Annotated in this window: 53 protein-coding genes (1 of these 53 cut by a window edge); 20 read left to right on the plus strand and 33 right to left on the minus strand. The window is 64.0% G+C overall.

Translation table 11 applies throughout. The features are described 5' to 3' along the window. Positions 1 to 109: 109 nt before the first annotated feature. Positions 110 to 403 carry a hypothetical protein gene (locus tag FJV77_RS22225; RefSeq protein ID WP_142868762.1) on the minus strand — a complete coding sequence of 98 codons (294 nt, stop codon included), beginning with the start codon at positions 401 to 403 and terminating at the stop codon, positions 110 to 112. A 294-nt stretch (positions 404 to 697) separates the two neighbouring features. Further along, positions 698 to 2215 carry a winged helix-turn-helix domain-containing tetratricopeptide repeat protein gene (locus FJV77_RS22230; protein ID WP_246691340.1) on the minus strand — a complete coding sequence of 506 codons (1518 nt, stop codon included), beginning with the start codon at positions 2213 to 2215 and terminating at the stop codon, positions 698 to 700. A 253-nt stretch (positions 2216 to 2468) separates the two neighbouring features. Here FJV77_RS22230 and FJV77_RS22235 point away from each other — a divergent pair, with 253 nt between their 5' ends. Together FJV77_RS22235 and FJV77_RS22240 are read left to right on the plus strand one after the other, a co-directional pair. Next, positions 2469 to 2699: a DUF1127 domain-containing protein gene (locus FJV77_RS22235; protein ID WP_142868763.1), complete on the plus strand. Its 231-nt coding sequence runs from the start codon at positions 2469 to 2471 to the stop codon at positions 2697 to 2699. A 94-nt stretch (positions 2700 to 2793) separates the two neighbouring features. Continuing rightward, positions 2794 to 3963: an MFS transporter gene (locus FJV77_RS22240; protein WP_142868764.1), complete on the plus strand. Its 1170-nt coding sequence runs from the start codon at positions 2794 to 2796 to the stop codon at positions 3961 to 3963. 38 nt (positions 3964 to 4001) lie between these two features. On the opposite strand, the gene FJV77_RS22245 is transcribed toward FJV77_RS22240, so the two are convergent. Further along, positions 4002 to 4268, minus strand: coding sequence for a hypothetical protein (locus FJV77_RS22245; protein ID WP_348643830.1), 267 nt, complete (start codon positions 4266 to 4268; stop codon positions 4002 to 4004). A 374-nt stretch (positions 4269 to 4642) separates the two neighbouring features. Between FJV77_RS22245 and FJV77_RS22250 the strand changes: the two genes are divergently transcribed. Next, the gene (locus FJV77_RS22250) at positions 4643 to 5065 is read left to right on the plus strand and encodes a hypothetical protein (protein WP_142868765.1); all 423 of its coding nucleotides are present in this window, start codon (positions 4643 to 4645) and stop codon (positions 5063 to 5065) included. A gap of 84 nt (positions 5066 to 5149) precedes the next feature. Here FJV77_RS22250 and FJV77_RS22255 read toward each other — a convergent pair whose 3' ends face one another. The 10 genes from FJV77_RS22255 to FJV77_RS22300 form a co-directional block, all read right to left on the minus strand. Beyond that, positions 5150 to 6364, minus strand: coding sequence for an FAD-binding oxidoreductase (locus FJV77_RS22255; RefSeq protein ID WP_142868766.1), 1215 nt, complete (start codon positions 6362 to 6364; stop codon positions 5150 to 5152). Positions 6365 to 6467: 103 nt separating this feature from the next. Beyond that, the gene (locus tag FJV77_RS22260) at positions 6468 to 6632 is read right to left on the minus strand and encodes a DUF3309 family protein (protein ID WP_142868767.1); all 165 of its coding nucleotides are present in this window, start codon (positions 6630 to 6632) and stop codon (positions 6468 to 6470) included. 259 nt (positions 6633 to 6891) lie between these two features. Next, positions 6892 to 8778 (minus strand): ABC transporter ATP-binding protein, encoded by a 1887-nt coding sequence (locus tag FJV77_RS22265; RefSeq protein WP_142868768.1) that lies wholly within the window; start codon positions 8776 to 8778, stop codon positions 6892 to 6894. Beyond that, positions 8778 to 10640 carry an ABC transporter ATP-binding protein gene (locus tag FJV77_RS22270; RefSeq protein WP_142868769.1) on the minus strand — a complete coding sequence of 621 codons (1863 nt, stop codon included), beginning with the start codon at positions 10638 to 10640 and terminating at the stop codon, positions 8778 to 8780. Before FJV77_RS22270 ends, FJV77_RS22265 begins: the two co-directional genes overlap by 1 nt. 228 nt (positions 10641 to 10868) lie before the next feature. Next, positions 10869 to 11642, minus strand: coding sequence for a glucose 1-dehydrogenase (locus tag FJV77_RS22275; RefSeq protein WP_142868770.1), 774 nt, complete (start codon positions 11640 to 11642; stop codon positions 10869 to 10871). Between the two features lie 9 nt (positions 11643 to 11651). Continuing rightward, on the minus strand, positions 11652 to 12986 hold the full coding sequence (locus tag FJV77_RS22280) for a dihydroorotase family protein (RefSeq protein WP_142868771.1): 1335 nt from the start codon (positions 12984 to 12986) through the stop codon (positions 11652 to 11654). 2 nt (positions 12987 to 12988) lie between these two features. Beyond that, complete coding sequence (locus tag FJV77_RS22285; RefSeq protein WP_142868772.1) at positions 12989 to 13912, minus strand: allantoinase PuuE; 924 nt, start codon at positions 13910 to 13912, stop codon at positions 12989 to 12991. 12 nt (positions 13913 to 13924) lie between these two features. Further along, the gene (locus FJV77_RS22290) at positions 13925 to 14941 is read right to left on the minus strand and encodes an NAD(P)-dependent oxidoreductase (RefSeq protein WP_142868773.1); all 1017 of its coding nucleotides are present in this window, start codon (positions 14939 to 14941) and stop codon (positions 13925 to 13927) included. Between the two features lie 30 nt (positions 14942 to 14971). Beyond that, entirely contained in the window at positions 14972 to 15733 is a 762-nt protein-coding gene (locus tag FJV77_RS22295) for an SDR family oxidoreductase (protein WP_142868774.1), read from the minus strand. Then, positions 15733 to 16980 carry an MFS transporter gene (locus FJV77_RS22300; protein WP_142868775.1) on the minus strand — a complete coding sequence of 416 codons (1248 nt, stop codon included), beginning with the start codon at positions 16978 to 16980 and terminating at the stop codon, positions 15733 to 15735. Before FJV77_RS22300 ends, FJV77_RS22295 begins: the two co-directional genes overlap by 1 nt. Positions 16981 to 17201: 221 nt before the next feature. On the opposite strand from FJV77_RS22300, the gene FJV77_RS22305 reads away from it, so the two are divergent. The 7 genes from FJV77_RS22305 (at position 17202) to FJV77_RS22335 (ending at position 24317) form a co-directional block, all read left to right on the plus strand. Continuing rightward, positions 17202 to 17552, plus strand: coding sequence for a RidA family protein (locus tag FJV77_RS22305; RefSeq protein ID WP_041007422.1), 351 nt, complete (start codon positions 17202 to 17204; stop codon positions 17550 to 17552). 24 nt (positions 17553 to 17576) lie between these two features. Then, positions 17577 to 19007, plus strand: coding sequence for a dihydropyrimidinase (gene hydA / locus FJV77_RS22310; protein WP_142868776.1), 1431 nt, complete (start codon positions 17577 to 17579; stop codon positions 19005 to 19007). Next, on the plus strand, positions 18992 to 19918 hold the full coding sequence (locus tag FJV77_RS22315; RefSeq protein ID WP_142868777.1) for a nitrilase-related carbon-nitrogen hydrolase: 927 nt from the start codon (positions 18992 to 18994) through the stop codon (positions 19916 to 19918). The genes hydA and FJV77_RS22315 overlap by 16 nt, the downstream gene beginning before the upstream one ends. A gap of 130 nt (positions 19919 to 20048) precedes the next feature. Beyond that, positions 20049 to 21236 (plus strand): Coenzyme F420 hydrogenase/dehydrogenase, beta subunit C-terminal domain, encoded by a 1188-nt coding sequence (locus FJV77_RS22320; protein WP_246691341.1) that lies wholly within the window; start codon positions 20049 to 20051, stop codon positions 21234 to 21236. Next, positions 21233 to 22387 carry an FAD-binding oxidoreductase gene (locus FJV77_RS22325; RefSeq protein ID WP_246691342.1) on the plus strand — a complete coding sequence of 385 codons (1155 nt, stop codon included), beginning with the start codon at positions 21233 to 21235 and terminating at the stop codon, positions 22385 to 22387. Before FJV77_RS22320 ends, FJV77_RS22325 begins: the two co-directional genes overlap by 4 nt. Next, the gene (locus FJV77_RS22330; RefSeq protein WP_142868780.1) at positions 22384 to 23661 is read left to right on the plus strand and encodes a Zn-dependent hydrolase; all 1278 of its coding nucleotides are present in this window, start codon (positions 22384 to 22386) and stop codon (positions 23659 to 23661) included. The genes FJV77_RS22325 and FJV77_RS22330 overlap by 4 nt, the downstream gene beginning before the upstream one ends. After that, entirely contained in the window at positions 23658 to 24317 is a 660-nt protein-coding gene (locus tag FJV77_RS22335) for an isochorismatase family cysteine hydrolase (protein ID WP_142868781.1), read from the plus strand. The genes FJV77_RS22330 and FJV77_RS22335 overlap by 4 nt, the downstream gene beginning before the upstream one ends. On the opposite strand, the gene FJV77_RS22340 is transcribed toward FJV77_RS22335, so the two are convergent. The 5 genes from FJV77_RS22340 to FJV77_RS22360 all read right to left on the minus strand — a co-directional run bounded on the left by FJV77_RS22340 (position 24302) and on the right by FJV77_RS22360 (position 30745). Next, entirely contained in the window at positions 24302 to 25792 is a 1491-nt protein-coding gene (locus FJV77_RS22340) for a D-aminoacylase (protein WP_142868782.1), read from the minus strand. The genes FJV77_RS22335 and FJV77_RS22340 overlap by 16 nt on opposite strands. Positions 25793 to 25797: 5 nt before the next feature. Further along, positions 25798 to 27339, minus strand: a complete 1542-nt coding sequence (locus FJV77_RS22345; protein ID WP_142868783.1) for a trimethylamine methyltransferase family protein — start codon at positions 27337 to 27339, stop codon at positions 25798 to 25800. Positions 27340 to 27358: 19 nt separating this feature from the next. Beyond that, positions 27359 to 28327 carry a D-2-hydroxyacid dehydrogenase gene (locus FJV77_RS22350; RefSeq protein WP_142868784.1) on the minus strand — a complete coding sequence of 323 codons (969 nt, stop codon included), beginning with the start codon at positions 28325 to 28327 and terminating at the stop codon, positions 27359 to 27361. A 9-nt stretch (positions 28328 to 28336) separates the two neighbouring features. Beyond that, entirely contained in the window at positions 28337 to 29245 is a 909-nt protein-coding gene (locus tag FJV77_RS22355) for a dihydrodipicolinate synthase family protein (protein ID WP_142868785.1), read from the minus strand. 81 nt (positions 29246 to 29326) lie between these two features. Further along, on the minus strand, positions 29327 to 30745 hold the full coding sequence (locus FJV77_RS22360) for an MmgE/PrpD family protein (protein WP_246691343.1): 1419 nt from the start codon (positions 30743 to 30745) through the stop codon (positions 29327 to 29329). Positions 30746 to 30913: 168 nt separating this feature from the next. Here FJV77_RS22360 and FJV77_RS22365 point away from each other — a divergent pair, with 168 nt between their 5' ends. The 3 genes from FJV77_RS22365 (at position 30914) to FJV77_RS22375 (ending at position 36195) form a co-directional block, all read left to right on the plus strand. Beyond that, a complete protein-coding gene (locus FJV77_RS22365; protein ID WP_142868786.1) occupies positions 30914 to 31801 on the plus strand; it encodes a LysR substrate-binding domain-containing protein in 888 nt (295 codons plus the stop codon). Positions 31802 to 31996: 195 nt separating this feature from the next. Beyond that, positions 31997 to 33655: an ABC transporter substrate-binding protein gene (locus FJV77_RS22370; RefSeq protein WP_142868787.1), complete on the plus strand. Its 1659-nt coding sequence runs from the start codon at positions 31997 to 31999 to the stop codon at positions 33653 to 33655. 119 nt (positions 33656 to 33774) lie between these two features. Beyond that, positions 33775 to 36195, plus strand: coding sequence for an FAD-dependent oxidoreductase (locus tag FJV77_RS22375; protein WP_142868788.1), 2421 nt, complete (start codon positions 33775 to 33777; stop codon positions 36193 to 36195). A gap of 28 nt (positions 36196 to 36223) precedes the next feature. Here FJV77_RS22375 and FJV77_RS22380 read toward each other — a convergent pair whose 3' ends face one another. Both FJV77_RS22380 and FJV77_RS22385 read right to left on the minus strand, forming a co-directional pair. Next, positions 36224 to 37129, minus strand: a complete 906-nt coding sequence (locus FJV77_RS22380; protein ID WP_142868789.1) for an allantoinase PuuE — start codon at positions 37127 to 37129, stop codon at positions 36224 to 36226. Positions 37130 to 37159: 30 nt separating this feature from the next. After that, positions 37160 to 38227, minus strand: coding sequence for a histidinol-phosphate transaminase (locus FJV77_RS22385; RefSeq protein ID WP_246691344.1), 1068 nt, complete (start codon positions 38225 to 38227; stop codon positions 37160 to 37162). 231 nt (positions 38228 to 38458) lie between these two features. Between FJV77_RS22385 and FJV77_RS22390 the strand changes: the two genes are divergently transcribed. Next, positions 38459 to 39391, plus strand: coding sequence for a LysR family transcriptional regulator (locus FJV77_RS22390; protein WP_142868790.1), 933 nt, complete (start codon positions 38459 to 38461; stop codon positions 39389 to 39391). Here the strand turns inward: FJV77_RS22390 and FJV77_RS22395 are convergent. The 3 genes from FJV77_RS22395 to FJV77_RS22405 form a co-directional block, all read right to left on the minus strand. Further along, positions 39342 to 40079, minus strand: a complete 738-nt coding sequence (locus FJV77_RS22395) for an SDR family oxidoreductase (protein WP_142868791.1) — start codon at positions 40077 to 40079, stop codon at positions 39342 to 39344. The two genes, FJV77_RS22390 and FJV77_RS22395, sit on opposite strands and share 50 nt — an antisense overlap. Before the next feature lie 118 nt (positions 40080 to 40197). Next, entirely contained in the window at positions 40198 to 40806 is a 609-nt protein-coding gene (locus FJV77_RS22400; RefSeq protein WP_142868792.1) for an NAD(P)-dependent oxidoreductase, read from the minus strand. A gap of 39 nt (positions 40807 to 40845) precedes the next feature. After that, complete coding sequence (locus tag FJV77_RS22405; protein WP_142868793.1) at positions 40846 to 41484, minus strand: DsbA family protein; 639 nt, start codon at positions 41482 to 41484, stop codon at positions 40846 to 40848. Between the two features lie 102 nt (positions 41485 to 41586). Between FJV77_RS22405 and FJV77_RS22410 the strand changes: the two genes are divergently transcribed. From FJV77_RS22410 to FJV77_RS22420, 3 genes are all read left to right on the plus strand, one after another. Next, the gene (locus tag FJV77_RS22410) at positions 41587 to 42504 is read left to right on the plus strand and encodes a LysR family transcriptional regulator (protein WP_142868794.1); all 918 of its coding nucleotides are present in this window, start codon (positions 41587 to 41589) and stop codon (positions 42502 to 42504) included. Positions 42505 to 42598: 94 nt separating this feature from the next. Then, a complete protein-coding gene (locus tag FJV77_RS22415) occupies positions 42599 to 42877 on the plus strand; it encodes a hypothetical protein (protein WP_142868795.1) in 279 nt (92 codons plus the stop codon). Positions 42878 to 42893: 16 nt separating this feature from the next. Next, the gene (locus FJV77_RS22420; RefSeq protein WP_142868796.1) at positions 42894 to 43229 is read left to right on the plus strand and encodes a hypothetical protein; all 336 of its coding nucleotides are present in this window, start codon (positions 42894 to 42896) and stop codon (positions 43227 to 43229) included. A 115-nt stretch (positions 43230 to 43344) separates the two neighbouring features. Here the strand turns inward: FJV77_RS22420 and FJV77_RS22425 are convergent, their stop codons facing one another. From FJV77_RS22425 to FJV77_RS22465, 9 genes are all read right to left on the minus strand, one after another. Further along, positions 43345 to 44367 carry an ROK family protein gene (locus FJV77_RS22425; protein WP_142868797.1) on the minus strand — a complete coding sequence of 341 codons (1023 nt, stop codon included), beginning with the start codon at positions 44365 to 44367 and terminating at the stop codon, positions 43345 to 43347. Further along, positions 44367 to 45092 (minus strand): ribulose-phosphate 3-epimerase, encoded by a 726-nt coding sequence (locus tag FJV77_RS22430; RefSeq protein ID WP_142868798.1) that lies wholly within the window; start codon positions 45090 to 45092, stop codon positions 44367 to 44369. The genes FJV77_RS22425 and FJV77_RS22430 overlap by 1 nt, the downstream gene beginning before the upstream one ends. 4 nt (positions 45093 to 45096) lie before the next feature. Continuing rightward, positions 45097 to 45918, minus strand: coding sequence for a sugar phosphate isomerase/epimerase (locus tag FJV77_RS22435; protein WP_142868852.1), 822 nt, complete (start codon positions 45916 to 45918; stop codon positions 45097 to 45099). 176 nt (positions 45919 to 46094) lie between these two features. Next, positions 46095 to 46937 (minus strand): carbohydrate ABC transporter permease, encoded by an 843-nt coding sequence (locus FJV77_RS22440; RefSeq protein ID WP_142868799.1) that lies wholly within the window; start codon positions 46935 to 46937, stop codon positions 46095 to 46097. 5 nt (positions 46938 to 46942) lie between these two features. Beyond that, a complete protein-coding gene (locus FJV77_RS22445) occupies positions 46943 to 47839 on the minus strand; it encodes a sugar ABC transporter permease (protein WP_142868800.1) in 897 nt (298 codons plus the stop codon). Positions 47840 to 47965: 126 nt separating this feature from the next. Next, positions 47966 to 49213 carry a sugar ABC transporter substrate-binding protein gene (locus tag FJV77_RS22450; RefSeq protein ID WP_142868801.1) on the minus strand — a complete coding sequence of 416 codons (1248 nt, stop codon included), beginning with the start codon at positions 49211 to 49213 and terminating at the stop codon, positions 47966 to 47968. 118 nt (positions 49214 to 49331) lie between these two features. Next, positions 49332 to 50477 (minus strand): ABC transporter ATP-binding protein, encoded by a 1146-nt coding sequence (locus FJV77_RS22455; protein WP_142868802.1) that lies wholly within the window; start codon positions 50475 to 50477, stop codon positions 49332 to 49334. A 90-nt stretch (positions 50478 to 50567) separates the two neighbouring features. Further along, a complete protein-coding gene (locus FJV77_RS22460) occupies positions 50568 to 51518 on the minus strand; it encodes a PfkB family carbohydrate kinase (RefSeq protein WP_142868803.1) in 951 nt (316 codons plus the stop codon). 3 nt (positions 51519 to 51521) lie between these two features. Beyond that, positions 51522 to 52322 carry a class I fructose-bisphosphate aldolase gene (locus FJV77_RS22465; protein WP_128300831.1) on the minus strand — a complete coding sequence of 267 codons (801 nt, stop codon included), beginning with the start codon at positions 52320 to 52322 and terminating at the stop codon, positions 51522 to 51524. 162 nt (positions 52323 to 52484) lie between these two features. Between FJV77_RS22465 and FJV77_RS22470 the strand changes: the two genes are divergently transcribed. Further along, positions 52485 to 53246 carry a DeoR/GlpR family DNA-binding transcription regulator gene (locus tag FJV77_RS22470; RefSeq protein ID WP_142868804.1) on the plus strand — a complete coding sequence of 254 codons (762 nt, stop codon included), beginning with the start codon at positions 52485 to 52487 and terminating at the stop codon, positions 53244 to 53246. 298 nt (positions 53247 to 53544) lie between these two features. Next, the gene (locus FJV77_RS22475; RefSeq protein WP_142868805.1) at positions 53545 to 54693 is read left to right on the plus strand and encodes a Gfo/Idh/MocA family oxidoreductase; all 1149 of its coding nucleotides are present in this window, start codon (positions 53545 to 53547) and stop codon (positions 54691 to 54693) included. An 87-nt stretch (positions 54694 to 54780) separates the two neighbouring features. Here FJV77_RS22475 and FJV77_RS22480 read toward each other — a convergent pair whose 3' ends face one another. Next, positions 54781 to 55800: a LacI family DNA-binding transcriptional regulator gene (locus tag FJV77_RS22480; protein WP_142868806.1), complete on the minus strand. Its 1020-nt coding sequence runs from the start codon at positions 55798 to 55800 to the stop codon at positions 54781 to 54783. A gap of 225 nt (positions 55801 to 56025) precedes the next feature. On the opposite strand from FJV77_RS22480, the gene FJV77_RS22485 reads away from it, so the two are divergent. After that, positions 56026 to 56365, plus strand: partial view of an FAD-binding oxidoreductase gene (locus FJV77_RS22485; RefSeq protein ID WP_142868807.1) — the beginning only. Its footprint extends 1046 nt past the window's final position; the window shows 340 of its 1386 coding nt (coding positions 1-340); it begins with the start codon at positions 56026 to 56028; the stop codon falls past the right edge of the window.

Below are 56365 nucleotides of genomic sequence, written 5' to 3' on the forward strand. Positions count from 1 at the left end.
CTGTTCGAGCCAGCCGAATGCAGAAACTTCTTCAAGGCTGCCGGATATGAGGCCAATTAATAGCGACACGCTTTAGCTTGTCCGGTCGTTCCGCGACCGGGCTGCACTCTCAATTGAAGACCGCCTGATAGACGATGCCTTCCTTGTCCCTGGCGACAGGGACAAGGAATATTTCCAGATTGCCCAGTGTCCCATTCTTCAACCTGTAGAGCTTTTGCGGCAGCACCACCTGCGAGCCGCTTCGGAACATCAGGGAAAACGGCGATCGTCGCATTCCGGGAAATCCGCTTTCCGGCAGCGGTCGCGCCTCCGACAGCGTCAGGGGCAGCGAACTCTCCCCCATGTCGATGTCGAACGCGCTGCCAACGCATCCCGCGAAATGCTCCAGCGTCACAAGTCCCATAAGCCCTCCACTTTCCCGCACCTTGCGCCGCTCAGGCAACCGTCCCCTGGTCTGGTCATGGACGGCACGCCGATCGGGTCGATTGATACCGTGTTTTGGCATGGCATGAAAGTTCTTGCGAGCCATTCCTCTTCAGCAAGACTTGGGCTTTCGCTCCAATCACTGGCGGCTGACTGCACGCAAAAGCAACATCGGTCGAACGTCTTCACAACTCGCAAACATTGGCCAGGCTTGAGCCGCCGATGCTGGCATCATACCGGGCGCAGCGTCATCGATCGAGCGCGGACCGGTCCGTCACTCCGGAAGGCCGGCCTTGCGGAAGCCATCGACGAAATGTTCGAGCGTGGCAGTGTCGCGGAATGGCTCGGTCTCGACCCAGTGGCGGGTTGTGAAATGCGGGTTGGCGATGAGGAACATTGCGACCTCGGCGCGCGCCTCGTCGAGCCGGCCGAGCTGGGCAAGGCTCGCCGCCAGGAAGCGGCGCGAGCTTGTGCGATAGGTCTCGTCCCGGCGCAGCGTCTCGACGGCGGCCTCGTAGTCGCGCGCCGCATATTGCGCCTGGCCGAGCGTCAGATAGTACCAGCTTGCCGGATACGGGTTCAGGCGGAACGCTTTGCGGATCTGCTCGAGGCCCTCCTCCACCTGCCCGGCCAGGGTCGTGATGTCGGACAATGTCGCCCAGGCGTCGGCGTCGTTCGGGTCGAGTTCGAACGCCTTGGCAAATTCCGCGTCCGCCTCATCGAATCTGCGCTCATAGGCAAGCAGGTTGGCAAGCACCCAGTGACAGCCGGCATCATTGGGATCGATGGCCACGGCCTTGCGCGCCAGGTCCAGGGCAAGGCCGCGGGCAGGTTCGATAGGATCGCCCCAATGCACCCATCCCATCCAGTGGTTCATCGCAAGCCAGCGATAGGCCTCGGCATAGTCCGGATCGAGCGCAACTGCGCGCGTCAGCATCAGATGCGCTTCGCGCGCCGTCTCCGGCGAGACGTCGATCAGCTTGCGGGCCCGCACACACAGATCATAGGCCTCGAGATTTCCCGGTCGGTTGCGCGGCAGCGGCGCGCGCAGCCGGCCAAGCAGGGCCTCGACGATCTTGGCCGTCACCTCGTCCTGGACGGCAAAGATATCTTCCAGGCCGCGATCGAAGCGGTCCGCCCACAGATGCTCGCCGCTCAGTGCGTCGACCAGTTGCGCGTTGATGCGCACGCGCCCGGCGGCACGTCTGGCGCTGCCCTCCAGGAGATAGCGCACGCCAAGTTCCCTGGCGATCTCGCGCACATCCACCGCCTTGCCCTTGTAGGCAAAGGTCGAGTTGCGCGCGATGACGAACAGGCCGCCGATCCTCGACAGGTCGGTGATCAGGTCTTCGGTCAACCCGTCGGCGAAGGCTTCCTGCTCGGGGTCGTTGCTGAAATTGGCGAAAGGCAGCACGGCGATCGACGGCTTGGCGGGCAGCGGCAAAGCCTGTCGCTTCGCATCGCCGAGCTGTTCGATGGCGCCGGTAAAGCGATAGCCGACGCGCGGAACCGTCGATATCCATTCCCCGCCGTTCGCGGCCGGACCCAGCAGCTTGCGCAATTGTGCGATCTGGACGGTGAGGTTGCCTTCCTCGACGGCCGTGCCTGGCCATGCCGCGTCCATCAACTCGGCCTTGGCCAGTATCTCGCCGGGCCGTGCGACGAGCGCCGCCAGCAGTTGCAGTCCGCGATGACCGGCGGCGACGGGGACATCGTCCCGAAGGAGCGTTCCCGCACCCGGATCAAGCACGAACGGACCAAAGGCAAAGCGCGCTCCTTGCATAACGCGCATCTATAGAGCAATTCCAGGAAAAGTGTGAGGCGGTTTTCCCTGGGGAAAGCGCGTAGCGCTTCCCTGAGGAATTGCGTCAAAACAAAGAGTTAGAGCACCTCGCCTTTTCCGTGAAACGGCGAGGTGCTCTAGCCCGTTTGGAAGTTTTGAGAACTATTTGGGAAGGCTTAATTACGGCGCCGTCCGCATGTTGCAGAATTCAGCCTCTTTCAAACCGAGGGCTCTTGCCCCCTCAAACCGAATGGAGGTTGCCATGAACGATACCCTTGCTTCTGCTTCGGCAGCCTGGCCGGAGAAATCCGCGGCGTCATCGCGCCGGAGCCTGACGAGCCCGCGCGGCATGATTACGGCCTGGCGTGAGCGGATACGCTTTCGCTGGGACCTGAAGCAGATGGCGGAGACCAATCCGCATCTGATCGACGATATCGGCCTGACCAGACGCCAGGTCGAGGCAGAGATCGTCAAACGCTTCTGGCAAGTGTGAGCCGGATGATACCGGATCGCCCGTTTGTGCGTGCCGCGGCCCTTCGCCGCCATTTGCACTTGCCGGAATATGCTGATCCTGCTTCGAAGGCTGCATGAGCGCCGAAGACGCGACGTCACCGGGCGAGAACCGCATCCTGTGGGCCGCGATGGCCGGCATTATCGCGACCGTCACGGTGTTTGCCGTCGCACAGGGGCTGACCTATCCGCTGCTCAGCTTCATCCTCGAACGGCAGGGGACGACACCGGGCCTGATAGGCCTCTCGGCGGCAATGACGCCGCTGGGTTTCATCGTATCGTCGCTCTTCACGCCGGCGCTGGTTCGGCGCGTGGGGGCGGCGCGCTTCGCGGTCCTGTGTTCAATCCTGGCAGCGACTGCCCTGATCGCGATTGCCGGGACGCAGGACGTCTGGGCCTGGATGCCGCTGCGCTTCCTGCTCGGCTTCTTTGCCAACCCGCTCTACGTGATCAGCGAAACCTGGCTGGTCTCGATCACGCCCGCCGCGCGCCGGGGCCGCATCATGGGCCTTTACTCCTCCATTGTTTCGGCCGGCTTCGGCCTCGGCCCAATGTCGCTCGGCCTTGTGGGCACGCAAGGGTGGCCGCCCTTCATCATCGGCAGCGCGGCCTTCCTGGTCTGCGGCCTGATCGTGCTTGCCGTCGCGGCGCGCCTGCCCGAAATGCCGCATGACGGCAAGGCGGTGTCGGTCGGCGGCTTCTTCGCCCTGGCGCCGCTGTTGTTGTTTGCCGTTTTCACCGCAGCTGCCTTCGAGCAGGTTCTGCTGTCCCTGTTCGCGGTCTATGGCGCCGCACTCGGCAGCGCCGAACAGCGCATCGCTTCGCTCATCACCTGTTTCATCGCCGGCAATGCGGTGCTGCAGATCGTGCTCGGGCGCGCGGCCGAGCGGTTTGGCTCGAAGCGGATGCTGCTGTTCTGTGTCGTGGTGTCGCTGGCCGGCTGCCTGCTGTTGCCGCTGCTCTTCAACAATTGGCTGATCTGGCCGCTCTTCTTCATCTGGGGCGGAGTCTCGTTCGGGATCTACACGCTGTCGCTGATCCAGCTCGGCGAGCGTTTCACCGGTCAGGCCTTGATCGCCGGCAATGCCGCCTTCGCTTTCGTATGGGGCATAGGCGGCATCGTCGGCTCGCCCGTAGCAGGGCTGGCAATGCAGCTGACCGGACATCAGGGACTGCCATCGTCGCTCGGCCTGCTGTGCTGTGTGCTGGTGGTATTTCTGACGGCCCAGAGGCGGCGGCGGGTTTGAGCGAGCTCAGGCGTAAGGCGTACCTGCCATTGCGGCTGTCAGGCCGACGCTGCCCTTGTCGACGAGAGCGAGAAAGGCCGCGCTCGCCTGACGGCTGTCCTGTGTTTCTCGAACGTCCGAGGCGCCTGGATATAGGCCACGCTCCACGTCGCGAGCAGCAGGGCCGCCGCCAGACGGGCATCGGGATCGGCGGGATCCAGCCCCGCGCCTTCGGACAGCGCCACCATCAGGACGTCTGCAAGCTCATCACGGATCGCTCTCGCCCGCGCCTTGAGCGTCTCGCTGCCCTCAACCGTCCTGATCAAGCCCATTCGACGACGGGGCTGCGTTCGGCAACCAGGCGATGCGCGAACAGCCGTAGCGCCTCGATTGGAGCAATCTCGGGATCGCACTGCCGCAAGGGTTCGCGCAGCGGAGCCATCTGACTCTCGGTTCTGATCGCTTACACGATCGCGATCCCGCTGGTTCTTCTCGGCACCCGGAGCGCTCGCTCTGCGCAGCCCGCGATTGCGTAGGTTTCGCCCTGCGCTATCGCGCGGCGTCGAACCCGCCTCTAGGCTTGTGCGGCAGCATCAAAACAGTGTCGATGCGCAGCGAGACCCTCCTTAAGTAAAGCCGCTCACACACCAGACCTTACAAATATGGTATGCTCGCCCGGATGTAACAGGGAGAGATATCGATGAAGAAAGCTTTCCTGACTGCTGTCATTGTCGAGATGACATTTCTAGGCGCGGCGATGACGGCGTCATTGGCAGATGATCTTCCCGCCTTGAACTCGAAGTGGCGCGAACAGCAACGCGGGACCTGCCTGGAGATTACTCGAATTTCGGATGCACTTCCCGGACCGGCAGGCTGCGCTCAGGTTGCCGGTCGGATGAACGACGATCTGATGATCGGTTATGCCTGCAAAAGCGGATCGGAGATCAGCTTCTTCTCCGGGCTGCAAACCGACAATTCCATAAAGCCCGATATTTTCATTGGCCGGTACAGCGCGGAAGCCATTGTCGCCCAATACTGCACCAGGATTAGCAACGACTGGCCTCCGGAATATGATTGCAAAAATGAAATGACGTTCAAAAGCGTGGGCAGTTGCACACCCTGAAATGCATCGGCCGGATGAAAGACTGAAGCTTCATCCGCCGTGCAAAGTCATTGCCTGAGCGGCGGCGCGGGCGAAAGCGTCCGATCAGGATCGGCTGAATGAAAAAAGCTCGGCATCGGCATCTTCGACACCGCCGATCGCCGAGGCGACGATCTCCGAAGCGATCTGCGAGAAGGTGATGCCGTTGCCGCCATAACCCATCACGGCATGGATGCGTGGGTGCCGGGGCAGGGCGCCGATATACGGCATGCCGGTGCTGGCCGTTCCGAATGAGCCGGTCCAGGCGAATTCGGGCCGCACGTCGAGCCGCGGCAGCAAGCGATGCAGCTTCTTCGCCAGACGTTTCGTCTTGTCGGCGATCAACGCATCGCGACGTGCCTCGTCGGTGAATTCCTCGTCCTCACCGCCGCAGATGACGCGGCCATCTTCCGTCGCGCGCAGGTACAGATACGGCTCCGACGCCTCCCAGATCAGCGCCGCGCCCGGCCAGATATTTTTCGGTTGCGGCACTGTCGCAATCGCCCAGGTCGAGACGACGCTGTGCGCGGTCTTCGGAATGATGTCGGTCAGCTCGTAGCCGGTGGCCAGCACCAGATGCCGCGCGGTGATCGTCGGGCCACCGCTGGTGGCGACTACGACCTGATCGCTTCTGTCCTCGATCGCCGTCGCCTGCACCGGCGCATAGAAACGCGCCTTGCGCTGCAGAGATTTCAGCAGCAGCCCAGCGGTCAGTTTGCGCGGGTCGAGCGCGAGATTGCCGTGGCTAAGAATGGCGCCGGCGCGGTCGATACCAAACTCGTCGGCGAGGGCCTTGCGGGTCAGGTAGCTTGCGCCGATGCCGACCTGCCGGCGCGCCTGTGCCTCATCGCGCAGTGCAGAGGGGTCGAGCACATCGCCGGCCAGATACAGCGAGGACGCCGGTGTCAGGCGACAGTCGATGCCGAGTTCGGCGATCCGTCCGCTAAGGTTGGACACCGCCAGGCGCGACCGCCGCCATGCCTGTCCGGCATCGGCCTTGCCGACCATTGCCGAAAGTTTCGTCAGCGGCTGGTCGAGTTCGAACTCCACCAGGGCCGTCGTCGCCGCGGTCGATCCCAGCAGCGGACCGCGACGGTCGATACAGATCACCGAATGACCGGAGGCGGTCAGCGTTTCGGCGGCCATGGCGCCGCTGATCCCCATGCCGACGATCAGCACGTCGGTCTTGACATCGCGTGTCAGTTTTTCCGTCGGCACCGACGGCGCTCGATAGGCAAACCAGACCGGCCGGCCGCTGCGCAGGTCGAGTTTGCGTGCCACCAATGTCTCCAGAAGCCGGCAATGTCTTTAGCTGCCAACCAATGTCTTCAAACGAAAAATCGGCCGCCGGAGCTGCGAGCTTCGGCGGCCGCTGACAGCGGCGCTATATGCGCCCGAGAAGAACCAGAATGATGACGATGAGCAGCACCAGCCCGAGGCCGCCGCCGCCATAGTAACCTGTGCCGTAAAACGGTCCGCCACCGAGGCCGCTGAAGCCGCCGAGCAACGCGATGATCAGGATGATAATAAGAATGGTACCCAGGCCCATATGCCGTCTCCTTGCGCTGCCGCGCCATTCACGCCGCGCGGCTCGAAGACAGAAACTCGCGGCGAGCCTTCCTGTTCCAATGCCTTTGCAACCTTTGCGCGCCAAGGGCAAGCGCAGCGGCGTGATTGCGGTCTCTGTTTGACGGCTAAGAAAAGCAGGAACCCTGCCTCTGGCCCCGGAGGGACTCGGCGTTTGATAGAATCGCTGACCCGCTCTGAGCTCCTTCCCGTGAGTTTCCGTTGGGCTCAACAGGCCACTTTCACGTCGCCTTGCCGGCCGGCGCTCCTGTTTCTTCCTCCGACATATCGTCGAATGAGGCGTAGTTCATGTTGTAAAGCCGCGCGTAGAGGCCTTTCGCCGCCATCAGCTGGTCGTGATTGCCGCTTTCTACGATCTCGCCGTTTTGCAAAACGATGATGCGGTCGGCGCCGCGGATGGTGGCGAGCCGGTGGGCGATCACCAGCCCGGTGCGGCCTTCCAGCAGCGTGAGCAGCGCCTTCTGGATCAGCATCTCGGTGTAGGAATCGATGCTCGCCGTGGCCTCGTCCAGCACCAGAATCTTGGCATCCGCTACCAGCGCGCGCGCAAAACTGATCAGCTGGCGCTGGCCGAGCGAAAGATTGCCGCCGCGCTGCTCCAGCTCGGTGTCGTAGCCGTCGGGCAGATGCTCGATGAACTCATGCGCACCGACCGCTTGTGCGGCGCGCACCACCTCTTCGCGGCTGGCACCGGTCTTGTGGTAGCGGATGTTTTCCAGCACCGTGCCTGAAAACAGGAACGGCTCCTGCAGCACCATGGCCACCTGGTCGCCGAGCGAATCCTGCGTCACGTCGCGGACATCGTGGCCGCCGACCCGCACCTCACCCGACCACACATCGTAGAAGCGGTGCACCAGCGCCATGCAGCTGGACTTGCCCGAACCGGTCGGACCGACCAGCGCGACCGTCTCGCCCGGGTTGACGCGGAAGGAGAGATTTTTCAGCACAGGCTGGTTCTGTCGGTAGCCGAAAGTGACGTTCCGGAATTCGACCGAACCGTCCATGTGACGCGTCAGCGTAAGGGCGTCTTGCTTGTCGCTGACATCGACCGGCACGTCGAGGACCTCGGAGATGCGCTGGCCCGACGCCATGGCGCGCTGCATGACCGAGTACTGCATGGTCAGCGAGCGGATAGGGTCGAAGAAGCGCTGGATGTAGAACAGGAACGCCACCATGACGCCAATGTCGAGGCTGTGCGACAGCACCATCGAACCGCCGACGACAATGACGGTGGCCATGGCGATACCGGTCAGCGTGTCGACGATCGGCACCATCACTTGCGCATATTTGGCCGAGGTCAGATGCGTCTTTAGATTGGCCAGCACCTTCTCGTCATAGAGGTCGAAATTGACATGCTGGCGTTCCAGGCTCTGCACCGTGCGCACGCCATGGATGCCTTCGGCGAGCGCGCCGTTGGCGATCGAATTGGTCTCGTGCGCGGCCATGAAGGCGACCTTGGCGCGGGGCAGCCAGAACAGCCGCACGATGAACAGCGCCGGCATGGTCGACAGCGTCAGCAGCCCGAGCCGGAAGTCGAGCCAAAGCAGAACGGTGACGATCCCGAACAGCAGCACGATGTCGCCCACCGACATCACCGACGTCTCGAGAAACTCCTGCATCGAATTGACGTCGCCTTGCAGGCGCGACATCAGCCGGCCCACCTCGGTCTTGTCCATGAAGCTCAGCGAGACCCTCTGCAAATGGCTGAACATGGCGCGGCGCAGATCCGACAGCACATTCTCGGCCACCTTGCCGACGACGCTTTCCTGGACATAGCTGGCGGCGTAGTTGATCAGGATGATCAGTGCGAAAGCGCCGATCGCCCAGGTCATCACGGAGCGGTCGGCCTTGCCTGCGGCCATGCCATGGTCGATGGCGTAACGGATGACCAGAGGGATCGCCAGCTGCGTCAGCGTGAACACCAGCACCGCGGCAACCGAGATGAAGATCCGGCCCTGATACGGTTTTACGAAGCTCCAGATGCGACGCACGATGCGCGGATCGTAGGCCTTGCCGAAAACCTCTTCCTCGTCGCGATGCGAGCCGACCACGGCCTTGGTCGGCCGCCGGCTGGTGTCTTCCTTCTCGTCATCATTCTGTGTCGACATCATGCGGCTCCCACGGCCACCGGCAAATCGTCGTCCGGCCGCAGCTGCAGGTCGTAGAGCGCGCGGTAGCGTCCGCCCAGCGCCAGCAATTCCTGGTGCGTGCCGCGCTCGGCGATGCGGCCGTTCTCGACGAACAGGATCTGGTCGGCATGCATCAGCGAACTCAGCCGGTGCGAGATGATCAGCGTTACGCGGTCCTTGGCGAAGCGCTTCATAGCGGTGCGGATGCGCTGCTCGGTGCCGGCGTCGACGGCCGCGGTGGAATCGTCGAAGACCAGCACCGAAGGTCTGAGCATCAGGGTGCGGGCGATGGTTAGCCGCTGCCGCTGGCCGCCGGAAAGCGAGGCGCCGCGCTCGCCGACCACCGTGGTGTAGCCGGCCGGAAGCCCGATAATGTAATTGTTCAGTTGGGCATATTCGGCGGCCTGCCCGATGCGGGTCTCGCGCGCCCAAGGATTGCCATAGGCGATGTTGTTCTCGATCGAGGTGGTGAACAGGAACGCGTCCTGCTGAACGACGCCGACCGCCTTGCGCAGCGATTGCAGCGTCACCTCGCGGATGTCCTGCCCGTCAATGGTGATCGCGCCCGACGTCACGTCATAGAAACGCGGGATCAGATGCGCGATGGTCGACTTGCCGCTGCCTGGCGGGCCGACGATGCCGACCGTCTCGCCGGACCTGGCCTCGAAGGAGATGCCCGACAGCGCCGGCCGGCCGCCTGTGCCCGCATAGCGGAAGCCGACATTGTCGAAGCGCAGCACGCCGTCGGTGACGACGAGGTCCTTGGCGCCAGGCGCATCCTGGATGTCGAGTTCGGCGTCGAGCAGTTCGAACAGCCTGGTGCCGCAGGTCGAGGCGCGGGCAAACGAGTTGACCATCAGGCCGAGCTGGCGCACCGGCATCTGCAGGATGGTCATGAAGGTGAGGAACTGGGCCAGCGTGCCGACGCTGATCTCGCCGGCGATCACCTTCTGGCCGCCGAACCACAACACCAGCCCCATGGCCGCCAGGAAGGAGAAATTCATGGCGCTGGTGTTGGAGACGCGAATGTCGACGCGCTGATCGGCGAGTTCCAGCGCCGACTTTTTGGCGCGGTCGAACTTTTCCAGCTCATGCCGCTGCGCCGCGAAGGCACGCACGACGCGGATGCCGCCAAGGTTCTCGTCCATCACCCGGCTCAGCACCGACAGCCGCTCCTGCAGCGTCAGCCAGGTGCTGCGCAGCCTGAGCTGCGTGACCGAGGACCGCCAAGCGACGAACGGCACGAAACTCAGGCTGAGCAGGCCGAGCTCGAGGTCGGTGCTGATCAAAAGGTACGAGCCGACACCGATCAGCACGCCGAGCAGCACCACGCGCAATATGCCGGTGGAAAAGAACATGCGCACGCCGTCGAGGTCGAGCAGGCCGAGCGTGATCAGGTCGCCGGTATGCACCCTGTCATGGAAGTTGAAGCTCAGGCGCTGGATCTTCTCGTAGAAAGCCAGGCGCAACTCATAGCCGGTGCGGTGGCCGACAGCCTCGCCGTAATAGTTCTGCGCCATGGTGAAGAGGCCGCGCAGGATACTGACGACCAGCAAGGTGAACGCCGTCGTCCAAAGCGCCTGTTCCGCCGCCGCCCCTCCGCTCGCGGCCATCACGCCTTGCGCTTGGTCGATGGCGCGTCCGAGCAGGCGCGGGATGAACAGCTGCAGCGTTGCGGCGATGAAGGTCGAGACGATGGTGATCGCCACCTGCCACGGATGGCGCAGCATCATGCGCGCGATGCGCAGCAGCGTGCTGAGGCCCTTGCCCCAGGAGGCCTCCGCCACATGGGCAAACGATTTGCCGCGCTTCGCCGCGCCGCTGGTTGCATCCGTATTCAAGGAAAAATATCCAGCCCGATCCGGACATTAGCCCGGACGAATGAAAGCAGACTCAGTTTCAGATGCTGGGATGGTACGCCTCCATTTTGGCCGTTCAAGGGCCAATGATGGCATCGCACTGTGCCTGTAGGGTGGCGCATGACCATATGAGCTGACGCTAAGATTGCAGCTTTGGCTTATGGCGCATTACGAGGCATTGTTCCGCCCGATCAGCCCGGTTCCGCACGATCAGCCCGCCATCCAGCCGCCATCCACCATCAGATTGATGCCGGTGACGTAGCTCGCCATGTCACTGGCGAGGAACAGCGCGGCTCCCGCGACATCGTTCGGGGTGCCGAGCCGCGGCCAGGGCGTGCGGCTGTGTGAATAGGCGAGCGCGTCGGGATCATTGGCGACACCCGGCTTGCCGGTGATGATCTTGCCCGGCGCAATCGCATTGCAGACGATCAGGTCACCGGCATGGTCGACGGCGATCTGCCGCGTCATCTGCACGATCGCGCCCTTGCTCACCGAATAGGGAAAATCGCCCGGGCAGGCGACCATGCCGTGCTGCGAGGAAATGTTGATGATGCGGCCGCGCACCTCGTTGACGGGTGCTTGGCTGAGCATCTGCATGACCGCGCGCTTCGAGCAGTGAAAGAAGCCGGTCAAATTGACGCCGATCACGCGGTTCCATTGCTCAGGCGTGGTCTCGACCAGATTGGTGCTGGTGTAGATGGCGGCATTGTTGACCATCACGTCGAGCCGGCCGAAACGCGCGGCCGTCTTGCCGACCAGCGCATCGACCGCGTCCCACTCCGAAATGTCGGTCGCGACATGCATCGCCGTCCCGCCAGTCGACTGGATCAGATCGACGGTGCTCTGGCCGCCTTCGATCGGCAATTCGGCGGTATCGGCAATGACGACGGCAGCGCCTTCGGCTGCGAATTTCAGCGCGATAGCGCGGCCGATGCCGGAGCTTCCTCCGGTGACGATCGCAACCTTGTCCTCGAGCAGGGGCATTTTTTCTCCTTAATGTTCCCGGCGCACGACTTTGCCTTGCCCCGCACTAATCAGCACCTGATCGCGCACGATCTGTCGCCCGCGCAGAAAGACATTGGTCAGCCGCGCCTTGACGCTCCAGCCGTCGAACGGCGTATAGGCTGCGCGGGAAACCTGTTCGGCGTCCGAGATGGAACTGGACAGGCGCGGGTCGACGATCAGCAGGTCGGCGTCGTAGCCGGTGGCGATGCGTCCCTTGCGCCGGCCGAGCCCGAAACGTTCGGCCGGATTGCGCGCGCACATCCGCACCACATCGGCATGAGTGATCAGTCCCTCGTCGACGAGTTTCAGCATCACCTGAAGCAGCGTCTGCAGCCCTGGCATCCCCCCGGGTATATCGGCGAAGGCGGCGTAGGCAGCGGCTTTCTCGGCCGGTGCATGCGGCGCGTGGTCGGTGGCGACGATGTCGATCAGCCCACCCTTCAGCGCAGCGCGCAAGGCTTCGACATCCTGTCGCGACCGTAGCGGTGGCGAACCCTTCAGCCTGGCGCCTTGCGTCTCGTAATCGTCGGCGATGAAGAACAGGTTCTGCGGCGTGGTCTCGACACTGGCATCTGCCCTGTCGCGCAACCGGCTCCACGCTTCGACGCCGGGTTCCGAATTGATCTGCCGGACATGGATACGCGCGCCGGTCGCGGCGGCGGCAAGCACGGCGCGCGCAACGCCGCCGGCTTCCGCCAGCGGTGGCCGGCTGTCGAGAAAGGCCGCGATGGTCCCCGTCTTGTTGCGCTCATTGGCGCCGGTCAGCATCGATTGATCGCCCGGCGAAATGCCGATCAGCGTATCGGCGTGGCGGAAATGTCTGAGTGCCTCGGCAACCATGTCGAAATTGCGAAACAGGAAGGCTTCCGGCACATCGGAGGTGAACAATTCGAACGACACCGGTGCGAGCGCGAGCAGGCCGGCAATGCGCGACAGATCGCGGCTGACCACGGCCTGGAAGCCGACATCGACATGGAGACGGCCTGTCGCCGTCGCCATCTTGTCGGCGAGCTGTTCGGCGCTGGCCGTCCAAGGCTCGTCGGTCGGCATGTCAAGCACCGTCGTGACGCCACCAAGTGCCGCCGCGTGGGTGCCCGAGGAAAAATCCTCCTTGTGCGTGAGGCCAGGCTCGCGCAGATGCGCATGCGCGTCGACCAGGCCGGGCAGGAGCAGGCAGCCCGAGGCATTCACTACCGTCGCGGCTTCAGCCGTTCCGCCGGGTGTGATCAGCGCCGCGATGCGGCCGCCGGTAATGCCGACATCGCGCCGTTCCTGCCTCTCGGCGTTGACGACGGTCGCACCCCTGATCAGCGTCTCGAACATACTCAGCCGTGCTGCTCGAAGCCGGCATGGTTCTCCAGCCAGAAGCGGGCGATGTCCTCGCGCCGCATAAAGGTGGCGGCCGGCTTCTGCTTCACATGCTCGATCACCTCGCGCAGCCCCGAGGCACGGTTGGGCTGGCCCATCCAGCGCGCATGAATGCCGATCGTCAGCATGCGGCCGCCGGTCTCGTCAGCCTCGTCGAGCATATAGTCGATGGCCGAGCGGCAATCCTGCGCGAAGTCGCGCGGATTGCTGTAGCCCGGCGCGACGAGATAGCGGCTGTCGTTGAGGGTCTTGGAATAGGGCACGACCAGGATCTCCGTGCCCTGATGGTCGAGGAAATAGGGCAGGTCGTCATTGCAAGGGTCGGAGTGGTAGAGGAAGCCGCCTTCGCGCACCAGCAGATCGCGCGTGTTGACGCTCGGCAGAGAGCGGCAGTTCCAGCCCTGCGGACGCCTGCCCATCAGCCTCTCGTAGAGCGCAATCGCCTCGTGCAGGTGGTGCTCTTCCTCGCTGCGCTCCATCGTCGTGTAGTCGATCCAGCGCAGCCCATGGCCGAGCAGATCGTGCCCGCGCGCATTTATCCATTCGGCCACCGCCGGGTTGCGCTCCAGCGCGACCGCGCAAGCGGAGACAGTGATCGGAATGTCGTAGCGGTCGAACAGCCGCGCCAGCCGCCAGACACCGGCCCGGCTGCCATATTCGAAATGCGTCTCGGTGCCGAGGTCGCGCACCGGCGGACTGGACGTGAGATTATACTCGCCCCAATTGTCGTTGCGGCCGTCCTCGAGCCAGGAGTATTCTGAGCCCTCTTCGTAGTTGAGCACCAGATTGATGGCGAGCTTGACGCCGCCCGGCCAGGTCATGAAGGGCGGGTTCGGACCGTAGCCGACGAAGTCGCGCGGCTGCTGAAAATCGGTCGGCATCGGCTCTGCTCCTCAGCTTTCGTTGGCGGCGATCCAGTCGATGTAATCGTGGAACGCTTGTCTCGCCGGCGTCGGTCGCCAGTTGGTATCGCGCTCGATGCGGGCAAGATCGTATTCGCCCCACATGCCCGTCTTCAGCGCCGCGTTCATGGTGATATTCGCCGTCTCGTGCGGGCTGACTTCGGCCTTGAGGCTGGGGATGCGCTCCTTGGCCCAGCCGATGAAATCACCAACCGTTTGCGTACCGCCGCTGCCTATATTGTAGTGGCGGTAGCGCAAGGTTTCGGCATCGAGCAGCGCCATGACAGCCTTGGCGACGTCCTTCGACAGCACATAATCGCCGAGCGGCTCGAGACTGTTCGGCCGGATCGTCTCGTTGCTGAGCGCCATATGGGCGATGCGGTTCGGCAAATGGCGGACATTGCGGCTGCCGGTGACGCGGTCCATTGGACCGTAGACCGAGGACAGCCTGACCGAGATGGCCGACAGGCCGAACAGATCGGCATAGCGGTTGGTGACCATTTCGGCGGCGAATTTCGAGATGCCGTAAAGCGTCAGCGGTGCGACATAGCCGTCCTCGGGTAACGGCTCGCCGGCCCAGTCCGGGCCGTTATGGCGATAGACCGAGCCGGAGCTGACATAGACGAAACGCTTGATGCCGGGGCGGCTGCGCGCCCATTCGAGCATCCGTACCGTGCCCATCAGGTTGACGTTGACGATGACAGCCGGATCGTTGGCTTCGGGCGGTTGGCTTGGGTTGCTCGGGCGCGAATTCGGCGTGACCGTCGCGCCATGGACGATTGCCGTAATACCATGCGCGTCGAGCGCCGCCGCCCACTGCTTGGGATCCAGTATGTCGGCGGTGAGCACGGTAAGGCGGTCGCGCACCGGCGCGAAGAATTTTTCCCCGATCGCATCAAGCCCCGACCGGTCCAGGATAACGGCGCGCGCGTGCGGGTCGCGATCCAGCCATTCACGCGCAACCACGCTCATGACAAAGCCGGTGCCGCCGGTGACGAGAAGCGTCATGGGATCTCCTTTGAAATCGACCTGAAGGATTCAGCGCGTCGCATAGCCGCCATCCACGAGCATGTCCGAACCGGTGACGAAGGACGCATCCGGCGACAAAAGGAAAGCGGCTGCCGCCGCGATCTCCTCCGGCTCGGCGATCCGGCCGAGCAGATGGGCGGGGCCGAGTGCCGCATTGGCCGCGTCGAAATCCTTGAAGCGGCGCAGCAGCCGCGTCGTCGCCACCGCGCCTGGCGACAGGCTGTTGACGCGCACCTTGTCGGGCGCGTGGTCGATCGCCATCGCCTTGGCGAGATGGATGAGCCCGGCCTTGGCTGCGCAATAGGCGACAGCCTTGGTGGTAGCGACGCGGCCGAACTGCGAGCCGATGAACACCACCGATCCGCCGCCGCTTGCCGCTATCAGTGGCACCGCGAACTTGCTCATCAGGAAGGCGCCGGTCAGGCCGACATCGAGTTCGCGCCGCCACGCGCTCTCGTCGAGGTCGACCACAGTGGCGCTGGTCGAAGGGGCGGCGGCGTTGTGCACCAGCCCATCCAGCCGACCGAACTTTTGTCGCGCGAAATCGACGGCGGCCCGGGCGGAACCGCTATCCGTCACATCGCATTGGCAGGCCGCAGCCGACGAGCCGAGCGTGTCGGCAAGTTGCGTTGTCGGCTCGAGGTCGTAGTCGGCGCAGACTACCTTTGCACCCTCGGCAATGCACCGCCTGGCGATCGCCGCGCCGATCCCGCTCGCGGCACCCGCGATCAGGATGACGCTGTCTTGCAGGCGGTTCATGGCGGTCGTCATCACACCCGGTCCTCGACGGCTTGCAGAGCCGGCCCTGAGACCGGCCGGCGCAGGAGATTGTAGCAGGCGGCAAGCGTCACCAGAACCGCGCCGCCGCCAAGCAGCAGGAACATCGCCGGCGCACCCATATGCGCCATCAAGCCGGCGGACACGCCTGGCGTCGCGACATTGCCAATCGAGTAAAGCAAAAGCAGCGTACCGGAGGCGCCGACCATGTGCCGGCTGTGCAGTTGCGAGGCGCCGAACGCCATCGCCACCGGATAGATGGTCAGCGCCGTGGCGCCGTAGAGGAAGAACAGCACGAACAGCAGCGGCTGGGAAAAATTGCCAAGCCATGCGATTGCCGCGCAAAGCGTCACCGACAGCAGGCCTTGCGCCAGCAGGATCAGCCGCCGCTCGAACCGGTCCGACAGCCAGCCGACGGGCGTCTGCGCCAGCATGCCGGCAATGCTGATGGTGGTGACGAGGCCCACCGTCGTTCCCGCCGACAGCCCGATCTGGGCGCCGTAGATCGGAGTCAGCACGAAGATGTTCATATTGGTGATGCCGCCCTGGAAGATGGCGACGACCGTCACCGGCGCCAGCCGGAACAGCGCCAGCGGGCCGAGGCGTTTGACCGGTCCACTCGCATGGTCCGGCTCGGCGGGAGAGGCAGGCAGGGCCGGCCAGCGTCCGCCGACGAATTTGGACACCAGCGCCAGCAGCACCGTTGCCGCCGCGACCGGAAACAGATGCGGCGACTGCGGCCCGACCAGCGCGACGAGGAGTTGTCCGAGCAGCACAGCGATCGCCGTCGTCAGCATGTAGAGCGAGAACATCGCGCCGCGATTGTGCTGCTCGGCGTAGAGATTGATCCAGCTTTCGCAGACGACGAACAGCGACGCCATCGATATGCCGCCCAGCAGGCGAAAGCAGATCCAGCTCGGCACGAAATCGGTGAAGACGAAGCCTGCCGCAGCCAGCAGCGCCAGCACCAGGATCACCACGAAGGTGCGCTCATGGCCGTAATGGGCGACCGCCGGGCGCGTGACCAGGCAGCCGACGAAAAAGCCGACGGGATAGGCGGTGAGCACGATCTGGACGACATCGGAGGAAATGCCTGGCTTGCCGAGATGCAGCGACACGGCGGTGGTCAGCATGGCGCTGCCGATACAGGCCAGACAAATGCCGGCCATGATCGGCATCAGAGCGCGCGAGCGCTCCGCGTTTTGCCACAGCCGCATCGCGGATTGGGCGATCGACCTCATGGCTGCTCCCCTGGCGGCGCCGTCGACGACGCCACCCTGAGCGAGAGGCTACACGGGGCAGCAATTGCTGCAAACGAAGATAGATACGGCTATGGCTTCGATTTTTTTGGCCATGCCGGAGACGGAAAGCGGCATCTTGGGCCCCGGCGGGCTTTACAGCGGTTTTGTGCCGTCCATACCATAGGCAACTGCCGCTATCGAAGCTTGTCAGGAGGAACTGCATGACGATCGAACGTCTTGAAAACGGCCAACGCTTCTGCCGGGTGCTGCGCTACAACGGCACCGTCTATGTCGCGGGCCTGACGGCGGACGACCTTTCCGGCGACACCACCTCGCAGACCAAGCAGATCCTCGCCAAGATCGATGCGCTTCTGGCCAAGGCCGGCAGCGACAAGTCGAAACTGCTCAGCGCCCAGATCTGGCTGCGCGACATTGCCGACTTCGAGATGATGAATACGGCCTGGGACGCCTGGATCGACCGCAGCGCCATGCCGGTGCGCGCCACGGTGGAGGCGCGTCTTGCCGGCGACCAGTACCGTGTCGAGATCATGGTGACGGCAGCGGTCGGCTGAGGCCGATTGGGGTGGGCAAACCGGATGCATGAGCTGGTCATCACAGGCGGACGCGTTGCGCTCGACGACGGTTGGGCTGAGTGCGATATCGGCGTTGACGACGGTCGCATCGCGGCCATTGGCAACGGCCTCTCCGGCGAGACTGTGATCGACGCCAACAAGCGCTGGGTCATGCCCGGCGGCATCGATGCCCATTGCCATCTCGACCAGCCGGTCTGGGGCGGCGCAGGCAATGCCGACGATTTCGAGTCCGGCACCATATCGGCGGCCTTTGGCGGCACCACCTGCATCGTCCCGTTCGGCATGCCGGGTCCTGATATGTCGACGATCGGCGCGGTCGACCGCGCGCTCGATCGCGCTTCGGGCCGTGCGTTGATCGACTACGGGCTGCATGCCGTGGTGACCATGGGCACCGGCGCCGATGTCGAGCAGCAGCTCTCCGAACTTGCCGGCCGCGGCATCGCCTCGGTCAAGCTGTTCATGACCTATCAAGGCTTTGCCGTCGACGACGACCTGTTCTTCAAGGTGCTCGACACCGCTCACAATCTCGGCTGGATCGTCATGGTTCATGCCGAGAACGACGCTGCGATCCGGCGCACGCGCCAGCGGCTGATCGACCTCGGCCGCACCGACATCCGCTACCACGTCGTCGCCCACAGCGAGACCATGGAGCGCGAGGCGACGCATCGCGCGCTCGCCTTCGCCGAGATGACCGGCGCGCGCATGACCATCGTCCACGTCTCCTCCTGGCAGTCGGCGGAAGAGGTCACGCGGGCGCGCCTGCGCGGTGTGGACGCGATCGCCGAGACCTGCCCGCAATATCTCTTCATCGGTGGCGCCGATCTCGACCGCCCGGCGCTCGATGCGGCGCGTTTCGTCTTTTCGCCGCCGCCGCGTTCGCCGCGCAGCCACGAGCATCTGTGGCAGTCGCTGACCGACGGCGGTATCGACCTCTGGTCCTCCGACCATTCGCCCTATTTCTTCGCCGATAAGGTCGGCAGGTCGCAGACACCCGGCTTTACCACCACGCTGAGCGGCATTCCCGGCATCGAGACCCGCCTGCCGTTGTTGTTCTCCGAAGGGCTGCTGACCGGCCGGTTGACGCTCAAGCGCTATCTCGACCTCACCTCGCGCAATGCGGCTGCGATTTATGGTCTGGCCGATCGCAAAGGCAGCATAGCGGTCGGCCTCGATGCCGACCTGGCGCTGTGGGATCCCGAAGCGACCTGGACACTCGGCCACGCCGCGCTGCATTCGCGCGTCGACTTCACGCCTTACGAGGGCAGGAGCGTGACAGGCAAGCCGACCACCGTTCTGGTGCGCGGCGTGCCGGTGATCGCCGACGGCGTGCTCAAGGCACAACCGGGTTTCGGACAATTCGTCGAGCGCACCGCCGCCGATCCGGCCCGTGCGGGAAAACCAGTCGAGGAGACGACGCCATGGCTCGATGCCTGACCATAGCGGTCGCCCAGACCGGGCCGATCCAGCGCAGCGCAACGCGCGCCGAAACGGTCGGTCGCCTCATCCATCTGCTGGAACAATCGGCCGCAGCCGGCGCCGAGATTGCGGTGTTCCCGGAGATGGCGCTGACCACCTTCTTCCCGCGCTGGCGCATCGACGATCGGGCCGAGATCGACGCCTTCTTCGAAAGCGCAATGCCCGGTCCGGAGACGCAGCGTCTCTACGATGTGGCAGCCCGCCTGAAGATCGGCTTCGCATTGGGCTATTGTGAACTCGCTAGGGAAGACGGCCGCACGCGCCATTTCAACACCATGGATTTGGTCGGCCCGGACGGACGCTTCATCGGCCGCTATCGCAAGATGCATGTGCCGGGTTCGGCCGAACCGGAAGAAGGCATCACCACGCATCTGGAGCGGCGCTATTTCGAGCCGGGCAATCTCGGCTTTCCCGTCTTCGACTATGGCGGCGTGCGTGTCGGCATGGCGATCTGCAACGACCGCCGCTGGCCGGAAACCTATCGCATGCTCTGCCTCAACGGCGCCGAGGTGGCGCTGCTCGGCTACAACACGCCGCTGCTACTCGATGAAGCGCCCGCGCTGGCGCATCTGAGAATGTTCCACAACCATCTGCCGATGCAGGCCGGCGCCTATCAGAACACGCTGTGGGTGGCCGCCGCCGCCAAGGCGGGCCTTGAAGACGGCCAGGCGCTGATCGGCGGCTCCTGCATCATCGCGCCGACCGGCGAGATCGCCACCCAGACGATTTCGCTCGGCGATGAGGTCATCGTCCATCGCGCCGACCTCGATCTCATCGCCACCTGCCGCAAGGTGAATTTCGACTTCGCGCTCTACCGCCGCCCGGATCAATATCGCTTGATCAGCGAGCCCGTCGGTTCGCATGTCTGATTTGGGCCGCGTTCCATCCGCCGCGTGCGTCGCGGCGCCGCTCCCGCTATCGCTCGACGAGATCGTGGAGAATGGGCTTTGCATCGGTTGCGGGCTTTGCCGGTCACTGGCCGGCCCGAAAGAAGTCGAGATGGTCATGACGCCGGAAGGGCGTCTTCGGCCGGTCGCTCACAAGGTGCTGAGCCATTCGACCTTGACGCGGATCAACGCCGTCTGTCCGGGAACGCGGATCGCAGGACCACCCCGGGCGCAGACAGATAGCGCGGCGCTGACCGACACAGTGTGGGGGCCTGCCGAGCGGGTCAGCCTTGGCTATGCCGGAGACCCGGCGGTGCGGTTCCAGGCATCGAGCGGCGGCGTGTTGACGGCGCTTGGCCAGTTCCTGCTGACGTCCGGCCGCGTCAACTTCGTCCTGCACGTCTCGGCGTCGCGAACCGCGCCGATGCGCAGCGAGCGGCGCTTGAGCTTCGATGCCGCGTCGGTTCTCGAAAGCGCCGGCTCGCGCTACGGGCCGGTCGCGCCGCTTGAGGATTTCAGCGAGATCCTCGCTCGCGGCGAACCCTTCGCGCTGATCGCCAAGCCTTGCGACGTCACTGCCGTTCGCAATCTGGCTCGGCACGATCCGCGCGTCGATAAATACATGAGCTATGCGCTCGCTTTCGTCTGCGGCGGCGCGTCCGACCTGTCGAAATCCGAGCAGGTGCTGCAGCGCTTCGGTCTGACCGAGGACGAACTCGCGCTGTTCCGCTACCGCGGCTACGGCAATCCCGGCCTCAACCGGATCGAGACCAGAGATGGCCGCGCCTTCCAGCTCAGCTACCGCCAGCTGTGGGAGGACGAGGACAAATGGATGATCCAGCCGCGCTGCAAGATCTGTCCCGACGCCATCGGCCAGGTCGCCGACATCGTCGCGTCCGACGCCTGGCTGAATGGCGGGCCGGCGGTCGATGACGAAGCCCTCAACGGCATCATCGTGCGCACCCCGCGTGGCATGGAGCTGTTCGCCGCGGCCGTCGCAGCCGGCGCATTGGCGATCAAGCGCGAGACCAGCTTTGCCGAACTTGGCGAACTGCAGTCGCATCAGACGCGCAAGCGCCGCGCCGTCTGGGCGCGGCTGAAAGGCATCGAGATTGCCGGCAAGCCGGTGCCTGTCGTGACCGATCTTGCGCTGGAGGATTGCGCTCGGCAGAACACGCCGGCCGACAATCTCTCCGAAGGCCGCGGCGCCCGCGACCGCGCCAAACGCGGGAGGCTGGGCGAACCGCGACCGGTGGCACGCCTGAACGAAACAGCCATGGTCAAGGATGGATGTGCATGAGCGAGCAGACCGATGCGATCGTCATTGGCGGCGGCATGGCTGGCGCCGGCGCTGCTTTCGAGATCAGCCGTACGGCCAAGGTGGTGCTGCTCGAGCGCGAAAACCATTGCGGCTACCACACCACCGGCCGCTCGGCGGCAAGCTTTACCGAAAACTACGGCAACGGCGTCATCCGCCGCATCGTGCTTGCAAGCCGGTCGTTCCTGGCCGAACCGCCGGCCGGCTTTTCCGATTATCCGCTGCTGAGCAAGCGCGGCATGATCACGGTCGCGCGGGAAGATCAACTCGACCTTTTGCGCGAAGATCTGGAGGCGGCTCAAGCGCTGGTTCCGTCCATCGTCGCCATGACGCCCGCCGAGGCGATCCAGCGCGTGCCGGTGCTGCGCGCCGACTATCTCGCCGGTGCCTATATCGAGCCGCATTCGATGGACATCGACGTCAACGGCCTGCACCAGGGTTTTCTGCGCGGCGCTCGTGCACGAGGCGCCAGGATCGTCACCAACGCCGACGTCAAGCTGATCGACCGGCAAGGCGGCCAATGGCGGGTCGAAACCCCTGCGGGAACCTTCCTTGCGCCGCGCATCGTCAATGCCGCCGGCGCCTGGGGCGATGAGATTGCCGTCATGGCCGGCGTCCGCCCCGTCGGCCTGCAGCCGAAGCGCCGCACCGCCTTCAACATCCCCGCACCTGCGGGCGTCGACATATCGGACTGGCCGCTGGTCAACGATGTCGGCGCCGAGTTCTACTTCAAGCCGGATGCCGGGCAACTCTTCGTCTCGCCGGCCGATGCGACGCTGTCGCCGCCGATGGATGCCTATGCCGAGGACATCGACGTCGCCATCGGCGCTGAGCGTCTCGAAAGGGCCACCACCATCGAGGTGCAGCGCGTGTCGCGCTCCTGGGCCGGCCTCCGCACCTTCGTCACCGACGGTTCGCCCGTCGTCGGCCCCGATGACGAAGTGCCGGATTTCGTCTGGCTGGTCGGACAGGGCGGCTACGGCATCAAGACCTCGCCGGCACTGTCGCGCATCTGCGCCAGCCTGATCGCCGGCGGCGGCATGCCGGATGATGTCGCGCGGCAAGGGGTGTCGCTCGACGATCTCACGCCACACCGGCTGCGCGTGTCTCAATCCGCGCGGGTTGCTTCATGAGCGATGCCGGACTGACGGCCGGTGGCGTTCTGGCCGGGCACCTGCTGGAGACGCTGGCGCAAGCCACCACCGATGCGCCGGGCATCACGCGCGTCGCCTACGGACCCGGCGAGCGCTTTGCCCACGCTCTCATGCGCGAGGAAGCGGAAAAGCTCGGCGCCGTCGCGCGCGTCGATGCCGCCGGCAATCTCTATTTGACGCGGAGAGGTCGCGACCCGGCCCTGCCGGCGATCGTCATCGGCTCCCATCTCGACAGCGTGCCGCATGGCGGCAATTTCGACGGCGCCGCCGGCGTCGTGGCCGGGCTTGCAGTGATAGCCGAACTGGTCGGGCAAGGCATCGAATTGCCGCGCGATCTGATCGTTCTGGTCACGCGTGCCGAAGAGGCAGTGTGGTTTCCGCTGTCGTACCCGGGTAGCCAGGCAGCACTCGGACTGCTTGCCCCGGCAGCGCTGGATGCGAAGCGCTCGGACAGTGGCCGCAGCCTGGCCGATCACATGCGCGAGGAGGGTTTCGATCCCGACGCCGTGCGGCGTGGCGTGCCGGGCATCGATGCCTCTCGCATCTCCGCTTTCGTCGAAGTGCACATCGAACAAGGCCCGCGCCTGGTCGCAGCCGGCGTGCCGGTCGGTATTGTCACCGGCATCGCCGGTGGGTTCCGCTATGTAGACGCCAAGTGCCTTGGCGCTTACGCCCATTCCGGGGCCGAGCCGCGCTTTGCCCGGCATGACAGCGTGCTCGGTTTCGCCGACCTGGTCGCCGGCCTCGAGTCGGAATGGGACGCGCTCGAGCGCGAGGGGCACGAGGCGACCATCACCTTCGGCCGCGTGCAGTCCGACCCCTCGCAACATGGCGGCAGCCGCGTGCTCGGCGAGCTCGGTTTCACCCTCGACGTGCGCAGCGCCGATGATGCCGTGTTGGAGCGGATCGAGGCGCGGCTGCACGCGCTCTTAGCCGAGATCGGCGCCAGGCGCGACGTCACGTTCGAGGCCGGGCCGCGCTTCACCTGGGAGCCCGCTACCATGTCGCCGGCGCTGATCGCAAGGTTGGACCGCGCCGCCGCTGATTTGCAGATGCAGGCGCCGCATGTGCCGAGCGGGGCAGGGCACGACGCAGCCACCTTTGCCGGCGCCGATATTCCGACCGCGATGCTCTTCGTGCGCAACGAGAACGGCAGCCACAATCCGCATGAAGCGATGGAGATCGCCGACCTCGATCGGGTGATCCGTCTGCTCCTGCGCTTCGTCACCGATTTCGACAAGGACCAGCCATGAACCGCGCCGCCTTGCTCGTCATCGACCTGCAGAACGAATATCGCCCGGGCGCCGCCTGGCCGGTTGCCGGCTACGACGCCGTGCTCACCAACGCCGCCAGTCTGATCGAAGCCGCCCGCGCCGCCGGCATTCCGGTCATCCATGCGCAGGCCTGGGTGAAGCCGGAAGAGCGCGCCGGCTACGCCAGGCAGGAAGAGATCGTGACCGAGGAATTTCGCTCCGCCGTGGCGGGTAGCGAGGGCGCCGACATCTGCGCCGAAGTCGCGGCGCTGCCTGGCGATATCGTCATCCACAAGCACTGGCCGAGCTCCTTTCGTCGCACCGATCTTTCGCAGCGGCTTGCTGATCTCAAGATCGAAAACCTTGTTGTCACCGGCGTGCTCACCGACAGCTGTGTCACCGAAAGCGTGTTCGACGCGGTCTATCAGGGGTTTCGCGTCTGGCTGGTCAAGGACGCCTGCGGCAGCATGAGCGAGGCCATGCACCGCACCGGCATGCTCGACATGGCCAACCGCCTCTATGGCGGCGGCATCCTGCGCATGGCTGAGGCGCTGAAGGCGCTCGCCGGTCAGAGTTTCGACGGCTGGCGCTGCACAAGGCCGGTCGAGTTCGTCTACACGCTGGAGACGGTCGACAGCCTCTACGAAGCGCTGTGATCCGCGCCGCAGCCGCACGCGCTTCTGACGATCGTCTTTGAGGCAGCGGGCTTGAGCACCACACCCGGCAGTACGCCGGTCGCCTTTCCGTCACTCCACACGGACACGCCGTTGACGAAGACATGCTCGATCCCGGCGGCAGGCTGGCGCGGCTCTTCGAAGGTCGCGGTGTCGATGATCGTCTGCGGATCGAAGATCGTCAGGTCGGCGAAATTGCCGACCGCCAGCGTGCCGCGCTGCGCGATGCCGAATTCAAGCGCCGGAAGCCCGGTCATCCGGAACACCGCCTCTTCCAGGCTGAACAGGCCGACATCCCTGGCATAGTGGCCGAGCACTCGCGGAAATGTCCCCCACAGGCGCGGATGCGGGTGGATGTCGTGCGGCAGGCCATCCGAACCGATCATCGTGCGCGGATGCGCGATGATGGTGCGAACATCCGTCTCGTCTAGCTGGAAATAGACCGCGCCCGCCGGCAGCAGGCGCTCACCAGCCTCGCGCTCGCTGCAATTCCATTCGCGCGCAATGTCGGCGATCTCGCGACGCGCCATTTCGGGGTGCGGCGTGGACCAGGTGATGAGGATCTTCAGCCCGGTGTCGCAGCGCTCCAGCCGCAGCACGGTCGAGCTCGCGGCATAGGGATAGACATCCATGCCGATATCCATCGTTTCGCGCGCCTGGTCTATCCGCTGGAGGGAAGGTCCGCTCTTGCCGAAATTGGCACGGCCCGTGCATTGGTGATGTGAGATGAACAGCTTGCCGCCGGCATGGCCGGCGATGTCGATGGCCTCCTCGATCGCCTCATCCATGGTCTCGAAATAGTTGCGGGTATGGGTGACATAAGGTCCGCCGAGACCCGCCGCCGTAGCCGCCAGCGCCTTCACTTCTTCGGTCGAGGAGTTGACGGCTGGCGGATAGTCGAGCCCGGTGCTGAGCCCGAACGCGCCTTCGGCCATCGCCTCAGCGACCGCCTCCTGCATCGCCGCCGTCTCCGCCTCGTTTGCGGCCCGGTCGGTTACCGGCATGCAGCGCTGGCGCAATGTGGTGTGGCCGACGAGCAAGGCCGCGTTGGTGGCGATGCCGCGCTTCTTCAGTTCAGTGACATAGTCGGCGAAACGGTCGAAACGAAAATTCTCCTGGCCGCCGACCAGCGTGAAGGGCGGCGGCGGTGCACGATCCAGCAGCAAAGGCGCGAGGCTGATGCCGCAATTGCCGGCGATCACCGTCGTCACCCCCTGGCTGATCTTCGGCACCATGCCGTCAGGCGCCAGCAGCGCACCGTCATCATGTGTGTGCACATCGATGAAGCCCGGCGCGACAATCTTGCCGGCGGCGTCGACCTCCTGCTTGCCATGCGCATTGGCCAGGTCGCCGATGGCGGCGATCCTGTCGCCGTCTGTGGCGACGTCAGCCTCGAAGCGATCGGAACCGTCGCCTGAAATCAGCGTCGCATGGCGGATGACGAGATCGTATGGCATTGCTGTCAGCCGTCCGGATTGGCGGCGATCTCCTCGCGGCGGCGCGCGACATAGGCGTCGAGCTCCTCGCGGATCGCGGGATCCATCACTGGCTCCTCGTAATCATGCAGTGCCTGCTGCCAGAGTTCGGTCGCGCGCTCCAGCGCATCCTTGCCGCCCGCTTCCTCCCAGGCGCCATGGTTTTGCCAGTTGGACAGCATCGGCTGGTAGAAGGCGGTGGTGTAGCGCGACATCGTATGTTCGGCGCCGAAGAAGTGGCCGCCGGCCGGCACCGACTTGATTGCCTCGAAACCGAGATCGTCCTCCTGGAACGGCACCGGTCGCAGGAACTCCATCATGTTCTGCAGGATCTCGACATCGAGCACGAGCTTTTCGTAGGACGCCGTCAGGCCGCCTTCGAGCCAGCCCGCCGCGTGATAGATCAAATTGGCGCCGCCGAGCACCGCGCCCCATGTCGCCATCTCGGTCTCATAGGCGGCCTGCAGATCGACGACGTTCGAAGCGTTTGCGTTCGAGGTGCGGTAGGGCAGATTGTAGCGCCGCGCCAACTGCCCGGCGATGATGTTGGCCTTGGCGTTCTCCGGCGTGCCGAAGGCCGGCGCGCCCGACTTCATGTCGACATTGGAGGTGAAGGCGCCGTACATCACTGGCGTGCCTGGATTGACCAGCTGCGTCAGCACCACGCCGAACAGCGCTTCCGCATTCTGCTGGCAAAGGGCTGCCGCCAGTGTCACCGGCGTCATCGCCCCCATCAGCGTGAAGGGTGTGACCGTCACCGGCTGGCCGTGCTCGGCCATCGCGATCAGGCCTTCGGCCATGGCGTCGTCGAACAGGCGCGGCGAGTTGATCGAGATGATCGTCGTCACACCGGGCGACGCCCGCATCTCCTCGACGCTGATGCCGCGCGCGATCGCCATCATGTTGATGCCGTCCATCGCCCGGGCGCGGCCGATCGCCGTGCAGTGGAAGGAGAGATCGCTCAGCGTCAGATTGGCATGATAGGTGTCGAGATGGCGCGCATTGGCCGGCAGTTCCATCGGCGCCACCACCTGGTTGCCGATGATGTGGATGGCGTTGAAGTGATGCGCCAGCCGGATGAAGTTCTGATAGTCCGGCAGATTGCCCTGGCGTCGGCCCTTGATGCGGTCATGCACATTGGGCGGGCCGGCGACCAGGCCGAAGACAAGCGAATTGCCGCCGAGATGCACCTGTTTTTCGGGATTGCGGCTGGTCAGCGTGAAGGAGGACGGAACCGCGCGCAGCGCCTCGCGCACCAGGCTTTCGTCGATCCTGATGGTCTTTTCCTCGCGGTCGACGATCGCGCCAGCCGCGGCGAACAGATCCATCACCTTTTCACTCATCACGCGGATGCCAAGCTCCGACAGGATGCGCATCGAGGTGTCGTGCAGCTGCTGCATCCGATCCCCGTCCAGCAACTGCATCGGCGGATAGGGGTTTTCCACATGCTGCCAGGGCAGCTGCGCGATGCCACCGCCGCTGCGTCCCAGCTTCGATCTGCGGCCCCCGCCGCGCCTGTCCTGCGTCATTTGTTTCGTTCTCCCGGCCTCAGTAGCCGCGCTCCGGATTGACTGTGTTTTCCAGCGTCTGGCCGCTGCGGTAGCGCTTCAGATTGTCGGCAAACATCCGCACCGACTTGATGTCCCAGCCCTCGTAGACCGCCGCGCAATGCGGCGTGATGGCGACATTGTCGTAGCCCCACAAAGGATGCTCCGCCGGCAGCGGCTCGGCTGTGAAGACATCCAGCGCCGCGCCCTTGATCCGCTTGCCGTCGAGGGCTTCGAGCAGCGCTGCTTCCTCGGTCACACCGCCGCGCGAGATATCGATCAGAACGGCGGATGGTTTCATTGCGGCGAAGGCCGCCTTGCCGAGCAGGCCGCGCGTGCTGGTCAGCAGCGGCACGCAACAGACAATGAAGTCGGCGCGACCGAGCAGAGCAAGCAAGGCATCCGGGTTGTGCACCTCGTCGAGGCTGGGCATCGGCTTTGGCCGGGCGCGGATGCCGAGTGTTTCCATGCCCATCGCCTTGGCGCGCCTGGCGATGGCCGTACCGGTCTTGCCGAGGCCGACGACAAGGACCGTCTTGCCTTCGATCGGCTCGACACGGCCACCGCCCCACTGGCGCGCCTGCCGGCGGCGCTCGAAACCGCGCAGGTCGAGCGAGAAGGACAGCATGGCGCCCAGCGCATATTCCGCCAGCATGCCGGCGGCGACGCCGGCCGAATTGGTCACGGTGACGCGTGCCGGATCCCAGCGTCCGAGATGATCGGTTCCCGAGCCGCCCACCGACACCCACTTCACGGTTGGGCTCTCGACAAGCGCCTGGCGCGGAAAGCGTGGCGTGCCGTCGAAGCGGACGGTGTAGACCACCTCGGCGGCCGTCTGCTCGATCAGAGCCGGCAAAGCCGCGTAGGTGTCACAGGCGTGGACGGTGAGATCCGGATGCGTCTCCCCAAGCACCGCCATCGCTGCGGCCGGCCGGTCGGTGTGCAGGATGACGGTGGGGTGAGCCGACATATACGGGCCTCAGCTGCGGCCGATATGATCGGCTGAAGGACCCAGCGCCGTGAGCAGCGCCTTGCCGTGTTCCAGCGTCGCATTCTCATGCGGCGCGCGCAGGTTCAGCCACCGCGTGTCGCCGGAGCGAACCGCCAGCATCGCCTTCATCGCCGGGATCAGGCCGGCATCCTGGATCACCTTGCGGAACGACTTGATTGCCGCATCCGCTTCCGTGACGTCCTTGCCCGCCATCGTCGCGTCGTAGAGCGCGCGGATGGCCGCGGCGTTGAGATTGACCGTCGCCGAGATGCAGCCCGCAGCACCACTGGCGAGGCCCTTGGTGAGCTGCGCTTCAGAGCTCGGGAACACCGCAACATCAGGTGCGGCCGCAATGACCGCCGCCGTGTTGTTCCAGTCGCCGGCGCTGTCCTTGTAGGCGACCACCGTCTCGGGGAACGCAGCGCTCAGCCGGGCGGTCAAGGCAGGGCTGACCGGCACGCCGGAGTTCTGCGGGATGTGGTAGAGGATCATCTTCAGCGCCGGATTGGCCACTCGTTCGATCAGCTCGCTGTAATAGCGCGCCTGGCCGTTGTCGCCGGCAGCGGTGTAGAAGAACGAAGGCAGCACCATCACGCCGGCGCAGCCGAGCCCGACCGCATGCTTGGACAGTTCAATGGTTTCGGGCAGCGCGGTGACACCGGTGCCGGGCATCATGCGGGTGGGCGAGATACCGGCCTGGACCAGCCATTCCAGCGCCTGCATACGCTCACTGAGGGAGAGCGATAGGGCCTCGCCCGTGGTGCCGAACGGCGACAGGAAATGCGCGCCCTGGCTCAGCACCCATTTGGCGTGCGAGATCCAGAGATCGCGGGCGATGCGGCCATCGTTCTCGAACGGGGTCAGGATCGGGGCGATGGTTCCTTGCGGGCGGCTCATGTCGGTCTTTCTATCGATGAGGGACGTTCGTCATCGCAGGCATATACCCAGCCTGCGATCTGCCAGAGGCGGCATGTCAGTCTACCACGCAGGCCGCTGGAGGATCTTGCTGATCACGGGAGGATCGTAGAGCAGAGCGGAGAGCGCGGAAAAGCGGCTGTCGGGATCGGTCAGCGAGAGGATAGCGTCGCGGATCGCCATGGCGCGGCCCTGTCCGAGCACGGGTGTCGCGAACTCCCGATATTTGGCCTCGATCTCCCCTGATGTCAGCGGCGCCTCCGGTCCGCCACGCGCATGGACATCGCCCGAGGTCAGCACCCGTCCGTCGGTCGTGGTGATGGCGACATCGGCCCAGCGGCCTGCCGGGAAGCGAGCGCTGTGGCGCTCCTGCTCCGACACGTTGATACGGGCGAGCATCTCGGCAACGGCGGCATCCTCCAGCCCGGCGCCGGAAATATGCTCCAGCCCGATGCGGCCATGCAGGATGAGGGTCGCAACCGCAAAGCGCAGGCTGTACTGCGCTTTCGACGTCGTGTCGGGCATGCCGTGGAACAGCGTCGCGGCATGGTGGAAACTGTTGACCTGGACATGGCCGATATCGGCCGGCGTCAGGTGGTGTGAGAGCACCAGCCCGCGCGTCGCGTCGATCGCCGCATGAGCCCAGCGGCAGATCGGATACGGTTTCACATATTGGTGCAGTGCCTGCCAGAAGCTGCCGAGATCCTGCCAATGCGCTGCGACTTCGGGCGCCTCGACGGTGATGGCCGGCGCGCCGGTGAAGCCGCGTTCGGCCAGCACCGCCGCCGACAGGCCGGTCAGCGCGCCGATGCCAGAGCCGTCATGCAGCATCGTCGGCGTGGCGATCTCGCGCATCATCTGGCTGCGCGGGCCGTGATACTCGGCAATACCCAGCGCCTCGCGCAACTGCCCGTCGCTCAGCCGGCGCAGGCGCGCCGCCACGGCGGCGACGCCGAGCGCATTCCAGGCCCCTGATGTATGGTAATCCGACACAGTCGCATGCAGCGCGATGCCGGCGCGGCCGGCGACTTCGTAGCCGACGACCAGGGCTGCCAGCGCGTCAGGGCCGCTGAGCTCCGGAAGCTGTTCGGCCAGCGCCGCCAGCGCCGGCACCACCACGACACCGATATGGCCTTTGGTCGGGCTATAGCCGTCATGGCCGTCGAGATTGTCGATCTGCGTCGCCGCGGCGTAAGCCGCCCCCGCCATCGAGGCGCGGCGGCCGTCGAAAAGCATGCGCGCGCAATGCCTGGGGTCGCTCGAATTGTAGAGGAGGGTCGCGGTGTCGCGGGCGATGCGCCCGGCCTCCATCGGCCCTGCGGCAATCGCAATTCCAATCGTGTCGAGCAAGAGGTAGCGGGCCTGTTCCAGCACCGCCTGAGGGAAAACCGATGCCGGCCGGCGCAGCACGAAGTCGGCCAGGCGCACGGCAGTCTCAGAGCTTGCGTCCGGCCCTTCACGGCGATGGGGCGACACAGCCACTTGCTCCACTCCCTCTGTCGTCACGCCATCATTAATTTGGGTTCATCGTGCATTCACGCAATTAGTTCAGCGGCTTTGACCAAAAATATCTATGGCATGTCGCCTCCGTGCAATTGAGCGCCGGCGGCTCCATGGTCTACCTATTCTGGCACAGCGCAGGAGCCGGAGATGAAGCCACCCCCGCCATTGAACTATATCAGGTCGTTCGAAAGCTCGGCCAGGCATCTCAGTTTCACCATGGCCGCCAAGGAGCTTGGCTACACGCAGGCCGCAGTCAGCACGCATGTCCGCTCGCTCGAACATTACATCGGCCGGCAATTGTTCATCCGCTATCCACGCAGCCTAAAGCTGACCGAGATGGGCGAGGCGTTCCTGCCGACACTGCGCCAGGCGCTCGACCAGATCGACCAGGCGACGGAGGCGATCGTGACGTCGTCGCGCAACCGTACCGTGGTCGTCTCCTGTCCGATGAGCCTGGCGGAAAACTGGCTGGCCGGCTGCATGGCCGCCTTCCGCAAGGAGCATCCCGAAATCGAGATCGTGCTGCACGGCACGATCTGGGAGGATCTCAGCGAGCAGATCGCCGACATCACCATTTCAACGAGGCGCTTCGATGATCGCCCGCCCGCCGCTATTCCGCTTTGGAATGACGAGCTGGTGCTGCTATGCGCGCCCGCGCTGCTCGAAGGCGAGCACGCCGTCAAAGCGCCGGAGGATATCCTCAAGGTGGACCGGATCTTCGTGCACGGTCGTCAGGAATACTGGCAGGTCGTTGCCACCGCACTTGGCGTCGACATGCAGGATTTCGACAAGGGCCTGTCGACGAATGCGTCCAACATTGCGCTCGAACTTGCCGCCATGGGCGCCGGCCTCGTCGCTACCCAGCGTTCGCTTGCGCACGCGTATCTGCGGCGCGGACTGCTCGTCGAACCGTTTCCGGTCCGGCCGCCCAGCCCCTGGAATTATTACCTGACCGAGACCCATGTCTCCAAGGGCAACATCGCCCGCACGGTGCGCGAATGGATAGTGGCGAGGGCGCAGGAAGACAGCGCCTGAGGAATAGTCGCCGACATAGGGACGGCCCCACGCGAAAAAATTTGAGACGCCAATGGCATCGTTTTATTAGGTCTTGCGGGCCGGTTTTCAGCGGTTTGTGAGCTCTCAAGCCCTTCCGGGATTTTTGCATCGCCTCTAACATTCCCTGCGTAATGGGGAATGAACGGGCGGAAAGCCCAAACCGGAGAAGCAACAATGGCACTTTTCAGGAGCAACGGTGACCGCGTCCCGGCGGTCATCGAAAGCTACGCAGATGAAGTCAGAAGCGGCAGGATGGACCGCCGCGAGTTCCTCGCCATGGCGAGCGCGATGGGCGCCTCGACGGCGTTCGCCTATGCAATGGCCGGCCTTCCCACGCCGGCCGAAGCTGCAACGATGGAGCCCGGCAAGAAGGGCGGTATCCTGAAGATGCAGATGATCATCAAGGACATGAAGGATCCGCGCACATGGGACTGGTCTGAAATGGCCAATGTGCTGCGCCAGTGCAACGACTACATGATCCGCTACACCCAGGACTTCACCTTCGAGGGCCATCTCATCGAGAGCTGGGAGGTGAGTGACGACGCCACCGAATACACGCTGCATGTGCGCAAGGGCGTGAAGTGGTCGAACGGCGACGAGCTCAACGCCGACGACATCGTCTTCAACATCGAGCGCTGGTGCGACAAGGCAGCTGAGGGCAATTCGATGGCCGGCCGCATGGCCACGCTGATCGATCCTGCCACCAAGAAGGCGATCGCCGGCGCCGTCACCAAGGTCGACGACCACACGGTGAAGCTGAAATGCGGCCAGTCCGACGTCACCATCATCCCGGGCTTCGCCGACTATCCGGCCATCATCGTCCACCGCGACTTCGACAAGAACGGTGCCGACATGACGAAGACGCCCGGCACCGGCCCGTATGAACTGATCTCCTACAAGGTCGGCGACTCGGCCTCGGTCAGGCGTCGCAAGGACTTCACCTGGTTCGGCGGTGAAACCTATCTCGATGGTGTCGACTGGACCGACTACGGTACAGACGCCTCAAACCCCGCCATCGCCAGCGCCTTCGAGGCTGGCGAGATCGACTGCAACTACCAGACCGTCGGCGGCACGGTGGACCTCTATGATGACATGGGTCTGGTCAAGGAATCCGTCGTCACCGCCGGAACGATCGTGCTGCGCACCAACGTCAGCAACAAGCCCTATGACGACAAACGGGTGCGCAACGCCATCCAGCTTGCGGTCGACAACGAGACCGTGCTGAAGCTCGGCTATAGTGGCCTCGGCCAGGTCGCCGAAAACCACCACGTCTGCCCGATCCATCCCGAATATTACGAACTTCCGAAAGTGCCGCGCGATCTCGCCAAGGCCAAGGCGCTGATGACCGAGGCCGGCCAGATGGATCATGAGTTCGAACTCATCTCCTATGACTCGGACTATGTGAAGGACCCGGCCGACGTTGTTGCCGCGCAGATGCGCGAGGCTGGCTTCAAGGTGAAACGGACGATCATTCCGGGAACCTCGTTCTGGAACGACTGGACGAAATATCCGTGGTCGACCACCGAATGGGGCATGCGTCCGCTCGGTGTTCAGGTGCTGGCGCTCGCCTATCGCAGCGGCGAAGCCTGGAACGAGTCGGCCTATGCCAATCCCGAGTTCGACAAGAAGCTCAATGCCGCACTCGCCATTGCCGATACGGCCAAGCGCAAGGAGCTGATGAAGGATGTCGAGTTCATCCTGCAGGATTCCGGCGTTCTGGTTCAGTCATTCTGGCGCTCGCTCTACCGCCATCACGCCACCTATGTGAAAAACCTCAAGATGCATCAGACATTCGAGCTGCAACTGGACAAGGTCTGGCTCGACAAGGCCTGAACTGTCAGGATCCAGGGGGCGGCCTTATCGCCCCTTGGAGTTTCGCCAAGGCGACGAGAGCGAATTCATTTGATCTGGAACAAGACAAGTCGCCGAACACAAAGGGAAGAAATCTCGATATGCGTACCCATGCACAAGCCGTTGTCATCGGCGGCGGCCTGATCGGCTGTTCGATCCTATATCATCTGGCCAAGCATGGCTGGTCCGATGTCGTCCTCTTGGAGCGCGACGAGCTCACCTCCGGCTCGACCTGGCACGCCGCCGCCAACATCCATGGCCTGCATGACTCGACCAACATCAGCCGCCTGCAACATTACACCATGGCGCTCTACAAGGAGCTGGAGACCGAGACCGGCCAGGGCTGCGGCATCTTCCAGCCGGGCTCGCTCTATCTCGCCCAGACCGAGGCGCGCGAGCACCAGCTGCGGCTGCAAGAAGCGAAGGCCCGGCGCTACAAAATGAATTTTTATGAAGTCGCGCGCGACGAGGCGGAGCGGCTCCATCCGCTGGTCGATTTCGACGGCATACGCTGCATCATGTATGAGCCCGAAGGCGGCAATGTCGATCCATCCGGCGTCACTGCCGCCTATGCCGCGGGTGCGCGCCAGCGCGGCGCCGAGATCCATCGCTTCACCCCGGTTGTCGCCACCGAAGCTCAAGCCGACGGCAGCTGGATCGTGCGCACGCCGAAGGGCGAGATTCGCACGCAATGGGTGGTCAATGCCGCCGGCCTGTGGGGCCGCGAGGTCGCCGCCATGGCCGGCCTGCAATTGCCGCTGATCCCGACCGAGCATCAGTACTTCGTCACCGAGACCATCCCCGAAATCGCCGCCATGGGCCGCCGGCTGCCTTCGGTCGCCGACCGCGATGGCGAATATTATCTGCGCCAGGAAGGGCTCGGCCTGCTCATCGGCGCCTATGAGCGCAACATGAAATTCTGGGCCGAGCACGGCACGCCGCTCGACTTCGGCCATGAATTGTTTCCCGACGATCTCGACCGCATCGAGGACAATATGGTGCGCGCCATCGCGCGTGTTCCGGCGGTCGGCAAGGCAGGCGTCAAGCGCGTCATCAACGGCCCGATGATCTGGTCGCCCGACAGCGCCGTGCTGTTCGGCCCGGTCCCGGAACTGCAGAACTATTTCTGCTGCAACGGCATCATTCCCGGCTTCTCGCAATCCGGCGGCATGGGCAAGCTGGCGGCCGAGTGGATGATCGAAGGCGAGCCGTCGCTCGACATGTTCGCCTGGGACTTGGCGCGTTTCGGCCATTGGGCCGGCAAGGCCTTCACCAAGGCCCGCGTGCAGGACCAGTACAGCCACCGTTTCAAGATCCATTTCCCCAATGAGGAGCGCGCCGCCGGACGCCCCGTGCGCACCCGCCCGGCCTATGAGATGCAAAAGCAGATGGGCGCCGTCTTCGGTCTCAATTTCGGCTGGGAGCATCCGCTGTGGTTCGCCGCCGAAGGCGAGCCACGCGAAGAGACGAACGGCTTCACCAGGCAGAACTGGTGGGCCCCGGTCGGTCGCGAAGCGCGCATGCTGCGCGAACATGCGGGCATCATCGACGTTTCGAACTTCGCCAAATACGAGGTCAATGGACCGGGCGCCAAAGCCTGGCTCAACGCGCTGTTCGCCAACCGCATGCCGGCCGAAATCGGCCGCTCCTGCCTGACGCCGCTGATTGGCAAGCGCGGCGGCATCGCCGGCGACTTCACCGTGACGAAGCTTGGCCAGGACGAGTTCATGGTCTTCGGCTCCGGCATGGCCGAGCGCTTCCATCAAAGGTTCTTCAAGGCGGTTCCGTTGCCCGAAGGCACGACCTTCCGCTCATGCACCGAGGAGATGGCAGGCTTCAACGTCGCTGGCCCGAAATCGCGCGAATTGCTGCAGCGGCTGACCAATGCCGATCTGTCGAGCGAGGCCTTTCCGTTCATGCGCTCGAAGCGGATCACGGTTGGCGGCGTCGATGTCGTGGCGCTGCGCGTCTCCTTCACCGGCGATCTCGGCTGGGAGCTTTATTGCCCGGTTGCCGACCAGGTCGCGCTCTACGGCGCGCTGCTCAAGGCAGGGAGCGAGGTCGGCGCCGGACCGGTCGGCTCGCGCGCGCTGATGTCGCTGCGTGTCGAAAAGGGCTACGGCAGCTGGAGCCGCGAATACTCGCCCGAATACTGGCCGCAGGAGGTCAAGTTCGACCGCCTGGTCAAGATGGACAAGGGCGACTTCCTCAACCGCGATGCCTATGCGGCCATCGCCGAAAAGCCGGCGCGCGACCAACTGATCATGCTGTCGATCGCCGCCAAGGATGCCGACGCCACCGGCGGCGAGCCGATCTTCCTGCCGGACGGCACACCGATCGGCCAGGTCTCGTCAGGGGCGTATGGCTATTTCGTCGAGCAGTCGCTCGCACTCGGCTACGTCAAAGCCGGCTCCGCCAAGGCAGGCGACAAAGTGTCGGTGGCGATCCTCGGACGACCGCACGACGCGGTGCTGTTGAGCGAGCCGCCTTTCGACCCCGAAGGCAAACGGCTGCGGGCATAGGGCGTCCAGCGGTCTACAAGCCGCCGGCTCAGCCGCCGAACCGATCCAGCCAATGCTGCGCGAGATCGGAACGGCGGCAGACCCAGATGTCGGGATTGGCTTTGATCTTGTCGAGGAAGCGGGCGAGGCCGATCATGCGGCCGGGCCGTGCGGCGAGCCGGCAGTGCAGCGACACCGTCATCATGCGCGGTGTCATCTGGCCCTCGGCCAATAGCCAGTCCACCCCGTCGCTGACATAGTCGAAGAACTGGCTGCCGGTTTCCAGGCCCGAGCCGCGCGAAAAACGGCTGTCATTGTTGTCGAAGGAGTGCGGCAGGACCAGATGCCGCTTGCCATCGACCTCGACGAAATAGGGCAGGTCGTCATTGTAGTCGTCGCAGTCGAACAGGAAGCCGCCATGCTCCACCACCAGCCGCCTGGTGTTGAGGCTGGGCCGGCCGGTGTACCAGCCGAGCGGGCGGACGCCGGTGAGCTGCTGCACCGTGTCGACGGTCATGGCGATGTGCTTGCGCTCTTCCGCCTCGCTCAGCGGCGCGTAGTCGATCCAGCGCCAGCCATGGCAGACGATGTCGCTGCCGAGCTCGGCGATCGCCTTGCCGGCGGCCGGATTGAGCTCCAGCGCCCGCCCGACCACGTAGAAGGTCGGAACGATCCCCTTGTCCTTGAACAGCGAGGCGAGCCGCCAGACGCCGACGCGCGAGCCATATTCGTAGAGCGATTCCATGTTGCGGTTGCGCAGGCCGGGTACCGCTGGCGATACGGCTAGATCCGACAGGATCGTCTCGGAAACACCGTCGCCCTCGTCGATGCTGTATTCGGCGCCTTCCTCGTAATTGACGACGATGTTGAGCGCCAGCTTGGCGCCGCCGGGCCATGCTGCGGCAGGAGGCTTGTCGCTATAGCCGATGAAGTCACGGACCGGCACATAGGGCATCGCTCAAACCTCCTTGGATTGCATCCAAAATCAGCCGGCGCGCTGGTCGGTCAGGATGCGCAGCGCGCGGTCCATCATATCCTGCGGCCCGACCGTCGCGCGCAGGCAGTCGGTGAGGCCGTAGCCGCCGAGGCCGCGCACGATGATGCCGGCGTCGCGCAAGGCGGCATCGGCAGCCGCGGCTGCGGCCGCATCGGCAAAGCGGATCAGCACGAAATTCGTCCAGCTTTCGGGAACGCCGTAACCGGTCGCTCTCAGATCCTGCGCAAAGCGATCGCGGATCGCGGCGGTGCGCGCCACCGTCTCGCGCATATAGGCCTGGTCCTCAATTGCCGCGACCGCCATAGCGAGGCTTGGCGTGGTGACCTGGTTCGAGTTCTGCAGCTTGCGCACGTCGGCCGCGACTTCAGGCGGAAATAATCCCCAGCCGACGCGCGCGCCGGCCAGCCCATAGGCTTTGGAAAGGCTGCGCAACACGACGGTGTCGCCGCGTGCGACCAGCGCAAAGACAGGTTGAGGATCCTGGTCGTCGAACTCGCCATAGGCCTGGTCGATGACCAGTAGAACGTCGCCGCGCAAGGCGGCGCGCAGGCGCAAAAGTTCGGCATTGCGGATGCGAGTGCTAGTCGGATTGCCGGGATTGCACACGAAGACGATCCGTGTCGCCGGCGTGACGGCGGCGAGGATGCTGTCGACGGAAACGGCGAAGTCGCGCTCCGCCACCTTGACATAGACGGCATTCGCGCGCGCCGTGGCGGAGGCCGCGAAATTATAGGCGTAAGCGGTGGCCAGCACCTCGTCGCCAGGGCCGGCGAATGCCGCGATGGTGCCGCTGATCAGGTCCATCGAGCCGGCGCCGCACAGGATCCGCCCGCGCTCAACGTCATAGGCCTGCGCGATGGCTTCGCGCAGCACCGTCCAGTCCGGATCGGGGTAGAGATGGCTGCGCGCAATCGCGTCCTGGCCGGCGGCGATCGCGTTGGGGCTTGGCGGAAAGGCGCTTTCGTTCTGGGCAAGCGTCGGCCGGTCATAGCCGCCGAAATTCGCCAGCGCGAAGGCCGACATCGCCTCGATATGGGCGGCGGCCTTCAGCGGCATGCCGCAACCCAGGCAATCTTGTTATCGCTCATTTCCCCCGAATTGCCTCCGTCGGACCGGGCTTTCGAGCAAGCTACAAGCCGCCGACCGGTTCACAAGCAAAAACTCGCCGCGCAATGGCTGCGAAATTCTGGCCCTTCTGTCTGCCGCAATCGCATTCGCCGGCGTCGATGGTTGTAAATGGGCCGGCCAGGTCCGAAATATCGGACACAGACCACATCCGGAAACGGCATGCATCCAAGATTGCTCAAGACCTTCCTCGCCGTGGCGCGGAACCGCAACATCACCCGCGCGGCGCGGGAGGTTCATCTGGCGCAGTCGAGCGTCAGCGACCAGATCCAGGCGCTGGAAAGCGAACTCGGCGTCGCGCTGTTTATCCGCTCGCGCCAAGGCCTCCACCTGACGGCCGCCGGCGAAGCGCTGAAACCCTATGCCGAAGAGATTCTGCAACTGGCGGAAGAGGCGCGAATTGCTGTCGAGGCAAGGACGGGAACGACCGCCGCGACGGTGACGGTGGGTGCACTGGAGACGATTGCCGCCGTAAAGCTTCCGCAATGGCTGGCGGCCTTTCGAGGTGATCACCCGGAGATTGGTCTGCGGCTGAAAATAGCCGGCAGCGACGCTCTGCTGCGACAGCTCGAAGAGGGAAACATCGACGTCGCCTTCTGTTTTGACAAAGGCGGTCTCGACGAGCGTCTGGCCCGGCGCACGATATCGGCCGAGCCGCTCGTCCTTGTCGCGTCCGACGAGTATGCCACCGCGTCAGGACAAGGCGATCTGGCCGCGCTCGCCTCGATGCGTTTCGTGGTGACGGAACCCGGATGCGTTTACCGGCATCTGTTCGACACGGCCTTTGCCGAGACGGCCACGCCAAAACTTGCCGCCGAAGTCGGCAGCATCGGCGCCATTGCGAGCCTGGTGGCGACTGGTATCGGCATGGGCCTGGTGCCGCGGCTGGCCGTCGCCGAGGCGCTCGATCGCGGCGAGATTGTCGAGCTGCCCTGGCCGGGTTCGGCCCAAGCAGCCTCCCTGGTCATGATCTGGCGCCGCCGCCGGGTGCAGCCGCCGGCGCTGAAGCTGCTGCTGGCGGCAGCCGGTGAGACGTTCGCGCCGGTCAGATCAGCCGGTGACCGCCCTCGACATGCAGTATCGTCCCTGTCGTAAAGCCGTTGCCCATCAGGAACGCGATGGCGTCGGCGATGTCGTCCGGTTGTCCGACACGCCCGACCGGCAGCCGCTTGGCCATGGCATCAAGTGTCTCGTCCTTCTTGTCGCCGGCAACGAAGTGCCAGATCGGCGTGTCGACCCAACCCGGCGAAACGGCGTTGACGCGGATCGGCGCCAGTTCGACCGCCAGCGCCCGCACCAGCCCTTCCAGCGCCGCATTGACGGCGGCGACAACCGAGCCGCGCGCCGCTGGCCGGTAGGCGGCGATTCCCGAGGTGAAGGTGATGGAGCCGTTGGCCGAAAGCTTCGGCGCGCCATGTTTGGCAAGCAGCAACGGCCCGTAGAATTTGCTTTCCACCACCCTCTGCGCGGCCTTGACGTCGACTGAAGGCAACAACTCGTAGGCGCCTTCAATATCGGCGGCGGTGCTGACGATGTGGTCGAGTCGGCCGATCCGGTCGAACAGGTCGGCGACCTGATGTTCTTCGGCGATATCAGCCGCGATGGCGCTCAAACCGGCAGGGTTCCGCAGCACCTCGCTGGCGCGCTTCAGCTTTGCTTCGTTGCGTCCGACGATGATGATTTCGGCGCCTGAGTCCAGGCAGCGCCTTGCCAGCGCCAGCCCCATTCCGGAACTGCCGCCGACGATGACGATCTTTGATTTAGCGTTGTTCTTGTCTGCCATATCCGTTCCGATCCTAACCGTTTCGGGCGAGATTTCGCAGACCGGCGGCAGGAGCGGAAACGGAAGAAAACGATAGTGCCATCGGAAGCTCCGATGGCACTTGTTCGTCAGCAGACGATCAGTAGCCGACCGTGAAGCGCTGGCGGATATGCGCCGGCTCTTCGATTTCGTCGGTCATGACGATGGCATAGTCCTCGAAGGAAATGCTGCTGCCCTTGTCGGACGTCAGCAGCGTGTCCTTGCCGATGCGGTATTTGCCGGTCCGCTCGCCGGCGAGGAACAGCGCCGACGGCGACAGCAAGGTCCAGTCGAGATCATCGATGGTCCGCAGCGTGTCGAGGAAGTCGGCGCCCTTCTGCGCCTCCGCCTTGTAGATCGCAGGGAAAGTCGGTGTATCGACCAGGCGCTTGCCCGGCGCGACGTCGAGGCTGCCGGCGCCGCCGACGACGAGGTAGCGCTTGACGCCAGAGGCGCGTACCGCTGCGATCAGCGTGTCCGGATCGCTGTCGAGGAAATGCACAGAGGAGACCACCACGTCATGACCCTTGATCAGGGCGGCAAGGCCGTCTCTGTCGAAGACGTCGCCCTTCCTGGCGGTCACGCCCGGCAGGGCCGCGATCTTGTCCGGATTGCGGGCGACGGCGGTGATCGTGTGGCCGCGGTCGGAGAGCTCTTTCAGCAGACGCGAACCAACCTGGCCGGACGCGCCGATGAGTGCGATTTTCATGGGTTTTCCTTTCATCTGGGGAGGGTATTTCTTGTCGGATCACGCCGCCTCGATGTGGGCGACGAGATTGTCGTAGCTGCCGAACAGCGCGTTGGCGCCGACCAGGCGTGGCGTCGCCTTGCCGATCACCACGAGCGCCGGAACGCCATTGGCGTGGAGCCGCTGGAACAGCGAGCGGCCGCGGCCGACGAGGTCGCGATGTGCTGTCATCAGCGCATCGGTCGGCGTCTTCAGCAGCGCGGCTGCGTCCGCCATTCCGGCGTCGGTCAGCACCGCGGCGACGCCTTCGACCGTGACGATATCGCGGCCATCGACATAGCGGGCGTGCTGTATCGCCTTCAAGGCGGGCAGCCGGCGGTCTTGCTGGTCGAGGCCGGCCGCAACGATGCCAAGCGTCGCGGCGCTGGAATCGAGCAAGGTGCCGCTCATATTCAGCACCTTGTCGAGATAGGCTTGCGTGAAGCGCTGCCCGCTCAGCCGCGCGATGCGCTGGTCGTTGTCCCAGGCATAAGCGGCAAAGTCGGTATCCAGCGGCCGCGCACCGCCACCGGAAAACAGGCCGGCCGGCACAAGCTCAAGCGCGATGCCGCTGTTGGCCAGTCTGTCCAGCATCGGCGTGGCGCCGTAGCACCAGCCACAGAGCGGGTCGAAAAGATAGGTCACGGTTGCGTCGGTCATGTGTGCCTCATTTCATTGGGAAATAGATCGCAGGTCGCCTGCTTGCGAAAAATAGCGATCAATCATACAAACTGTCTGATCAGATCGGACAATGAGTGAGCTGTGACCGAGCTTCTGAACCTCAACCGGCTCGTCTACTTCACCACCGTGGTCGAGACCGGCTCCTTCACAGCCGCCGCCGACCGGCTCGATGTCGCCAAGGCAGTGGTCAGTCATCAGGTCGGCAGGCTGGAACAGGAACTGGCCGCGACGCTGCTCCGCCGCACGACAAGGCGCGTGACGCTGACGGAGGAAGGGCGCCTGTTCTACGATCGGGCGGCCATCATCCTGCGCGAGGCCGAAGCCGCCTATGGCGACATCTCGCAGAGCGCCATGAAGCCAACCGGGATGCTGCGGCTGACAGCGCCGCTCGACTACGGCGAGAAGGTGGTGGCGCCAACAATCGCCGCCTATCTCAAGAAATATCCGAAGATGCGGGTCGAAACGATCTTCGACGATGCCGTCAGCAATCTGGTCGACGAGCAGATCGACCTTGGCATCCGCGTCGGCTGGCTGGCCGATTCCAGCAATCTGGCGCGGCGTCTGGGCAGCCTGCAGCAATTCGTCGTCGCCAGCCCGGAGCTTGCCGCCAGGCTGCCGGAGGATGCCAGCCCCAGGCAGGCGAAGTTGCTGCCCTGGGTCGGCAACGCCCAGCTGCGCGGCGTCGGTCAATGGCTGTTTTCGAAGGAACCGGAAACGGTGCTGGCCGAACTCAATCCGGTCGTCAGCTGCGACAAGACGCCGGGCGTGCTGTCCTGCGTGCTCGCTGGCATCGGCCTCGGCATCTTCCCGGATTACAGCGTCGCCGACGATCTCGCCCGGGGGCGGCTGGTGCGGATGTTCGCGGACTGGACCTTGCCGTCCGGCGGCATCCATGCCGTCTTTCCGCCGGCGCGCTTCAGGCCAGCCAAGGTGCGCGCCTTCGTCGACCTGCTCGTTGCTGCCGAAAGGCGGCGGGCGCGGAATGCTGTTGCGGGCTGATTTTCACGCCAGCCGGCAATGCCGCGAGGGAACCTTTGTTCGACCGGCGCTTTTGGATATGCTGCGATTCCGAACCGTCAGAAGGGTGTTGCCGATGACCACCAAGATCCTTGCGACCTGCGCGCTCGTCCTCGCGGTGGGCTGCAGCCTGTCCAGCGCGGCCATCGCCAAGGACAAGCATCGTCATCGGCAGCACCCGGAACCCGAACGCTATGTTCCCGCAGATCGCGACCTCCTCTACATGCTGTTCGGCGGCCCGCGCTACTATGACAAGATGCTGGTCACCACGGCCGCCGGCGCCTGCTCCTATAACCGGATCGGGCCGGACGCGAATGCGATGAACAAGGTCAACGATCACTGGTGCGGGAAATAGGCTGGCAGGGATTTCGATGACTTTCGCCGATCAGAAATGGTCTCCGTCCGAAAAGAAAGTTGCTCGCAATGCCTACGACGCGGCGCTGAAGGTGGCGCTCGACAAGACGATGGCCGACCTCAAAAGCAAGGCTCACGCTGCTGCGACGCCTTCCGAGATGTGGGACGTTGAAGATTTCCTCCGGCAGCAGAGACGGAAGATCGACCAGCTGTTCGACTATCGCTATTCGCAGCTTATAGAGGTCTTCGCCGGTCTCATCCGGCAAGGATATCTGGACGAGAATCTCCTTGTTGGGTTGTCGGAAGACAAGCGGCAGATGGTCTGGAAATATGCCAGCTGGAATGGGCGGTGAATAGGAGGCGAAGTGTCATCCGCGCCGGCGCATCAGGAAGAGAAAATACGGACCGCTGACCAGCGTCGGTAACAGGCCGGTGCCGTAGGATTTGCGCGCGCCGCGCAGTTTGAGGTCAGCCATGGCTTGCCTCCTTGGCATCGGCGGCCGCGCCGCTGTCGTCCTGCGCCATCGCCAGTGGCAAACCCGGTTCGCCTTCCCACAGGATCAGGCTGGCGGCGCCGATCAGCCCGGCACGGTCGCCGAGTTCGGCGCGCACGATCGGCACGTCGCGGTAGGCCGGCATCGCCCGTTGCTGGACGACCGCCGCGATCGACGGCGCCAACAGGTCGAAGCCGTTGGACAAGCCGCCGCCCATCACGATCAGATCGGGCGAATAGAGATGCAAGAGATTGGTGAAGCCTATGCCCAGCCATTTGGCTTCCGCCTCGATCAGCTCGAGAGCGTCGGCGTCGCCGGCCTGGGCTGCCTCGACAACATGCCTGGCCGAGACGTCGCCGTCGGCGGAAAGCCGCCGCAGCAATGAACCGTCGCCCGGCGCGGTCATCCGCGTGGCGTGGCGTCCGAGCGCGGTTCCCGAAGCAACGGCCTCGAAGCAGCCGATGGCGCCGCAAAAGCAGCGGTCGCCTTCGCCGGTGATGGTCATGTGGCCGATCTCGGCCGCCAACCCGCGCCTGCCGTGATAGATGTGGCCGTCGGCGACGACGCCGCCGCCAATGCCGGTCGACACGGTGACGAACACCAGCGATCCGCTGCCGCGTCCGGCGCCGAAGCGCCATTCGCCGAGCGCTGCCGCATTGGCGTCGTTCTCCAGCCGCACCGGCAGGCCGAAATGCTGCCCCAGAATGTCGATCAGCGGTACGTCGTGCCAGCCGGCCAGCGTCGGCGGCGCAATCACGATCCCCGCCTTGGGGTCGAGCGGCCCAGGCGCGCCAACGCCGATGCCGGCAATTTTAGCTTGCGGACTTTGCGCCATGAGATCGCCGGCGAGCGCAATGATCTGGCCGATCACCGCTTCCGATCCTGCACCGGCAAGCGTCGGCGCCGAGGCATGCGCGACGATACGGCCGTCGCTTTCGACCACGGCGCCGCGCAGCGCCGTGCCGCCGAGATCGAAGGCGAGTGCAAGCTTGCTCATCAGGCGGCGATCTCCAGCCCGTGCAGCCAGGCCATACGTTGGGCAAGGTCGGGATCGCCGAAGGCGAGCGAGCCCAGCACCACGGTCTCCGCGCCGGCGGCGCGCAGCAGCGGCACCGTGTCGTGGCGGATGCCACCATCGGCGGCGAGCACGATCTCAGCCTCGCGGCCGGCTTTGCGCATTAGCGCGCGCGCCTCGACCAGGCGGGGGCAGGCTTGTACCGACAGGCTCTGGCCCTTGACGCCGATTGAGGTGCCGAGCAGCGTCACGAACGCCACCTCCGGCAGGAACGGCGTGACAGCCGCCACTGGCGTTTCCAGCCGCAGCACGACACCGGCTTCGGCGCCGAGTTCATGCGCCAGCCTCACGGCGCGCAGACCGGCTTCGCCATTTTCGGCATGCACGCTGATCAGGTCGGCGCCGGCCTCGATGAACTGCCGCGTCTGTGTCTCGACGATCTCGGCCTCGACCATCAGATGCACGTGGATAGGCTTCGCCGTCAGCTTTGCGATGCGCGCCACCAGGTCCGGGAAGAACAGGAAGCCCGGGGTGAAGCGGGCGTCGGCGACATCGATATGGTGCATGTCGGCATGGGCTTCGATGCGCTTGAGGTCGCGCTCCATATTTGCGAGGTCGGCCGACCACAGCGAAAACTCACCGATCAGACGGTTGCGCGGCAGAGCGGCGATTGCGGCGGGGCCGGACAGGGACTTGCTCGTTGTCATCGTCTCAGGCTCCGTAGCCGCGCATGGTCTGGCGGTTGGTCTTGACCGCGCCGGCAGGATCGGCGGCGGCGGTTTCGGATTCTTCCTCCAGCACCAGCCAACCGTTGAAATTGGGAGCAGCGCTGGCGATCTCGATGACCTTGCCCGTGTCGCAGACGCCCTTGCCGAGCATCGCCCAGCTGCCGCCGGCATCGACATCCTTCAGGTGCACGTAGCGGATGCGATCGCGATAGGTGGTGAGCGTATCGGCCATGTCCTGATGGCCGCGCAATATGTGGCCGGTGTCCGGCACCCAGCCGACCAGCGAGGCGTCGATCAGCCCGAAGATGCGATCGTAGTCGGCGCGGTCGAACAGCAGCGTGTTGTGATGCGAACTCGGATGCACCGCAACCTGGACGCCAGCCTTGCGCCCGAGGTCGCCGGCCTTGTTGTAGACCTCGGCAGCGATGGCGAACTTGTCAGCGCGCGGACCGTCGGAGACGACGGTGGCCGAGCCCATCGACACCAGCGCGCCCGGAAAGGCTGCTGCGAAATCGATCCAGCGTTTGGCGGTCTCAAGGTCCGTGCCAATCTGGTCTTGCAGCGTGAAGCCGCCCTTCGAGCCAAAGGCAAAGGACACCAGCGTCAGCCCCGCCGCCTTCAACGCAGCGGCGAATTCCGCCGGCCGATTGCCGTAGTGGCCGATCATCGTGTCGGTGATCTCGATGCCGGCATAGCCGCCATCGCCGATCGCCTTCAGGAGATCGGCGGGACCGCCGGTGAACCGGTCTCCCAGCATTTCCCAAGTGAAGGTCTGGCAGCCCACTTTGAGGTCTTTCACGTTCATTCTTTCATTCCTTGATTCCGCCTTTTCCTCGATGCCGCCCGCGGTGATGTGGCGCTGGAGGAACAGCATGAGCACGGCGTAAGGGATGACGGCCCAGGCCGCGGCGATATCGCCGGCGAGCAGATAGGGTCCAATCAATTGCAACACGCGGATCAGTTCTCCTTGGGACCGACATCTTACTTGACCGAGCCCGCGGTCATACCGGCGAGGAAGTATCGCTGGGCAACGAGGTAGATGACCAGGAGCGGTAGCGAGCCAAGCACGCTCATCGCCATCATCTGGTTCCATTCGAAGGCGTGCTGCCCCATCAGCAATTGGATGCCGATCGGGACGGTGCGCATGGAGGTTGACTTCGTCAGCGTCAGGGCAAAGAGAAATTCGTTCCAGCACAACAGGAAGGTGTAGACCGATGTCGCCACGATACCAGGCAGTGAAATCGGGACGATCACCCGCCAAAGCGCTGTCCAGCTGGTGCCGCCGTCGACAGCCACCGCTTCATCGAGATCGCGGGGCAACGTGTTCAGATATCCCGTCATCAGAAGGATCGCGTAGGGCAGTGTAAACACCAGGTAAGTCAGGATCAGTGCGACGTAGGTGTCGAAGATGCCATATGAGACGACAAGCCCGAAGAACGGGATCAAAAGTGTGATCGGCGGGATCGTCTGCGTGCTGATGATGAGCGTGTTCAGGCTGCCCTTGCCGCGGAAGTTGAAGCGGCTGAACCCATAGGCAGCCAGCAAGGCGATCAGCACCGTCAGCACGGTCACCGTTCCTGCCAAGAAGTAGCTGTTGAAGAAGAAGCGCAGCTTTACCGGGTCGCCAAGGATGGCTGCGTACGCCTCCAGCGTGAAGGCCTTCGGCAGGATGGTTGGCGGCAGGGCAAAGATTTCGGTGTTCGATTTGAACGAGCTGCTGAGCATCCAGTAGATCGGGAAGGCCGCGAAGAACAGCCCTGCCGCAAGCGCAACATGCAATGCGACGGTGATCAGCCTGTCTTTGCCAGAGTTTCGCTTCCTCATGGTGACTACCGAGCCTTCTGATAACGGATATAGAACAACGTCAGGCCAAGCGAGATCAGCAGGATGACCACGGCGCTTGCCGACGCCTGTGACAGGTTGTAGCTCGAAAACGCCAGCTTGTAGGTGTAGGTGCTGAGGACCTCGGTCGAGTAGATCGGACCGCCGCCCGTGGTTATCCAGATCAACGGGAAGACCTGCATGGTCCAGATGAAGTCGAGCAGCGAGATGCTGATGATGATCGGCATCAGCTGCGGGATGGTGATGAAAATCAGCTTCTGGTAGGCTTTTGCCCCATCGATATCGGCGGCCTCGTAGAAATCCTTGGGAATGCCTTGCAGGCCTGCGAGCAGGCTGACCATGAACAGTGGATAGCCCGCCCAGATATTGGCGAAGGTGACCGCGTGCAGCGCGGTCTGGGGCGAGGAAAACCACTCGACCTTGGAGCCGATGATGCCGATTTGCATGAGCATGCTGTTCACGACGCCGTTCGGCTCAAGCAGGAGGCGCCAGATCACGGCGATGATCACCGCGGTGAACAACCAGGGCAGGATGTAGAGCACGCGCAGGACACTGCGCAGCGTCGGATTGATGCGGTCGCTGTTCAGCATGAGCGCGAAGACCATGCCGATGGTCATGTGGAAAATGACGCTCATGCACGTGAAGTAGAGCGTGTGCCACAGCGAGGCCCAGAACACCGGATCGTCAAAGATCGCCTGATAGTGTTTCAATCCGGCAAAGGACGGGTCACGACGCAGCACCGCGCTGTTCTGGAACGAGTAGGCAATCACCGTCACCATCGGCAGCAGCATCAGCAGGCCGATGATCAGGAGCGAGGGCGACAGATAGAGGTAGGGTGCGACCGCTCGTTTCAGCTTGTGGTGGGAGCGCTTTTGTCGGGTCATGTGCCAACCTTGGGATACGCCTTCAAGAGAAGGTAAGCTTCAAAAACAGGTCCATCTCAAATTGCCAATTCGTTGTTGCCGGGTGGCCTGGCCAAAGTCGGGCCACCCGGTCGAAGAGCAGGCCGATCAGAATTTCGCCATCCAGCCCTTCTGAGCGGCTGCTGCTGCTTGTTCCGGAGACTGCTCGCCGGCGAGCATCTTCTGGGCTTGCACGTCGAACTGGGTCATCAGGTCTTCAGCCACCGGCAGGCCCGTGAACTCATTGGCGAGATAACCGGTCTTGAAGATTTCGAAAGCCTTGCCGAACGCCTTGTCCGAGGTCACGAAATCGGGCTTGGCGTTGACGTTGCCCGGGAAGGCGTTTGCAAGCGACACCAACTTGGCATTTACCTTTTCACTCATCAGATACTGGACGAGTTTCCAGGCCTCTTCCTGATGTTTCGATGCAGCAGAGATGCCGATGCCCCAGGAGGCGTAGGGAAGGCCGCGCTTGCCGGTATAGTTTTCCACGACCGGGACCGGGATGAGGTCGAAGTTCAGCTTGGGATTGCGCTTGCGGATGAGGTTCACATGCGCGAGCGAGTCGATCATCATCCCGACGCGGTCGTTGACGAATTCCTCGACCTTTTCCTGTTCGGTCTTGGTGGCGATGCCGGGCGAGACGGTGCCGGCGTCGTTAAGCGATTTGACGAAGGTGAGCATATCCACCACCGGCTTGCCCTCGAGGTCGGGCTTGCCGTTCGCCATCATCGACTGACCTGAAGCCCAGACCCACGACATCATGTCGTTCTGGACGCCGGATGGCGTTTGCAGCGACAGGGGCAGCACCCAGCCATACTGGTTCTTGTCGGCGTGAGTCATCTTCTTGGCGGCTTCGAGAAACTCCGCACGGGTCGACGGCAGCTTGGTTACGCCTGCCTGGGCGGCGAGGTCCAAATTGACGAACACCGGGTAGACGAAGGAAGCCACGGGAAACATCACCGCCTTGCCGTCCACCTTGATGATATCGGCGACCTGGGTCTTATCGAACTTGCTCGCATCCATCATCGGGTTCATGTCTGCCAGCGCACCTTGCGCGTTCAGATTGTTCACCCACGCGCCGTCGAGACCGACGACGTCGCTGAGCGTTCCCGTTGCGGCGCCAACCGAGATCTGGTCTCGCGTGGTCGCATAGGGGCCGCTGACCAGCGTCACCTTGATGCCGGGGTTTGCGGCCTCGAAGTCATCCATGATTGCCCTGAGCGATCCGGCCGGCAATTCGGGCTCCCACCATTGGGTGAACTCCAGCGTCGTATCCGCCATGGCGCCGGTTGCGCCAAGCAACCATGCGGCCGCGGCTATTTTCAGCATCGCGGGTTGTATCCGAAACATCATTTTCTCCTCCTTCTTTAAGATCGACCGCACAATGCAGCCGATCGTCTGCTTCATTCAGAAGTCTTCTTACGAGTACTTCGCAGGCGCCTCACCCTCGCCTGCGCTCTGCCACAGATCTTCAGATCGCCAGGTGCGTCTCGGGATCGAAGAAATGGAGCTTGGTATCATCCAGGGCCAACCGGATTGCCGAACCGGAGCGGACTGCGCTGTCCGGTTCGAATCTCGCCACCGCATTCGACGTCAGGCCGAAATCCTGCACCGCGTCGGGGTCGCCGGAGTCCACCCGGACCGCGTCGATGTTCAGATGGACGATGTGTTCCGACCCGAGTTCTTCGATCGAGGTCACCTTTGCCGGTATCGTCTGATACTTGCGGCCGGATTCGAGGCTGCTGTCATAGAGATCCTCCGGTCGTATCCCGAACACGACCTTGCGCCCCGCATACGATTTCAAACCTGGCCTGCGCACGAAGGCTGCATCCTGCAGCCGAATGGCAAAGGCGCCGGACATCAGTTCGGCGCCCGTCATGGTCGCCTCGAAAAGGTTCATCGAGGGAGAACCGATAAAGCCGGCAACGAAGGCGTTCACCGGCGATTCATAGAGCCTCTTGGGTGTGTCGACCTGCTGCAGCACGCCGCCTTTCAACACCGCGACCCTGTCGCCCATCGTCATCGCTTCGATTTGGTCGTGGGTCACGTAAATGGTCGTGACGCCGAGCTGCTTTTGCAGGCTGGTGATTTCGGCGCGCATTTGCACACGCAGTTTCGCGTCCAGATTGGAAAGGGGTTCGTCCATGAGAAAGGCGGCCGGCTCGCGCACCATGGCGCGGCCCATGGCAACCCTTTGGCGCTGTCCGCCGGAAAGGTTGGCGGGTTTGCTGTCCAGCAAAGACGTCAGCTGAAGGGTCTTGGCGATCTCGTCGACGCGCTTCTTGCGCTCGGCCTTCGGCTTGCCTGCCAGCCGCATCGAAAAGGCGATGTTTTCGGACACCGTCATATGCGGGTAGAGGGCGTAGCTCTGGAAGACCATCGCGATGTCGCGGTCCTTGGGCGGCATGTCGACGACGTCCACTCCGCCGATCCGAAGGCTGCCGCTGGTGATGTCCTCCAGTCCCGCGATCATCCGCAACGCTGTGGATTTGCCGCAGCCGGACGGACCGACGAGAATCAAGAACTCGCCGTCCTCGACCGACAGGTTCAATTGGTCGATTGCGTGAAAATTGTTCCCGTATGTCTTGCAGATATTCTCAAGAACGACTTCTGCCATATTCCTCCCTCCACAAGTCTAAGCCACTGATTTTTAATGATTGTCCTCGGCTTATGTTCACCTGCGAAATATATCTTCGGATAGTTCTGGCTATGTTCCGGTATCGAGTTGCGCATATTTCAGTTCGACTGCTGACGGCGCGGTCGTCGATGCTAGGAGTTCCCTGACCTGGTCGTCGGTCGGAAGCGCCTCGCGCCCGCCACGCCCCGTTATCGAAAGGGCCGCCGCCGCGGCCGCGAATGCCACCCGGCCTGCGGTGTCGGCTCCGCGCGTCAACGCATGGGCATAGGCGCCATGAAAGCAGTCACCGGCGCCGGTCGAGTCGACGACGGCAACTCGGTGCGGAGGCAAGTGCCAGAGCCCCGTCTCGTCGCGGCCGCGATAGTAGACCCCCCTGCCGCCATCCGTCAGAACCACGGCGGACCGCGACGGCAACCACAATGCATCGAGTATCTCGGCCGGCGATTGGCGGCCCGTGGCGGTCCGCGCAAAGCCGAGGGGAAGAATGAGATGATCGCAGAGCGCGATCAGCCTCTCCGTCGCTGGGCCGCTGCTCCATTCGATATCGCCTAGAATCGCGAGGCCGAGCTCGCGAGCCCGAGCCACGACATCCAGCGACCGGATCGCATAGCTGTCGACGATCAGGACCGTCGCGCGGCTGAGGATATCGTCCGGAAAGTCCGGCGCGGTGCCCAGCATCGCTTCGTCGTCATACGCGATAAACCGATCCCCATCCGAACCGACGGTGATCCGCGAGTGCACCGGGCGCGCGTCGGGATGGCGCGGCGCGAATGCGGTTTCAACGCCGCTCGCAACGAGATCGCACAGTACGGGATCGTCGGCGGCACTGCCCAGCCATCCGACGAACCCGGCGCTTCCGCCGAGCCGCGCGACGGCGGCAAGGGCCGTCGCGACATTTCCCCCGAAAGCGCGGGCACTTTGCAGAACCTTCCCCTTGCCTGCCGACAACGGCTGATCGACATAGACGATGTCGTCGATCGCGATAGCGCCGAAGCCGAGGATTGAAGGGACGGTGGGCATCGTTCAGGCACCCGCCTTCGCCAGCGCGTCCTGCGCCGAAAGGCCGTCATGGATGACGCCGCGAAAGGCAAGCGCTGCCTTCTCCGGATCGCCATGCCCCCAGAGATTACGGCCCACCACGGCACCGCGCGCGCCGGCACGGATGGCGTCCGCCGTCTGCTGAAGCGCGCCGAGCAGCGTATCGGTCTTTGGACCACCCGCGATCACAACCGGCACCGGGCAAGTCCGGACGGTCTCTCGGAACGATTCGAAATCGCCCGTGTAACCGATCTTGATCACGTCGACGCCGGACTCATAGCCGATGCGCGCCGCATAGGCGATCTCGTCGGGGGTGAAGACGATCTTTGCCCCGTCGGTGAAATCGCGAGGGTAGATATGCGCCACCACCGGCATGCCGTAGCGGGCCGCTGCATTCACAGAATCGGTCAGCCAGCGTATGTATTTGCCCTCGGTCGCGCCGCGCACCGGAATGGCCACGGCCAACGCATCGGCGCCAGCGCGCACCGCATCCTCCGGCGTTGCAATCAGCTCACTGATGCGATCGTCCGGAGTGAAGCAGCCGGCCTGGATCACCAGGGAAGCCTTGCCTGCGTATTGCGGCCACAGATGGCGCGCGGTGCCGGGCTGGATGCTGACATAGTCGGGTTTGCCAACCATGACGCGCGCAAGCGCACCCGGCAGGTCGGCAAGACCGCCTTTGCGCACGTCGCCATAGCCAACGAAGTGGTCGACCGCGCCGCCAAAAAGATTCCCCGATGGATGTGAAAAGAGGCGCGCAAGGCGCACCTTGGTTCCGAGGCTCATGACTGCAAAATTCTCCAATCGGTTGATTTCAAAATCCCAAACCAGTGTTTGCGAAAGAAATCACAAAAGCAATCTTTCGAAAGCTTTCGAATTTGCGTATTTTTGATAGAGTGAGCCGAAGGCCGGGGCGACCGCCTGGCACATGGAGGCAAGGACAGGGCAATGTTGTCGGAGCAGAGACGCCAATCGATTCTGGGTGAGGTGCTACGCAGCGGACAGGTTCGCACAAAGGACCTGTCAGACGGTTTTGGCGTGTCGGAAGTCACTGTGCGCACCGACCTCGAGATACTGGACCGCAAGGGACTGCTGACCAAGACCCGGGGCGGGGCGGTGACCCGGACCACGGATTCAACCACGGCCGCGTTCGCCCGGCGAATGCAAACTAACCTCGATGCGAAGAAGCGCATCGCCCGGGCAGCCGCAGATCTGTTCGAGGACAACCAATCGGTCATCTTCGACGGCGGCTCGACCTTGATGCAGGTTGCCATGCAGTTACCGCCGCTCAGCAATGTCGTGGTCGCGGCCACGGCTATGAATATCGTGCAGCACCTGATGCATCGGCCCGGGCTCGACGTTCACATGATCGGAGGCCGGGTCTATCCAGACACGGTGAGCACGCTGATCACCGATGCCGACACGGCTCTCGGCGGCTTGGTGGCGCATCAGGTCTTCGTTGGAGCGCATGCGATCGACTCCTCACTGGATGTGGTCGACGTGAACGAAGACATGGCGCGAACGAAACGAAACCTCGTGCGCATGGCACGGCGCGTTGTCCTCCTCGCCGATTCGAGCAAATGGGGCGTCAGCGGAACCTCCAAGGCATTTTCGCTGTCGAGCGTCGATGTGGTGATCACCGACGATGGCCTGTCCGGCCCGATACGCAGCCAGCTCGACAGGACCGTGGCCAAGGTGATCTATGCCTGAACCCGTCGCGATCTTTGGCCGCGCGGCAGAGATCGAACGCGCGCATGACCCACGGGATTCGCGTCGGCGCCCCGCCGTTTTTTCTTTTCTGTCATCTTCTCCTCCCGGAGCATGATCATGCTCCATCTCTTGGATGGTAGAGCCGGCAGCCTCCCGATCTCGCGCCAGCGTTTTCATAAGCTCTATAAAAATTTTACGCGCGTCAAGATTTAAAATGTTGCACAGCGGTTTTCGACTATGGTCCGTTGCTGACGTAAGTACGGCCAAGCCATGACCGCGTTGGGAGGTACGATCTAAAATGCACGCGAAATCAAAGACAAAGCTCGGTATCGGCATCATCGGCTGCGGTAACATTTCGATGACCTATCTGCGCAATGCAGCGCTCTTCGGCGGCGTCGAGCTGCGCGCCTGCGCCGACATTTCGCCTGACATGGCTGAGCTCCGCGCCAGGGAATATGGCATCCGCGCGCTCGGCGTCGACGCGCTGCTCGCCGACCCCGACATCGACCTGGTGCTGAACCTGACCATCCCGGCAGCGCATTTCGACATTTCGTTTTCAGCACTTTCAGCGGGCAAGCATGTCTTCACCGAAAAGCCGCTGGCGACCTCGGCCGCGGACGGCCGCCGTCTTGTCGCCGAGGCGGTGCAGCGCGGCCTGCTGATCGGCTCGGCGCCGGACACATTCCTGGGCGCCGCCGGACGCCGCGCCCGCCGCCTGATGGACGAGGGCGCCATCGGCAAGCCGGTGACCGGCACCGCCTTCATGATGGGACGCGGCATGGAGCACTGGCATCCCAATCCGCAATTCTATTATCAGCCGGGCGGCGGCCCGGTGTTCGACATGGGGCCCTACTACCTGACCATGCTGGTCAATCTGCTCGGCCCGGTCGCCCGCGTCATGGCGATGGCGACGCGCGGCCAGGAGGAGCGGCTGATCACTGCCGAGGGTCCGTTCAAGAACACCAAGTTCAACGTTGGCACGCCGACCAACATATTGTCGCTGCTCGAATTCCGCTCCGGCGCCACCGTCACCTTCGGCGCCTCCTGGGATGTGTTCAAACACTCCAACCATCCGATCGAATTGCACGGCACCGAAGGTTCGCTCAGGCTGCCTGATCCCGACACGTTCGGCGGCACCGTCTCGTTGTCGGCGCGCGGCGCCGACTGGGCCGACTTCGCCAGCGAAAGCGAACTCTACGGCGCCCGCAACTGGCCCTATGCCGCGCCCGACCGCGCCAATTACCGCATGCTCGGCGTCGCCGATCTGGCGCGCGCGCTGAGCGCGGGAAGAAAGCCGCGCGCCTCGGGCGAACTCGCATTGCATGTGCTGGAGATCATGGAGGCGATCCTGGCTTCGGGAGAAAGCCGTGGCTCCGTTGCCGTCAATGGCACGGTCGATCAGCCGCCGCTGCTTGGCGAGGACGAAGCGGCAAACCTGCTTGCCTGATAGAAGGTTCGTCCGTGACGACATCGCCGCTGACGCCATCATCGCGATCACCGCATGGCGCGGCTTCGACCCCGCCGTTGGAAGTGTTCAGGCCGACTGACGCATCACAAGGGCGGCGTCGAGGCTGACCTTCGGTGCGACGCTCGCTATGTCCTCGTTGAGCAAAGCGAGCAGTGTCTCGACACTGCGCCCCGCCATGGCGGCAAAATCCTGCGCGATGGTGGTCAGAGCGGGGCAGGTGTAACGGCTCAGCGGATGGTCGTCATGGGCGGCGACGCGCAGGTCGCAGTCCGCCTTGCGGCCGACCTTCTTGCCTTGCGCGAAGGCTGCCGCCATGACGCCAAAGGCCAGGCGGTCATTGGCGCACAGTATGGTCTTGCCCGGCAGGCCGCCAGCCCCAAGCATCTGTTCCATCTGCTCGTAGCCGATGCGCTCGAAATCCCATGTATAGTCGCTTGTGTTGCCGATGACGACCGGCTCGTGGCCCAGCCGCTGCATGGCCCCGATATAGCTGTTCAGTCGCTCCGGCGAATTGTGGTTGACGTGCGGGATATCGAAATAGATCGGCGCGTCGCCGGAGCGGCAGAGATAGTCGACGATGGTCGAGACACTCTGGGCGTTGTTGTTGCCGACGAAGGGTGCGCCGCCTTCGAGATAGGTGTCGAAATAGACGACCGGCATTGTCTGCGTCAGCTTCTCCAGCGCGCGGCGGTCCGAGCGCAAGCCAAGCGGCGCGATCAGCGCGCCTGAGACTTTCAGCGACAGGATGGTGCGCGTCGCCTCGACTTCGAGCTCGCGCGAACCGTGCGAGGAAATGACGATGGGCCAGTAGCCCTCGTCGCGCAGCCCGAGCTCGATGCGGCTGACCATTTCGGAATAAAAGGGATCGGCCACCGTCGGCACGACGATGCCGATGCTGCGGGTACGCTTGCGGTTGAGGTTGCGGGCAAACAGATTGGGCTGGTAATCGGATGAGCGCAGCGCCTCCTCGATCCGCTTGCGCGTCGCCGGCTTGACGCTGGTCGGGTCGTCGAAATATTTCGACAGCGTCGGCCTGGAGACGCCGCAGGAGCGGGCGAAATCCTCCATCGTCTTGTGCTTCGTCATTCGATCCCTCGTCTGGCAGGCGCCAGAACCTTGGTCATCGCGCTGCCCACGGGTCCTGTAACCAGCGCGACGCCACGCAACCTTCAAGACGAAATTTACAGGAAACTTCAGTGGTTTCAACGCGCAATGATAAATTATACCGTGCGTAAATTTATTCAATTGACCCGAAAATTGTCCCGCATCAAGGTCTCGGACCGCAGCGAACAAGCGAAATATCCAGGAACCATGATACAACAGATCGATCAGCTTCTCTCCCAGCTTCAGTTGCGGCTCGACGCCGCCGCTGTTGTCACCGGCGATGCGGTCGATCCGCGCTATGGCGACGATCTCTCCGGCAAGGGCGGAGGCCGGCCCGATTTGGTCTTGCGTCCGCGCAGGGCCGGCGAAGTCGCCGAAATCCTGCGCCTGTGCAGCGGCCTTGGCCAGAAGCTGGTCGTCCATGGCGGCCGCACCGGGCTGGCCGGCGCCGCGCGCGTGCAGCCGGGCGAAGCGGTTCTGTCGCTGGAGCGCATGACCGCGGTCGAGGCTCTCGACCGCCAGGCGGCAACCATCATCGCAGAAGCCG

Origin of the sequence: Mesorhizobium sp. WSM4306 (genome assembly GCF_007003975.1) — a bacterium.
Lineage (GTDB): Bacteria > Pseudomonadota > Alphaproteobacteria > Rhizobiales > Rhizobiaceae > Mesorhizobium.

What these genes read in the sequence shown, in the direction of transcription:
- FJV77_RS22290 (WP_142868773.1), bottom strand. Translation starts at nt 14,941, where the DNA reads ATGACGCTTCTCGTCACCGGCGGCACCGGCTTTGTCATGAGCGTGGTT.
- FJV77_RS22295 (WP_142868774.1), bottom strand. Translation starts at nt 15,733, where the DNA reads ATGACGACCGCCATGAACCGCCTGCAAGACAGCGTCATCCTGATCGCG.
- FJV77_RS22305 (WP_041007422.1), top strand. Translation starts at nt 17,202, where the DNA reads ATGACGATCGAACGTCTTGAAAACGGCCAACGCTTCTGCCGGGTGCTG.
- FJV77_RS22460 (WP_142868803.1), bottom strand. Translation starts at nt 51,518, where the DNA reads ATGCCCACCGTCCCTTCAATCCTCGGCTTCGGCGCTATCGCGATCGAC.
- FJV77_RS22405 (WP_142868793.1), bottom strand. Translation starts at nt 41,484, where the DNA reads ATGACCGACGCAACCGTGACCTATCTTTTCGACCCGCTCTGTGGCTGG.
- FJV77_RS22445 (WP_142868800.1), bottom strand. Translation starts at nt 47,839, where the DNA reads ATGACCCGACAAAAGCGCTCCCACCACAAGCTGAAACGAGCGGTCGCA.
- FJV77_RS22225 (WP_142868762.1), bottom strand. Translation starts at nt 403, where the DNA reads ATGGGACTTGTGACGCTGGAGCATTTCGCGGGATGCGTTGGCAGCGCG.
- FJV77_RS22435 (WP_142868852.1), bottom strand. Translation starts at nt 45,918, where the DNA reads ATGAACGTGAAAGACCTCAAAGTGGGCTGCCAGACCTTCACTTGGGAA.
- FJV77_RS22470 (WP_142868804.1), top strand. Translation starts at nt 52,485, where the DNA reads ATGTTGTCGGAGCAGAGACGCCAATCGATTCTGGGTGAGGTGCTACGC.
- FJV77_RS22465 (WP_128300831.1), bottom strand. Translation starts at nt 52,322, where the DNA reads ATGAGCCTCGGAACCAAGGTGCGCCTTGCGCGCCTCTTTTCACATCCA.
- FJV77_RS22230 (WP_246691340.1), bottom strand. Translation starts at nt 2,215, where the DNA reads ATGCGCGTTATGCAAGGAGCGCGCTTTGCCTTTGGTCCGTTCGTGCTT.
- FJV77_RS22345 (WP_142868783.1), bottom strand. Translation starts at nt 27,339, where the DNA reads ATGACGCAGGACAGGCGCGGCGGGGGCCGCAGATCGAAGCTGGGACGC.
- hydA (WP_142868776.1), top strand. Translation starts at nt 17,577, where the DNA reads ATGCATGAGCTGGTCATCACAGGCGGACGCGTTGCGCTCGACGACGGT.
- FJV77_RS22370 (WP_142868787.1), top strand. Translation starts at nt 31,997, where the DNA reads ATGGCACTTTTCAGGAGCAACGGTGACCGCGTCCCGGCGGTCATCGAA.
- FJV77_RS22325 (WP_246691342.1), top strand. Translation starts at nt 21,233, where the DNA reads ATGAGCGAGCAGACCGATGCGATCGTCATTGGCGGCGGCATGGCTGGC.
- FJV77_RS22240 (WP_142868764.1), top strand. Translation starts at nt 2,794, where the DNA reads ATGAGCGCCGAAGACGCGACGTCACCGGGCGAGAACCGCATCCTGTGG.
- FJV77_RS22300 (WP_142868775.1), bottom strand. Translation starts at nt 16,980, where the DNA reads ATGAGGTCGATCGCCCAATCCGCGATGCGGCTGTGGCAAAACGCGGAG.
- FJV77_RS22455 (WP_142868802.1), bottom strand. Translation starts at nt 50,477, where the DNA reads ATGGCAGAAGTCGTTCTTGAGAATATCTGCAAGACATACGGGAACAAT.
- FJV77_RS22235 (WP_142868763.1), top strand. Translation starts at nt 2,469, where the DNA reads ATGAACGATACCCTTGCTTCTGCTTCGGCAGCCTGGCCGGAGAAATCC.
- FJV77_RS22380 (WP_142868789.1), bottom strand. Translation starts at nt 37,129, where the DNA reads ATGCCCTATGTGCCGGTCCGTGACTTCATCGGCTATAGCGACAAGCCT.
- FJV77_RS22265 (WP_142868768.1), bottom strand. Translation starts at nt 8,778, where the DNA reads ATGTCGACACAGAATGATGACGAGAAGGAAGACACCAGCCGGCGGCCG.
- FJV77_RS22335 (WP_142868781.1), top strand. Translation starts at nt 23,658, where the DNA reads ATGAACCGCGCCGCCTTGCTCGTCATCGACCTGCAGAACGAATATCGC.
- FJV77_RS22415 (WP_142868795.1), top strand. Translation starts at nt 42,599, where the DNA reads ATGACCACCAAGATCCTTGCGACCTGCGCGCTCGTCCTCGCGGTGGGC.
- FJV77_RS22350 (WP_142868784.1), bottom strand. Translation starts at nt 28,327, where the DNA reads ATGTCGGCTCACCCCACCGTCATCCTGCACACCGACCGGCCGGCCGCA.
- FJV77_RS22440 (WP_142868799.1), bottom strand. Translation starts at nt 46,937, where the DNA reads ATGAGGAAGCGAAACTCTGGCAAAGACAGGCTGATCACCGTCGCATTG.
- FJV77_RS22385 (WP_246691344.1), bottom strand. Translation starts at nt 38,227, where the DNA reads ATGCCGCTGAAGGCCGCCGCCCATATCGAGGCGATGTCGGCCTTCGCG.
- FJV77_RS22355 (WP_142868785.1), bottom strand. Translation starts at nt 29,245, where the DNA reads ATGAGCCGCCCGCAAGGAACCATCGCCCCGATCCTGACCCCGTTCGAG.
- FJV77_RS22400 (WP_142868792.1), bottom strand. Translation starts at nt 40,806, where the DNA reads ATGAAAATCGCACTCATCGGCGCGTCCGGCCAGGTTGGTTCGCGTCTG.
- FJV77_RS22340 (WP_142868782.1), bottom strand. Translation starts at nt 25,792, where the DNA reads ATGCCATACGATCTCGTCATCCGCCATGCGACGCTGATTTCAGGCGAC.
- FJV77_RS22475 (WP_142868805.1), top strand. Translation starts at nt 53,545, where the DNA reads ATGCACGCGAAATCAAAGACAAAGCTCGGTATCGGCATCATCGGCTGC.
- FJV77_RS22250 (WP_142868765.1), top strand. Translation starts at nt 4,643, where the DNA reads ATGAAGAAAGCTTTCCTGACTGCTGTCATTGTCGAGATGACATTTCTA.
- FJV77_RS22285 (WP_142868772.1), bottom strand. Translation starts at nt 13,912, where the DNA reads ATGCCGACCGATTTTCAGCAGCCGCGCGACTTCGTCGGCTACGGTCCG.
- FJV77_RS22330 (WP_142868780.1), top strand. Translation starts at nt 22,384, where the DNA reads ATGAGCGATGCCGGACTGACGGCCGGTGGCGTTCTGGCCGGGCACCTG.
- FJV77_RS22480 (WP_142868806.1), bottom strand. Translation starts at nt 55,800, where the DNA reads ATGACGAAGCACAAGACGATGGAGGATTTCGCCCGCTCCTGCGGCGTC.
- FJV77_RS22430 (WP_142868798.1), bottom strand. Translation starts at nt 45,092, where the DNA reads ATGACAACGAGCAAGTCCCTGTCCGGCCCCGCCGCAATCGCCGCTCTG.
- FJV77_RS22420 (WP_142868796.1), top strand. Translation starts at nt 42,894, where the DNA reads ATGACTTTCGCCGATCAGAAATGGTCTCCGTCCGAAAAGAAAGTTGCT.
- FJV77_RS22280 (WP_142868771.1), bottom strand. Translation starts at nt 12,986, where the DNA reads ATGTTCGAGACGCTGATCAGGGGTGCGACCGTCGTCAACGCCGAGAGG.
- FJV77_RS22320 (WP_246691341.1), top strand. Translation starts at nt 20,049, where the DNA reads ATGGTCATGACGCCGGAAGGGCGTCTTCGGCCGGTCGCTCACAAGGTG.
- FJV77_RS22275 (WP_142868770.1), bottom strand. Translation starts at nt 11,642, where the DNA reads ATGCCCCTGCTCGAGGACAAGGTTGCGATCGTCACCGGAGGAAGCTCC.
- FJV77_RS22450 (WP_142868801.1), bottom strand. Translation starts at nt 49,213, where the DNA reads ATGATGTTTCGGATACAACCCGCGATGCTGAAAATAGCCGCGGCCGCA.
- FJV77_RS22395 (WP_142868791.1), bottom strand. Translation starts at nt 40,079, where the DNA reads ATGGCAGACAAGAACAACGCTAAATCAAAGATCGTCATCGTCGGCGGC.
- FJV77_RS22315 (WP_142868777.1), top strand. Translation starts at nt 18,992, where the DNA reads ATGGCTCGATGCCTGACCATAGCGGTCGCCCAGACCGGGCCGATCCAG.
- FJV77_RS22365 (WP_142868786.1), top strand. Translation starts at nt 30,914, where the DNA reads ATGAAGCCACCCCCGCCATTGAACTATATCAGGTCGTTCGAAAGCTCG.
- FJV77_RS22260 (WP_142868767.1), bottom strand. Translation starts at nt 6,632, where the DNA reads ATGGGCCTGGGTACCATTCTTATTATCATCCTGATCATCGCGTTGCTC.
- FJV77_RS22390 (WP_142868790.1), top strand. Translation starts at nt 38,459, where the DNA reads ATGCATCCAAGATTGCTCAAGACCTTCCTCGCCGTGGCGCGGAACCGC.
- FJV77_RS22425 (WP_142868797.1), bottom strand. Translation starts at nt 44,367, where the DNA reads ATGAGCAAGCTTGCACTCGCCTTCGATCTCGGCGGCACGGCGCTGCGC.
- FJV77_RS22375 (WP_142868788.1), top strand. Translation starts at nt 33,775, where the DNA reads ATGCGTACCCATGCACAAGCCGTTGTCATCGGCGGCGGCCTGATCGGC.